Origin of the sequence: Neisseria sicca 4320 (assembly GCF_000193735.1) — a bacterium.
Lineage (GTDB): Bacteria > Pseudomonadota > Gammaproteobacteria > Burkholderiales > Neisseriaceae > Neisseria > Neisseria sicca_E.
The window spans coordinates 1-41,233 of record NZ_AEPF01000116.1 but is presented as its reverse complement, the minus strand read 5'-3'; the positions used below and the strand labels follow the sequence as shown (position 1 = coordinate 41,233).

Genomic DNA, 41,233 nt, shown 5'->3' with positions numbered 1-41,233 from the left:
AAAGTCGATGCGGGTGATGAGGCTGTGTTCGAGTTCGGGATCGGAGAGGCTGTGCCATTGTCCGGGCAGGATGGCTTTGAACATGGACAACAGGGGATAGGCGGGACGGCCGCGGTGGTCTCGGACGTAACGGGTTCTTTGACGATTCAGGTACTGTTCGATCGGTTGCCAATCAATCACCTGATCCAACTTCAATAGTGGGAAGCGGTCGATGTGTTTGGCAATCATGGCTTGTGCGGTTTGCCGGAAGAAGGTACTCATGAGAAATCCCCTAAATGTCTTGGTGGGAATTTAGGGGATTTTGGGGAATTTTGCAAAGGTCTCAGGTTCATTAGGCAATAGTGCAAAGGGTAGCTTACTAAACACAACAAAAAGGTCGTCTGAAAAATTTTCAGACGACCTTTTAGCTTAATTTTTCTGATTAATCTGTCTAAGGCAGTACAACCACATTTCAATCTTTTCCTGCACAGAAAAAGGAATACAGCAGCTGTATCATATCGTTGACTCGTGAATCGGCAATGTAATATTGCCGCTCTCGGTGGTTTACTTCAAAAGACACCAATCCGGCCTCGCGCAGTAGGGCTAATTGGCTGGACATCGCCGCTTGAGGGAGACCGGATGATTCAGCCAGTTCGGTTACATTGTACGGTCTTTCGTGCAGCTTACACAGTACGGCGAGGCGATGGGGGTTTGCCAGAAGTTTAAGGAAAGCGGTGGCTTCTTCGTAGGGTGGTTGATTGTCGGCTGTGGTCATGGTTTGACCTTTTCTGCAAATAAGAAAGTTGGATTATCAGCCATAACTGCCGCAGCGGCAACTTTCAGACGACCTCTGTTTAGCGGTTCCATGGCATTTTAGCCAGCAGTCGTGCTATGCCGCAGAATCCGGTTAAACCGGCTGTCAGCAGACCTGCGCCGACTACTGCGTCTATCAGATAAAACCAAGGCGATACCAGCGAACCTGCCAGTACACCGAACAGAACCAATCCGCCCGCGATGGTTTGTACCTGCCGCATGATGTCCGGCGCGGCGTGTTCGGCGATTATGGGCAGTCCGGCAGCCTTCCATGCTTGCAAACCGCCTTCAAGAATGTAGCACTCGCGTCCCCGACCGAGTTCCGCCAATGCTGCCTCTGCCTGCGTCGTGCGTTTGCCACCCAAGCAATAAAAAATCAGACAGGGGGCAGCATTTTCGGACAGTTTATCGCGATGCCGCTCCGGTGGTAGGGATAATGCGCCACCAATATGTCCGCCCCGATATTCTGCTTGGCTGCGAATGTCCACTGCCAACGCACCTTCACGGATTTTTGCTGCCGCTTCCGCAGGAGTAATTCGTGGAAGTTGTCCTTCTTTACTCATATTTTGCCTTCTTTATTTTTTGCTGATGTGGCAGGTATTGATGCCCAATAAGCTGTACAACGCGCAGTTGCCTATCAAGGCGGTAGCCAGCGGAATGATGCCCAACCAACCCCACCAGCCGATTTGACCTGTCGCAGCGGCGGCGATTAAGGCTACCCCAATGATAATGCGGAGAGTGCGATCCAAAGTACCTAAATTCCGTTTCATTTTATTGATCCTTGTCTGAGAGTGAGTTATCTAAAAATAAAAATATATAACAAAAGTTATATATAAGAAATTTTATATTTTTGGAATAATTTTGTCAAACGGTTTGCTGTGAGGTGTTCCGGAGGTAAAAGAAACCGGCTTCCAATCCGGACAATGTTTGGGTGTGCAAGGCATCAACCGCATTATGGTTGCGGCACAAAACGCCGTTATCGGCCACGGCTATACCACTACCCGTATTTTGGCCGCACCGCAGGATTTAAACAGCGGAACTTTGGAATTAACCGTTTTGCCCGGCAAAGTGCGCTCGGTTCGCACTGATACTTCGCACAACGACCAAACCCGTGTCGCGCGCATTGCCGCCTTTCAAAACGAAATTCCGTTGAAAGGCGGCGATATTCTGAATCTGCGCCGTATCGAGCAGGGGCTGGAAAATCTCAAGCGCGTACCCACCGCGGAAGCCGATATTCAAATCGTTCCCGCCGATGCACCCGATGAAAGCGACATCATTGTTGCCTGGCGGCAGCGGCTGCTGCCCTACCGCCTGTCGCTCGGTGTGGACGACTCCGGCAGCAAAACCACCGGCAAATACCAAGGCAGCCTGACTTTCTCTGCCGACAACCCTTTCGGCTTAAGCGATCTGTTTTATCTGTCCTACGGCCGCCATCTGGGCCATACCGACGCCCATACCGACTCCGAGGGCAAAAAAACCGCCGGCGGCACCCAAAGCTACGCCTTTCACTATTCCGTTCCTGCAGGCAACTGGCTGTGGAGCTGGAACCACAACTACTACCGCTACCACCAAGCCGTGGCGGGTATCAATGAAGTGTACGACTACAACGGCAAAAGCCGTGGCAGCGACATCGGATTTACCCGCCTGCTGTACCGTGATGCGCGGCGCAAGAGCCATATCGGCTTCAAACTGTGGCAGAAAGAAAACCAAAGTTTTATCGATGATGCCGAAGTCGAAGTACAGCGCCGTAAAACCGCCGGTTGGCAGTTGAGCCTAAAACACAAGGAATACATCGGCCGCAGCACTTTGGATATCGGCCTTGGCTACAAGCGCGGCACCGGCATGGCCGATGCCATTGCCGCCCCTGAAGAGGTGTTTGATGAAGGCACTTCGAGAATGAAGGTGATCACTGCCGACATCAGCTATAACCACCCCTTCCAAATCGGCCGGCAGCACTTCGTATATGACACCGCCCTGCATGCCCAGTGGAATAAAACCCCGCTGACGCCTTTGGACAAAATCGCCATCGGCGGTCGCTACACCGTGCGTGGCTTCGACGGCGAAAGCTCACTGTCGGCCGAGCGCGGCTGGTACTGGCGCAACGAAGTCGGCTGGTATTTTCAGGCTGCCCACCAGTTTTATCTGGCGCTAGACGGCGGCCATGTTTCCGGCGACTCGGCGCAATACCTGCTCGGCCAAACCCTAATCGGCGCCGCCGCCGGCCTGCGCGGCCAGTTCAAAGCAGGCGGCAGCCTGAATTACGACCTGTTTGTCGGCAAACCGATTAAAAAACCGCAAGGCTTTAGCAAACGTACCGCCGTTTTCGGCTTCAACCTAAACTATTCGTTTTAACCGGAGAAAACACGGGCACCACCTGCATTTGGGCTGCCTGTTTCCCATTTCCACACGGACGCAAGAACATGAACAAACACCGCCATAAAATCGTCTTCAACCGCCGCCGCGGCATTCTGATGGCCGTAGCCGAGACCGCAGTCGGGCAGGGCAAAAGCCCCGGCGAGCGCTCAGGCGGAGAAACCGGTGGCGGTAACGGCAGTCTAAAAACCCATTCAGGCTGCCGTTTGCATTTGGGCACGCTGGCTTTCAGCCTGCTGCTCGGTTTCGGTTCGGCCCTGATTGTGCCCGCCGCCGCTGCCGACATCCAAGCCGACAAATCCGCCCCCAAATCCCAGCAGCCCGTCATCCTGCAAACCGGCAACGGACTGCCGCAGGTCAATATCCAAACCCCCACCGCCCACGGCGTATCCGTCAACCAATACCGCCGTTTCGATATCGACACGCGCGGCACCATTCTCAACAACAGCCATAAAAGCGTATCCACCCGCCAGGCCGGCTGGATACAGGTCAACCCCTTTCTCGCCCGCGGCGAAGCCCGTGTAATCGTCAACCAAATCAACAGCAGCGACCCGAGCCGGCTGAACGGCTATATCGAAATCGCCGGCCGCCGCGCCGAAGTGGTAATGGCCAACCCCACCGGCATCCGCGTCGACGGCGGCGGCTTTATCAACAGCGCAGGCGCCACCCTGACCACCGGCCGTCCCATCCTGGCAGACGGCCGTTTCGACGGTTTGGACATCGGCAGCGGCCGTATCGAAATCGGCGCTCAGGGACTGGATGCGCGCGATGCCGACTACACCCGCATTCTCAGCCGAGCCGCCAAGATTGACGGCGGCATTTGGGGGCAGAACGTCCAAGTGATTGCCGCCGGCGGCCAAACCGACGCCGCAGACAGCCTGAAAGACCCCGCCGCACCCCGCGCCCCGTCTTCATCCGCCCCCGTCTTTGCCATCGACACCGGCGCCCTTGGCGGCATGTATGCCGGCAAAATCACCCTGATTGCCGCCGACAACGGCAGCGGCATCCGCAATGCCGGCAAGATTTACGCCGGTGCCGGCGGCGTGACCCTCAGCGCCGACGGAACACTGGCCAACAGCGGCACCCTTTACGCCCACGGCCAAAGCAGCATCGACAGCACAAGCAGCCTGAACAACAGCGGCCGCATTCTCAGCACCTCAGAAACCCGCATCCGCAGCGCCCATATCGGCAACAGCGGCCAAATCGACGGCGGCCGTCTCGACATCGCCGCCCCCGTATTGGACAACAGCGGCCGCATCAGCCAAAGCGGCAGTCAGGATCTGGCCGTCGATACCGCCCGCCTGGCCAACAGCGGCCGCATCGGCCTGCCGGAAAACAACAACGGCAACAGTGGAAACAGTAGCGGCAACAACGGCGGAAACGGCAACAACAACGGTTCCCACTCCGGCAACAAGCGGCCGCCCGCCAATAACGGCAACGGCAATAGCGGCAACAGTCACGGCGGCCATACCCAAGTCCCCACTCCTGCCGACGGCCGCATCAGCGTCTCCGGCCGTTTGGACAACAGCGGCACCATCGAAGCGGGCGGCCGCACCGATCTGAACGTACACAGCGAACTGGCCAACAGCGGCCGCCTCACCCTCGGCAGCCTGAAAGCAGACGGCAGCCGTTTCGACAACCGCCAAGGCGACATTCTCGCCCACAGCGCCGACATTCACAGCAGCCACAGCGACAACCGCGGCGGCGCCCTGGCCGCAGGCAGCCTGAAACTGGATGGCACCCGACTCGACAACCGCCAAGGCGCAATCCGCAGCAACAGCCAAAGCGACATCCTCCTTTCAGACGGCCTGAATAACGAACAAGGCGAAATCACCACTGCCGGCAGCCTGAAACTGACCGCCGGCGATATTGCCAGCGGCGGCGGCAGCATTCTGGCCGGCCAAGATCTCGAACTGACGGCCAACCGGCTGGACGGCAGCGGCACCCTGGCCGCCGGCCGCGACGCCGCCCTCAAACTCAGCGCCGACTTTGACAGCAGCGACGACATCGAAGCCGGCCGCAAACTCAGCATCGAAAGCGGCGGCAGCATCCGCAACCGCCACCGTTTGGCCGGCGGCCAAGCGCTCGACATCCGTGCCCGGCACATCGACAACCGCGCCGAAGGCAAACTGGTTTCCGGCAGCAATACCCGTCTTGGCGCCGACACCGTTGACAACCGCGGCCTGATCAACAGCAACGGCCTGACCCGCATTGATGCCGCGACTGCCCTGAACAACATCGGCAGCGGCCGCATCTACGGCAGCCGTCTCGCCCTGGGCGGCGGCAGCCTGAACAACCGCGAAGAACGAAGCGCAGACGGCAAAAACCAAGCCCCCGTCATTGCCGCCCGCGAACGTCTGGACATCGGCATGCGCAGCATAAGCAACACCGGCAGCGGCTTTGGCCGGATTGAAAACGGCCAAGTACAAACCGGCAGCGTCTCCAGCCTGATCAGCAGCGAAGGCACACTGCATATCGGCGGCCGTTTGAACGAGAGCCATCAAGCCGAAGGCAGGGCCGAGCGACTGGAAAACCGCGGCGCGCGGATTGAAGCAGCGGGAGGCGGGCAGATTGCCGTTCAAAAACTGGACAACCTGAACGCCGGTTTGCGCACCGAAGAATATTTGGCCGACAGCCGCCGCCAAACTGCCTACACCTTTGCCGGCGAGCCCGAACGCTACATTGACAGCGAAGACGGCAACATGAGCCAATACCGAACTAATCTGGTCTTCCGTTTCAACGAGCAGGGCAGACAGAAAAGCGGCAGTACCGAACGCAAATTCGAACGCTCCGACGTATCGGCGGTACGCCGCTACCAATACAGCCTGAACCGTTACCGCCAACGTATCGTAGAAAGCCGTCCGGGCGAAATCCTGATTGGCGGCGACCTGAAAGCCGAAGGCGGAGAATGGCGTAACAGTGACAGCAAAATCCTGATCGGTGGCACATTGTCGGGGCTTTCCAAAGACAAGATTGCCAACCACGCCACCCAGGAGCAGCGGCGTCTGGAAGAAGTCGGCATAAGCGAACATGCGACCTTCGAAAGAAGCCATGGCCACCGAGGCAGGCATCATGTCTATTGGAGAGGTGGTTATGCTTACAACAACCCGAGCGTCAGCACCCACGACTTTGAAAACCAGCTGAGCGACATTCTGCAAAACCAAGGCAGCCTGAACCCTCCTGCCGGCCATGCAGCCGCAGCCGATGCAGCCACCGCCGCCGTTGCCCCGCCGCGCATTAAAAGTCCCGACGGCAGCTTCAGCCTGCCCGAAAGCAGCCTGTACACCGTCCGTCCCGACCGCCCCGGCTATCTGGTGGAAACCGATCCCGCCTATGCCGACTACCGCACCTGGCTGGGCAGCGACTACATGCTCAAAGCCCTGCAAACCGATCCCAACCGCACCCACAAACGGCTGGGCGACGGCTATTACGAGCAACGCCTGATCAACGAACAGATTGCCCGTCTGACCGGCTACCGCCTTCTGGACGGCTACCCCAACGACGAAGCCCAATTCCAAGCCCTGATGGACGCCGGCATCAGCTTCGCCCGCACCCAGCAGCTGACCCCCGGCATCGCCCTGTCCCCCAAGCAGGTTGCCCGGCTGACCAGCGACATCGTCTGGCTTGAAAGCCAGACCGTTACCCTGGCCGACGGCAGCAGCCAAAGCGTACTCGTACCCAAAGTCTACGTACTCGCCCGCCCCGGCGATCTCAACAGTGCCGGCGGCCTCATCAGCGCCGACGCCCTGCAGCTGAATGCCGGCCGCATCGATAACCGCGGCACCCTTGCCGGCCGGCGCATCGTCGATCTGGCCGCCGGCGACATCAGCAACAGCGGCCGCATCGGCGGCAAAAACGTCATACTCGACGCCCAACAACAAATCGACATCACCGGCGGCAGCATCGAAGCCGAACGGCTGCTCAGCCTCAAAGCCGACAACATCACCCTCCAAAGCAGCACCGCCCAAAGCGGCGACTCGCACAACGGCCGCACCACCGTTGACCGTGTGGCCGGACTGTATGTCAGCGGCACAGAAGACGGCCAAGGACTGCTCAGCCTCGAAGCAGGGCATGACATCAAACTGAACGGCGCCCGCCTGGCCAACCGCGCCCGCGACGGCCGTACCCAAGTCGTTTCCCACCAAGGCAGCGTCACACTCGGCACCGTCCGCACCGAAAGCCACGAAAGCTACGGCGCGGCAAACGACAAAAACCACCGCCACGTTCACCAAAGCGCCGAAGCAGGCAGCCGTATCGAAGCGCTTGGCAACATCACCGTATCCGCCGGCAAAGACCTGAACATCCGCCAAGGCCAAATCGACAGCCAAAACGGCCGCACCACCCTGGCCGCCCAAGGAAACATCGACATCGCCGAAGGCCGCCGCACCCTGGATCTGGACGAATCGACCTACAGCAAAGAGCGCGGTTTGGTCGGCAGCAAAAGCCGGCTGGACCAATACCGGCGCCAACACGACGAAGCAGCCGGCAGCGTGATTACCGGCCGCGAAGTCAGAACGGCTTCCGGCGGCGACACCCGCATCCGCGGCAGCCAAATCATCAGCGACGATCAGACCCTGATTGCCGCCCAAGGCGGAGTGCGCATTGACGCCGCAGACAACCGCTACCAGGATTGGGAAAACCACGAGCGCAAAAAGTCCGGCCTCACCGGCAGCCTGAAAAACGGCGTGGCGATGGCCGGTTACGGTAAAACCCAAACCAAGCTGCAGCAAAACAGCGTATCGTCTGCCGTAACCTCCTCGCAGATAGGCAGCCTGAAAGGCGATACCACCATCGCGGCGGGCGGTAAACTGATTACCGAAGCCGCACAACTGTATGCCGGTGGCGATCTGAAGCTGCAGGGGCACGAAGTTTCCCTTGGCGAAGCCTATAACCGCAGCGAACAGCACAGCCGGACACAGCGCAAACAAAGCGGCTTCTCGGTCGGCATCACTTACGACCCCTATACCGCCGGCAAAAACGCCTGGGACAAAGCCATGCAGGGCGGCGGGTACAGCGACAGTATCGTCGGTAACTGGATGCAGCGCAGCAGCGCCTCGGCCAAAGCCAGCCAGGCCGCCGGCACCCCCGGTTGTGATCAGCGGCGGCCGCAGCCGCAGCACGCAGACGCAGGATGGCAGCAGCGCCGAAGCCGGCCGCCATCTCAGCATCCGTGCCACCGAAGGCAACATCGAAGCCAAAAGCGCACAAATCTCCGCCGAAGGCGATGCCCTGCTGTATGCCCGCGACGACATCCGACTGCTGGCCGCGGCCGACAGCCGCCGGCAAACCGGCAGCAGCAAGCGCAGCGGTTTCTCCATCGACAACCGCGACCATATCACCCCCTTCGGCACCTTTAACGATCAGGGGCAGGCTGCGGGCGAGATCGGCAGCATCAGCGGCAGCACCCTGTCCGTGGGCGGTAAAACCCGTCTGCTTGCCGAAAAAGGCAATATCGCCGTCAGCGGCAGCAGTCTGGTCTCCCAAGACGACCTGCTGCTTAAAGCCGGCGGCGACATCAATATCCGCAGCCGCGAGGGCGACATTACCGTCCAAGGCAGCAACATTACTGCGGGCGACACCATCCGCCTCGATTCCGCGCGCGACATCCGGCTGCTCTCCGCCCAAGACAGCCAACATCAGGACGGCAAAAACCGCAATGCCGGCGTACAGGTCGGCGTCGGGGTTTCCGTTGGTGCCCAAACCGGCGTCTATATCTACGCCGAAGCCGCCTACGGCAAAGGCAAAAACCGCACCGACAGCCAAACCCATCAAAACACCCTGCTGCAATCGGACAAACTGCAGCTCAGCAGCAAGGGCAATACCGTGCTGAACGGTGCCCAAGCCCATGCAAAACGCATCGACGCCGAAGTCGGCGGCACACTGCACATCGAAAGCCCGCAGGACACTGTCGAACAGGAGAGCAAACAAAGCGGCGGCGGCATCCGCGCCCAAGTCGCGCTCGGTACCGCATGGAGCGTATCCGGCAACTACAACCAAAGCAAAGCCAGCGGCCACAGCCGCAGCGTCGGCAGCCAAAGCGGTCTCTTTGCCGGCGAAGGCGGTTATCACATCACAGCCGACAGCGTCCGGCTTAAAGGCGGCGCCATCGCTTCTGCCGCAGACAAAGACCACAACGAACTCACCGCCCGCAGTTTCAGCTTTGAAGATATCCGCAACGAAAGCAGCTACAGCGCCAGCAGCATGGGCATCGGTGCCGGTTATGGCGGCAGCCTGAAAGGAAGCGACGGCTTCAATCAAAGCGCCTTCGGCCGTGCGTCCCAAACCGCCGGCCAGAACATGAACAAAGGCCTCAACTACAGCCCCACCCTGCCGCAGCATGAAAGCGGCGGCAGCCAAGCTTACACCCGCTCCGTACTCAGCGAAGGCAACATCACCATCGGCGGCCAAGCCACCAGCGCCCGCGCACTCGGCATCCAAACCGATCTGCAAAACGCCCACCGCAGCGCCGAAGCCGTACCCGATCTGCAAAACCTACTCGACAAACAGCAAATCGTCGCCCAATCGACTGCCGCCATCCACAGTGCCGTCGGCACCTATAGGGGCAACCGTGCCAAAGCGGCAGCCGAAGAGCTGGAAAAACAACAGGCCGCCCACGAAGGCAGCCTGAAAGAGCGAAACGACGGCAGCTACGAACACTATCTCAGCCTAAGCCATCGGCCGCACCCTCGGCCATGGCGGACACCACGGCATACTCGGATTTGCCGGGCGTGTGGTAGCGGGTGAAGGTCCAATCAGCCAGCATGCAAGTGGATATTGTACAGTCGTAGACATGCGTTGATTGGATGGTATGAGTGTGGGTGTTTGGCATGGGCTCATTCCTGAAATGGCGAGGTTTAGACAGCCACAGTCATTGCGAGGTATGCAGATTGTCTGAAATTTCGCGTTACACTTCAATTGCGTTCCTGTTCCGATAACTAGTTTGCACAATTATTTTTTGGAATACCTTTGGGATTAATAACCATGCAGCAGTCTTGAATTTTTGCATACATGACCGTGTGCTTGTCTCCGGCAAGACGTGAGCGAGGCTGAGCAAATCCATATTGTTAACAAAATAAAGATTTAGTGGAGACTACTGCAAGTTGGGGTGCGGGCTTGAGCAGAAAGTAGTTCAGTACAATAGTGTTTGACGCGCCATTAAACTGCTATATTTCTCCGGCCAGAAGAAGTAGATGTTGACGAAAATTGTTTTCTACTCTACCCATCAAGAAGTTTAATAGGTATGAAGAGATTGTCTGAAAATTGATTTTCAGACGATCTTTTGTAGAGACTACTATAGTAAAAATAATTTACCTTACATCCTATAAATTACCTACGTTGACGGTTAACAGCAATAAGAGGCTTATTTAAAGTAACTTGGGTCATACCATGCATATATGCATTATATTGCCATACAATAAATTGCTGTTTATATCGCTCATTAATTTCTTCCAAACGTTGTACTTGAGCTTTTAAATTCTTAACTTGCTTTTGCAGATAATCCATTGTTACATTCGGTTCTGGATTAGCTTTTGCTTTTTCTTTAAGCTTCTGTTTTTGTTTACTAAATGCCTCTTGTATATCTGGATAATTAGCTAGTGATTGTCTTTCAATACTCTTAATATTCAATAACTCTGAAACTTTAGAGCAAAGTAAATTCCATGTTAACTTCCCCTCCCAGGTTTTAATCAACATAATGATATCTTCCAAATTTTCTTCTGTAATAAGAATTTTAGGCATACTACATCTCCATTAACCTATATAAATCATCATCAAGTTTAGCCGTTTCTGGTTTTAGAATGTCTACATCCATTCCTTTTTCCTGTAAAGCTAATTTAACTGGGGAAGGGTCATACTCATCAGGAATTCGTAATAATGATCCATTTGGAATTTCCCTATTTTCTAGAAATGCAATTTTAGTTTTTATATGTGTTAATCTCCATCCCAAATTACTTATCCACCGATCTGCACCAAAAACACCTAATTTATGATGCTCTCTCGCTTTATTAAATTGTTCTGTAAGTTGAATTTCTCTAAGCTTTAATATTTCTAAAGATGATTCTAATCCTTTAATACAAACGAGTTCTTTACATGTTTCACAATCCCCATGGCGAGAACATGGCGACATTGCATAATCATGCTCACAAATGCCTATTTCTGTTATAGTTGCAATTCCAATTCTATTTTTTCCTAAGTCTTCATAGGTTACTGGAAGATTTAAATGGATTTTATCTAAAAGTGAAGCATCCTCGGGAATAAGTAAATTCCGAACTGCTTCACTTTTTTCTTCTTCTGTCCTGTGATCATAAGCCTTATTATCTGCAATTCTAGCCCTCCCTGCCCAGTTCGCTAAAGTTAATTCATCCATTCCACCTCTCTCAGCTTTTGTACTTAACCAATGCCTTGCATTGTGTGATAGTAATCTAACAAACTCTCCTTTCGAAGTAGTTATACAATGCTTTTCCCATAATGATGTTTTGGGACGTGTATCCGAATAGCAGAATCTATCATTAATAAGATTTACTGTTGGTAATATAAAAGAAAATTTTTTAGGGAGAAAATCATCATGAAATTCATTTTCTCTGAATAATAAGGCTTCAGAAGCTTTAACGTTTTTATTTTTATCAATATATGGCCAGTAATTGAATTTTGAGGTATATTTTTCGTATAAGTACTTTCCCAAAACATTAGAGGTTATAACGCCATTATTTTCTTTCATTAACTTTTCAAACCACTTAGTTTTAATCCCATGCTTTCCATTAATTTCTAAAATCTTACCTATTTCTATTTCAGTTAAAGGTTTTTGAGATAAATAATGGGATACTTGCATACCTTGATCTGGTGATATCATTACTGTGTTAGGATTTTCTTCTACAAACTTTGCTGCTTTTCTTGCTAAAGCTCCTATATCTGTTAAACGTTTGACTGCTTCAATAATCACATCTTGCATGCTACTAGGAACCCATTTCAAACCCTCTTTTCCATTTTTTGCAGGTATCCATTGAATACCTAATTGCCTATTTCCTAAGCTATCTTCTTCCCATTCTAAGCAATTAACAGATAAAGATATCAACTCAGAACAACGAGATGGAGCAACCATAAGTAGAGCCATAACTGCTGTATAATACTCAGTTTCTTTATCTAAATTTGGTACATCATGAAAGAGTTTAGCAACCAACATCATTTCTTCATCTGTTGGCATTTTACTTGAACGGTATTCTTTTCCTCTTTCATCAAGCAATATCGTTAAATCTCTAGGACGTTTATATGGGTTATTCCATAAAGACAAATTTGGAGTAATACCATTTTCACGACAAAAATCAAATAACTTTTCAAGTTGATATCCTAATTTATTGACTGATTCAGTATCTTTTTTATATTTTTTCAATACAAGGGTTTCAACTTCATTAATGACTAAATTATCGAGTTGTAATACATCGCAATTGGCTTTTACATTGTATAAAGCCATTTCAACCATACGTAATGATTCCATATGCCGTGATAATTGACGAACTGGTTGCTGAGAGTAAACATAACGAATGTATGCTTTAGCAAAATTAATAAATGGTTCAGATAACGGCTCATATTGATAGGATGTAGATTTAACCCTATCTGTAGAAAAACGAACTTGAATGTTGTGAAGATTAAAGGTATCTCTCCATTGATTATTGTCCCAACAATCACTTCCGAAAGCTGTAAGTTTGTTTTTACAGAAAGTGATAAAATTTTCTAAACTGGATTTTGAATTCTCATGTACCTGGAAAAAAATCGTATTATTCATAATTAATGAGTCTCTATATTTTTTTTCATTTCATTACACGCTTGAACAACATATTCAACAGCCAATATAATACGATCCTTAGAAGATGCATAATCTATACTTTTAGTTCTTCTTAACCGTTCTTCTTTCTCTTTATACAGTTTATTTAATATTTGTTGATGTGGACCATCAACCAAAGGTCTAAATTTAGGACATAAATAACAAGTCTCATAACCAGTTATACAAAAATCATTCGTCCCACATGCGCCTATGGTATCTACTCCGTTATTAGTTATTAAAGATGTTGGATCAAATCCTCTCTCACTTTCATTCAAATTAGAAATAATTCTGCCAACAAATGCTTGGGCTAGTTTTCCCATTTCAGCACCCATAACGCGATTAATATATTGCACTGTATCCGCTGTATTTTCAGTATAGACTTTCAATTTTGTGTATCTGAGTGATCTAGTAGTTCTGCTATAATCTCTGCACCAACTCCTTTTCTCCCTAGGTTAGTCCCCCTTGTATGGCGGAAACGTCTTGCATTAACATGAATGATTTCACCTGTCCGCTCTGAAACAGCTTTTTGATGAATACAGAACTTTCGTAATGTGTTTTTCTCTAATAAAGATGTTGAGTAATGAAAAATATCTTTATCTAATAATGAAAGATCAAAACACCTATTTTGTATATTCCTTTTCAAAGTATTCCAATCGATAAACATTGGTAATCTCATTTTATAATCTGATATAAATGCTTCATCAACCAAACTAAGTAATTTTTTGTATTGATATTCTATGAAGTTTAAGAGAATTAAATACAAATCCTCTGTGATGACAAGCTTTTTAAATGTTCCTCTAAATAACCCACCTCTCTTTTTAGCCCTAGGGATATTTAGGAAATAATTCCATGTTCCTTGAGAAATTTCCTTTTTCAAGTCTTCAAATTTTAAATGGCGGATTTGAATAGGTCTTCTCGCGGTAGCTTGAAGTAAGTGAATATATGTATATGTTTCAAATGGAATAAGATCTTCTTTCCAAAGTCTAGCCAGCTCCGTCATTAAAGCCAAAATTTCATTTTCAGTAAATGCACCTGTATAAGGGCATCTCATTAATACCGCTTTACCTTTGTTGTTTCCACTCAAGGTAAAGCTTTCTAGCAGCAATGCAACTGATTCATCAACTCCATAATAACCATACTCATGCCATGAGAGCAAAAAACCTTTTAGTGCACCTAAATACCATTCATGATCTTTTCCTAATTTATTTTTCCAATCCAAGATTATTGGCACGTTAATATTTTCTAATCTAGTTGAAATTACTAATCGTTGGAACTGTTGGTACATGTGAGATACGTGATAACTTGAATATTTTTCGGCATATATTGCTAATGTCTTTCTAAACCCTTCTAATGTTTTTTATTAATTCCTAATATGTGTTTAGAAAAATTAATCTTTATTTCTTTGCTTATATGCCAAGAATTTTCGTTTTCATCAAATACATATCCATCTCTAGATTGTCTAATAATTTTATTATGATTCATAATCATCAACCTTTTTTGAAACTCAATTTGAAGTTCTAATAATATCTTGTTAGCTTTTTCTCTAATATAACGTTGATTATAGAAATTACCTGATTTTTCTGACGTATGCCCCATGAGATGCTGTCTTATTTTTGCCTCTTTTTCAGGGGAGATAAAATCTTTATGGGAAGAATCATGATTTAAATTTTTATTATTCTTATCTACTTTTCGTGAAAAATATAAGTTCCATTCATGACGAAAAATATGCGGATGAATAATAGAGAATCTTGGATCTACCTTTTTCATCGTTGGTACAATAACGTTGTCAAAAGAACTTGTACTAATTGGACTCCCTTGAGTTTTTCCTTTTCGATGAGTTACAAACAAATATGGATGTGTATTCGCATTGGGAACTTTAGAACGATAATTCATAATATAATCATTAAGTAGTTGAGCTATCTTTTGTGATATTGGCAAGCGCCTTTCTTTAGTTTTACTAACTGCCTGAATTTTTCTTGTGTCAAATTTATCATCATGCGTTCGCTTTATTGTAACCGATGGTTTAGCAGTCCCTATATCGATAAATGGTATTTGAAGTGATAATAGTTCTCCTCTTCTAATTCCTAATTCTTTCAGTAAAATAAACATTAAATGGTTTCTTTTTCTTATTCCGATATCTTGAAACGGATTATTAGGGTTTGAAAAGTTCGCAATAGACATAAACTCATCTAACAATCCATCGGGTAACTCACTTTCTGGTTTGATAGATAATGCTTTATGATTCTTAGGTCTTACTCCTTTAATTAGCGTAAGTAATTTTGTTAATTTTTTGATATATTCGTTAGATACACTTATTACTTTAGATAGAAATAATATGTATTCTGAAAGTGTTGTTAGCCTATTATATTGGTGACTAAGAGATACAGACGAGTAAATATCAATAAATTGAGTTCGACCTTTCATTGACACACTTTTTTTGTACTAATTACATTTTTTTGCTTTTTTACATTTAGTCTCATATGTTGAATAAGAGATTCTAATTGATTTTCTGTTAAGAGTATCTCTTTATGAATTAGATCACTAATAACAAGATTATTCTCTTTTTCCCAGTTCATTAGCCATTGTATGGTTCCTAGTTTATTTCTAATGGTATTTACTGCGGATTGATTACGTAGTTCTACTGTTACCCATAGGGTTGAATAAAAATCAGGTATGCCAGTTTTCTCATTAACTAACAGGGAAAAGCGTTCTCCATTTGAAAACAGGATTGTTTCTAGTCTATACATATCTACTAAATTTACAGAGTTAATATATATAAATACTAACAAAGAAGATAACAAAAGTCAAAATATGTGTAAAAAAAGAGAAACCTTGCTATATAAGGTTTCTCTGGGTTTTAATGATTTATTTTTTACAAAATTCAAGTATACAGAATTCAGAACGGAATATCGTCGTCGATGTCTTCAACTGGAGCAGCCGGTGCGGCGGGTGCTTGGCGGCGGGGGGCTGCGGGAGGCTCTTGGTTTTGCGGGGCGGCTTGGTATTGCTGCTGCGGTGCTTGTTGTGGGTAGCCGCCTTGGCTGTAACCGCCGTCGTCGTAAGGCGCGCCGCCGCTGTTGTCGTTGCGGCCGCCGAGCATTTTCATTTCGTTGGCGATGATGTCGTATGCGGTACGTTCGATGCCGTCTTTGCCTTGGTATTTACGGCTTTGGATGCGGCCTTCCAGATATACTTGGCTGCCTTTTTTCAGGTATTGTCCGGCGATTTCGGCGAGGCGGCGGTACATGGTGATGTTGTGCCACTCGGTGCGTTCTACGCGCTGGCCGTTGCGGTCGTTCCAAGTTTCACTGGTGGCAACGCTGAAATTGCAGACGGCTTCGCCGTTGGGCATGTAGCGGACTTCGGGGTCGCGACCGAGACGGCCGATAAGGATGACTTTGTTCAATGACATTTTTTAAACTCCTGTGATGATGTTTTCGGCGGCCTCTTGGTCAAATCCTTTTTGCAACGCCTTGATGTAAATGGTTTGTTTGTCTGCGCTGAAGGTAATGCTTTCGACGCCTTCGACTTGGGACAATGCTTGGTAGAGCGAATCGTGTTTTTCCTGCCATGCGGGGCTGACGGGATAACTGAGATTTTTGACGGGTTTGGGCGCGGGTGCGAGTACGGCGATGACCAGCCATAGCAGCATCAACACGCTGCAAAAGGTGAAAACGCCTGCAAAGCCGTATTGTTGAAACAGCCATCCGCCGCTTGCGCCGCCCACAAATAGCCCGACGGACTGCATGGTATTGTAAACGCCCATCGCCGTGCCTTTCAAATCGGATGGCGCAATCTTAGACACCATGGATGGCAGGCTGGCTTCCAATACGTTGAAGCCGATAAAGTAAATAACCAGATAGGCGGTAATCAACCAAATCGAGTGCATGCCGAACAATAAGCCGATTTGCGCCGCTGCAATGCAGGCGATGCCGAGAATGAAGACTTGTTTGAGCTTGTTGCGGGTTTCGCCGATGATGATGAGGGGAATCATGATCACCAGCCCTGTAATGGTCGAGGGCAGATAGACTTTCCAATGCTGGATTTTTTCCAAACCGAGCTGCGTCATGGCAAACGGCAGGGCGGTAAACAACGCCATTTGTGCGGCGTGCAGCGCGAAAATGCCGAAATCCAAGTTGAGAAGCTGGCGGTCGCGGAGCACTTCGCCCATGCGCGAGGGCTGCGCCTGTGTGTCTTCGTGCAGCTTGGATACTTCGGGATCGGGGGTCATCCAAGCGACAACGCCTATACTGATGACGGTCAGGATACCGGTCAGCATAAACAATCCGGGAACGCCGATAATGTCGGCAATCATCGGCGCAACCACAAGGCTGACGGAAAAGGTCAAGCCTATGCTCAAGCCTATCATCGCCATTGCGCGGGTACGCACGCCGTCTCGGGTCAAGTCGGCAAGCAGCGCGGTAACTGCGGCGCTGACTGCGCCAGCCCCTTGTATGGCGCGCGCGGCAACCAGCATGGGCAATGAGTTGGCGGCGGCGGCTAAAAAACTACCGGCAGCAAAGACAATCAGTCCGACATAAATGGTTTTTTTACGTCCGAACTTATCGGAGGCGATGCCCAAAGGCAGTTGCAGCAAAGCCTGCGTCAATCCGTAGATGCCCATCGCCAAGCCGACTAAGGTTTTGTTGTTTTCCGCGCCGGGCAATGAGGCGGCATATAAGGACAAAACGGGAAGAACCAAGAACATCCCCAACATACGCAGTGCGTAAACGCCGGAGAGGGTGGTACTGGCACGCCATTCGTGCGGGAACATTTGGATGCGGTTGTCTTTTGCCATAAACGGTTTTTCAGACGATCCCGTAGGATTCAGAGGTCGTCTGAAATTTTGAAATTGATAGATGTGCGGATTATACAGGATTCAAAAGGGTTTGCATTTGCACAGACCGCAGCCGTCTATAAACCGCGGTTCAACCCCACTGCCAGCGGTTGCGCCACGCACCTAAGACGGCGTTGGGATATTTGTTGCTGCCCAAGCTGCCGTTGAAGTGCGCCAAAGCGCGGACGATGTTGCCTTTTTCAATATTGTTGTAATGGCGCAGGATGGTGCAGCCGTAACGCAGGTTGGTGCGGATGTCGAACAGGTTGTGCGAAGGTTTGCCGATATAGTTTTTCCAAAACGGCATGACCTGCATCAGCCCGCGCGCGCCGACGCCGCTGATGGCGTATTGGCGGAACGCGCTCTCGACTTCGATCAAACCCAAAATCACTTGGGTATTCAACCCCGCGCGGCTGCTTTCGTATTGGATGTTGACCAGCAGGCGGCGGCGTTCGGCAGCGTCGGGAACGTAGCGGGCAAGGCGTGAAGACATTGCCGCCAGCCAGCGTTCACCTTCGTTTGGATCGGCGAACACGAGGCGCGGCGGATTGACATTGTTGATGGAGCTGCGCATGACCGAAGCGACATCGTCGGCAAGCGTTTCTTCGCGTTGCGCGCCGGCGAGTGCGGCGGCAGGGCTGAGCAGCAATGCGCCGCCTGCCAGTAAGAAGCGGCGGCGGGACGGGGATTCGGGTGTGAGGATAAGGTTTTCCGTTTTCATGTGTAGTGTCATTCGTTTAGTCGGTTTAAAGGTCGTCTGAAAACCCTATTTTTGTTTTCAGACGACCTTTTGACGTTTGCAAAACGGATATTATAAGAATATCTCCGTGCGGAATCAAAGGCAACGTGCATCGTTTATAAATGGATTGACTTGAAGCAGAATTGCGGCGGTTTAAAGTTGATTTGCGATATTGTCAATCAACGGCGGGACAGAGTAACATTAGACCTTCGTTTATCCACCGGTATTTTTTCATGACCACTACGCCCACCAACGTCCTGGCATCCGTCGATTTAGGTTCCAACAGCTTCCGCCTCCAAGTTTGCGAAAACAACAACGGACAACTAAAAGTCATTGATTCCTTCAAACAAATGGTGCGCTTTGCCGCCGGTTTGGACGAACATAAAAACCTCAGCGAAGAATCTCAAGAACGCGCCTTGGACTGTTTGGCAAAATTCGGCGAACGGCTGCGCGGGTTTAAACCCGAACAAGTGCGTGTCGTGGCGACCAACACCTTCCGCGTAGCAAAAAATATCGCCCAATTCCTACCCAAAGCCGAAGCCGCACTGGGCTTCCCCATCGAAATCATTGCCGGCCGTGAAGAAGCCCGCCTTATTTACACCGGCGTCGTCCACACCCTGCCGCCCAACGGCGACAAAATGCTCGTCATCGACATCGGCGGCGGTTCGACCGAATTTGTCATCGGTTCCGACCTTCAGCCGCTCGCTACCGAGAGCTTATCTTTAGGCTGCGTCACTTACAGCCTGCGTTTTTTCCAAAACAAAATCACCGCCAAAGATTTCCAAGCCGCCATCTCCGCCGCACGCAACGAAATCCAACGCATCAGCAAAATGATGAAGCGCACAGGCTGGGATTTCGCCATCGGCACATCCGGCTCCGCCAAATCCATACGCGACCTTATCGCTGTCGAGCTGCCCCAAGAAGCCGACATTACTTACAAAGGTATGCGCTACCTCGCCGAGCGTATCATTGAAGCCGGTTCCGTCAAAAAAGCCAAATTCGAAACCCTAAAGCCCGAACGCCTGGAAGTGTTTGCAGGCGGACTGGCCGTCATGATGGCAGCGTTTGAAGAACTCGAACTCACTAAAATGACCGTTACCGAAGCTGCCCTGCGTGACGGCGTGTTCTACGACCTGATCGGACGCGGCTTGAACGAAGACATGCGCGATCAGACGACCGCCGAGTTCCAAAACCGCTACCACGTCAGCCTCAACCAAGCCAAACGCGTCGCAGCAACCGCGCAAGCCTTTATGGACAGCCTGTGCCATGCCAAAAACGTAACCGTCCAAGACCTTGCCCAATGGAAACAATATCTCGGCTGGGCAGGCAGGCTGCACGAAATCGGACTCGACATTGCCCACACCGGCTACCACAAACACTCCGCCTACATCCTCGAAAACGCCGATATGCCCGGCTTCTCCCGCAAAGAGCAAACCATACTCGCGCAACTGGTTATCGGACACCGCGGCGACATGAAAAAAATGGCGGACATCGTCGGCAGCAGCGAAATGCTATGGTATGCCATTCTTTCCCTGCGCCTTGCCGCACTCTTCTGCCGCGCCCGCCTGCCTTTGGATCTGCCGCCGCAAACCCAACTGCGCACCGACGCAACCGGCAAAGGCTTCATCCTGCGCATCAGCCAACACTGGCTCGAACAACACCCCCTAATCGCCGCCGCGCTCGACTACGAAAGCGCGCAATGGCAAAAAATCGATATGCCTTTCAACGTGCAGCCCCAATAAGGTTGAAAATGGTAAAAAGGTCGTCTGAAAATCCGTTTCAGCATTCGTAATGAACGTTGAAACAGGTTTTCAGACGACCTTTTGTGTATTGAGTCATCGACAAGGCTCGCTGCTAGGCAAACCTTGAATCAGTTGCCGACCGTTATGAACTTTCACCCAAAATCATTGAGCCTATGCCCGCATCGGTGAAGATTTCCAGCAAAAGCGCGTTGGGCAGGCGGCCGTCGATGATGTGGGTGGCTTTGACGCCGTTGCTTGCCGCTTCGACGGCGGAACTGATTTTGGGCAACATGCCGCCGTAGAGCGTGCCGTCTGCGATTAATTCGTTGATACGGCTTGGCGTGAGGTTGGTCAAGAGGTTGCCTTCTTTGTCCATCACGCCGGCAATGTTGGTCATCAACAGCAGTTTTTCCGCGTTCAATTCTTCCGCCAGTTTGCCTGCGACCAAATCGGCGTTGATGTTGAAGGCCTCGCCTTTCTCGCCGACACCGATGGGTGCGACGACGGGGATGCAGCCGCGATCAATCAGACCTTCAATCAGGCGTACGTCTATGCTTTCGACCGTGCCGACCTGTCCGATGTCCACACCAGCCTGTTCGGGCGTATCGACCAGCAGTTTTTTGGCTTTGATGAAATGGTTGTCGCGTCCGGTGACACCGACCGCGCGTCCGCCCTGCAAATTAATCAGCGAGACGATTTCCTTGTTGACATGACCGCCCAACACCATTTCTACGATGTCCATCGTTTCGCCGTCGGTCACGCGCATGCCTTGCACGAATTCGCCTTTTTTACCGATTTTTTCCAACATTTCGTTGATTTGCGGTCCGCCTCCGTGAACGATGACGGGGTGGATGCCTACCAATTTGAGCAAAACGACATCGCGGGCGAAGCCTTCTTTCAAAGCAGGCTCGGTCATGGCGTTGCCGCCGTATTTGATGACGATGACGGAGCCGGAAAAACGGCGGATATACGGTAAGGCTTCGGCTAAAATGCGCGCTTTGTCGGCTGCGGAAATGGGATGGAATTCGCTCATAATCGTGTCTCATTGTTAACAATTTAATCATTATAGATAGCGGATTCGCTTTGAATCAGTAAAAATCAGCTTCGCAACAGTTTGCTGCTTCGCCGTCTTGCCATGATTTAAAGCCAAACTGCCCTATCTTAACGTCAAAGGTCGTCTGAAACAACATTCCGCAACCCTTATCGGTTGAGGATGCGCCCGTCGGAATGGTAGAATCAACGGATTCGGGTATATCCGTTTGCCGTCGCCGACGGATACGGTACCGCCCACACATTTTCTCAAACAACGGTTATCCGGTTTACCCGATATACCGAGGACTTTCCCATGATTAAAATCAGCACTCAATTTGACGCCGGCTCCGTCGTCGTCAAAGACCTGACCGACCCCGCCAATATCCGCCTCGAGCTGCGTCCGGACAACGCTTCCGATTTCGCCCAATGGTTTTATTTCCGCCTGCAAGGTGCGGCGTATCAGAATTGCGTGATGCACTTTGAAAACGCGGCGGATTCGGCTTATCCCGAAGGCTGGGAAGATTATCAGGCGTGCGCCTCTTACGACCGCCAAAATTGGTTCCGCGTCCCGACAGAATACGAAAACGGCGTGTTGTCCATCAACCATACGCCCTTGTCCAACAGCGTTTACTACGCCTATTTCGAACCCTATTCCCACGAGCAGCATTTAAACCTCTTGGGCGACGCGCAAGGCAGCGGGCTTTGCCGCATTGACGACTTGGGCAGCACCGTGCAAGGCCGCGACATCAACCTGCTGACTGTCGGTAACCAAGTCGAAAGCGACATGAAAATCTGGATTATCGCGCGCCAGCATCCGGGCGAAACGATGGCGGAATGGTTTATCGAAGGCTTGCTCGGCCGCCTGCTCGATCCACAAGACCCGACCGCGCGCATCCTGCTCGACCGCGCCACTTTCTATATCGTACCGAACATGAATCCCGACGGCTCGGTATTGGGCAACCTGCGCACCAATGCCGCAGGCGCAAACCTCAACCGCGAATGGGAAACCCCGACTTTGGAAAAAAGCCCCGAAGTATTCCTTGTTCGCGAAAAAATGTTGGAAACAGGCGTGGATTTGTTCCTAGACATTCACGGCGACGAAGCATTGCCGTTTGTCTTTGTCGCCGGTACGGAAGGCGTGCCGAACTACAATCCGCGCATCGCCGCGCTGGAAACGCAGTTCAAAACCGCCCTGCTCTCCGCCAGCCCCGATTTTCAAGACGAATACGGCTATGAAAAAGACGCGCCCGGTCAGGCAAACATGACACTCGCAACCAACTGGGTGGGCAATCATTTCGACTGCCTCGCCTATACGCTGGAAATACCGTTTAAAGACAACGCCAACCTGCCCGACGACGATTTCGGTTGGAACGGTCAACGTTCCCTGCGTTTAGGTGAAGCCATGTTGTCGGCTGTCTTGAACGTTGTCGATGATTTGCGATAATTCTTTTCCCCCATCACACAAAAGGTCGTCTGAAAATTCAAATCGGGATTTTCAGACGACCTTTGTCGGGCTAAAAACACATAAACCGCCCTTCCCATAAGGAACACACATCATGATGATACATCCGCAGTTTGACCCCATTGCAATCAGTATCGGACCAGTCGCCATCCGCTGGTATGCCCTCAGCTATATCGTCGGCTTTATGCTTTTCCTATGGCTGGGACGCCGCCGCATCAAACAAGGCAACACCGCCTTTACCCAAGAAATGCTCGACGAATTCCTGACTTGGGGTGTTGTAGGCGTCATACTCGGCGGACGTCTCGGTTACGTCCTTTTCTACAAACTCTCCGATTACCTCGCCCATCCGCTGGATATTTTCAAAGTTTGGGAAGGCGGCATGTCTTTTCACGGCGGCTTCTTGGGCGTCGTCATCGCCATGTGGCTATTCAGCCGCAAACACAAAATCAGCACCTTGAAAACCATGGATTTTGTCGCACCGCTTGTTCCGCTGGGTCTGGCTTCCGGCCGTATCGGCAACTTCATCAACGGCGAACTCTGGGGCCGCGTTACCGACATCAACGCCTTTTGGGCAATGGGCTTTCCGCAAGCACGCGCGGAAGACCTCAACGCCGCCGTGCGCAACCCGCTTTGGGCAGAATGGATGCAGCAATACCACGTACTGCCGCGCCACCCTTCGCAACTCTACCAATTCGCCCTTGAAGGCATCTGCCTTTTCATCGTCGTATGGATTTTCTCCAAAAAACCGCGCCCGACCGGACAAGTCGCCTCCCTCTTCCTCGGCGGCTACGGCTTCTTCCGCTTTATCGCCGAATACGCCCGCCAGCCCGACGACTATCTCGGCCTGCTCACCTTGGGCTTGTCGATGGGACAATGGTTGAGCGTTCCGATGATTGTATTGGGCGCGATCGGTTTCGTTTGGTTCGGTAAGAAAAACCGCATGAACTGATACTCAAAGTTCGTCTGAAAATCCAAGCGGGACGCTGTAATAAGCGTCCCGTCATCACATCAGCCATTCCAAACACGCGCAATTTGCGATTCATCAAACCGAATCGCAAAAAATCTTAAATCCGACTTGGTTTATCCGCCGCCCGATGGTATCTTGGCACACCTTTCCACCCTTTTTTAAAGAGAGCCTAAAATGTCAGAAGAAAACAAAATCAAAGTCAACGACCTGCCCGAAGACAAAAAAGAACAGTCTGAAGAAGTCGAGCTGCCCGTAGTCAACAACGAAGAAAAACGCGGCGGCCACAGCGAAGGCGGCTGCTGCGGCGCATGCGGCGGTTGATTCAGTTTTGAAAAACAAAGGTCGTCTGAAAACCATGTTCCATGGTTTTCAGACGACCTTTTTATCGAACGAGGGATGATGACAATAAAGGGATCCCCATCCAAACTCGTCATACTTTCAAACAAGGATTACGAGCGTGCGAGTAAATGTTTGCTCATTTGAGGGCTATTGTTGTCTTCAAATTTAATCAGGCTTGCTTTGACATGATAACCCAATACTTTCGCAATAATTCCGCTCATGGACTTTCTCAGTATGCGGTTGTAGCGTTCTGCGGAGCGGTTGTAAGCACGGCGCGCGGAAACAACGTCGTTTTCAGCTGCATCCAGCATTTCAAGCTGGCTTTTCAATCCTTCGTCGGGTCGTTGTTTTAAGTTTTTTTCCAAAGCTTCCTGCAAGCTTCGGAGCAATTTGTTTAATTCTGCTTCCGCATTGCACAGGCGGGAAAGCGATTCCGGCGAAAAAGATTTGGATGCCTGGCTCAATACCGCTTCTGCATCGCCACAGGCGGACAACAAACCTTTATCCATATCGGCACCTTCGCGCCCCAGGTAGATTTTTGACGCATCTAAAACATGTCTGACTGCCTGGTGCCTACACGCCAAAGCGATACGCAATGCAACGAAAGATTCTTGGTAATCTTTTTTACAACGGCTGAGCTTTTGTTTGAAATTAATCAGCAGAAAGCCCAATATCACGGCGATGAAAATAAGACTAATGATTCCCATAATGCTCATCCTTGATTATTTATTGAAGTAATGTGTTGAGTATTTTGCAGATTTCTCGCGAACGAAAGCTAATCCGCAGATTTGATTTAGTTTGATAGCATTATAACCCAAATAGATTTTTTTGCCCATAAGTCATAAAAAAGGCCGTCCGAATTTTCTTTCAGACGACCTTTTTCATACACCTTATATCTTAATTTCAATAAATTATATCTTAATTTCAATAAATTATATCTTAATTTCAATAAATTATATCTTAATTTCAATAAATTATATCTTAATTTCAATAAATTACTTCCCCTTCACATCAATCACCCACACTTCCGACTGCGAACCCAAGCGCAGCGGAATCCCCCAGAAACCGTAGCCGGACGTAACAAAAAAGTGTCTTCCGCCGATTTCCTCGTAGCCGTAGGCAAGGCGGTAGAGCGTCCGCACAATCAAGTTTGCCGGCGCGATTTGACCGTTGTGTACATGACCGGAAACTTGAATGTCGATAGGCAGCGTGGCGTGCGCCTCGACTTCGGTCGGGCGGTGATCCATCAGCAAAACGGGCTGGTCGGTATTGTGGTTTTCCAGCAACTGCGCGACAGACGGACGGTCGTGATCCAAGTCATCGTTGCGGCCGACGAGCAGGAACGCATCGTGTTGCAACACTTGGTTGCCGAGTACAGTAATGCCCGCCGCTTCAAGATCATGGCGGATGCGCGCGCTGTCGCCGAACATATCGTGATTGCCCAAAGTCGCGTAAACGCCCAGCGGCGCTTTCAGACGACCCAGATGCGGCTGCATATTCTCTTTGCGGTAGGCATCGACATTATCGTCCATCAAATCGCCCGGCAACAGGATTAAATCGACTTTTTCGCGGTTCATGATGTCCACTAGCTTATCCAGTTGCCGCGCGCCGAACAAAATCCCCAAGTGCAAATCGCTTGCCACGCCGATACGCAGCGGTTTGTCCATTTTCTTATCGATCAAGACGGTCTGATGACGGACGACGGGCGTATAGGCGTTGTACATCCCCAAGCCGACCAAGCCTAACACAAACAGCGGCGCAAACAGCCGCAGGCTGCGCGACAACGGCCGGCTTTCCACGAATTTGCGCAGCAGCAGAAACAGGACAAACGTCGCCAGTGCCGCATACATCACAAACAGCAGCAACACCATCCAAAACGCCATGATGCGGAACATAAAATGTCCCAATTCCAACAAAAGCCCCGCCAACAGGCCGTTGGTCACGAAATACGACACACCCATCAGCCAACGCCTGCCCGCCTTCCCGACCACCGGCGCGAACAGCCATTGCAACGAACGCCCCAGCCCAAAGGTAAAAAGCTGGAGCAATACAATCATAATCAGAAACATCGTGCCAAACATAAAGCGAGCCTGTTGAAAATCAAAACACAAACGGCGGATTCTATCATAATTCCCCTTTCAGACGAGGTCGTCTGAAAACCTTAAGTGCTATAATATTGCCTGAAAATCTCCATAAAATCCGAAAGGAAACACAATGAACCACCCCCAAACCGCCATCATCCCCGACCACGCCCAAGCCGGCATATTTATCGAAGCCGACATCCGCGACGGACGCTACGACAACATCAAAACTGCCTGCAAAACGTCGCTTGAAGCCTTGGAGAAGCTTAAAACCCGCTTTCCCGAAGATATTTTAGGCATGACCATCGCCTTCGGCAGCGAGGCATGGAAAGCGTTCGGACATACAGAAGAAGGCAGCGAAATCAAGCCCTTCCCCGTGATGGGCAACGGGCTTGCCCCTTCGACCCAACACGATATTTACATCCACATCCAAGCCTACCGCCAAAACGCCGCCTACGCACTCGCACAATCGGTCTTTTCGGCGTTTGGCGACAGCATCAATATCGCCACCGAGGAACACGGCTTGCGCCTTTACGAAGAACGCGGACTGGACGGCTTTGTCGATGGTACCGAAAACCCGCAAGGCGATGATGAAGTCCGCGAAGTCGCCATTATCCCCGAAGGCCGACCCGATGCCGGCGGCAGCTACGTCCTGCTGCAAAAATACCTGCACGACCTGAAAAAGTGGGATGCCGTCCCCGTTGCCGAACAAGAAGCCAGCGTCGGACGTACTAAAAAAACTGACGAAGAATTAAGCGAAGACGTGCGCCTGCCCGAATCGCATTTGGGCCGCGTCGACTTGGAAGAAAACGGTGTGGATTTAGAAATCGTCCGCCGCAGCCTGCCCTTCGGCAAAATCAGCGGCGAACACGGCCTGATGTTCACTTCCTACTGCCATACCCTGCACAATATAGAAGCGCAGCTCTTGAGCATGTTCGGCGAGACCGACGGCAAAACCGACCTGCTGCTCAAGCATCTTTCCACCGCCGTTTCCGGCGCTTATTACTACGCCCCTTCGGTCAAGCGTTTGCAGGATTTGTAAAACGGCGTTGCCGATGTGAAATATTGAAATCCTAAAATAAAAGGTCGTCTGAAAACCCGTAATCAAGTTTTCAGACGACCTTTCTTCAAGCCATTAAATCAGGCAAACACCAGCTTGCCGCCCTCTTCTTTCACATGAATCGTGCTGTCGGGCGCGTATTTGCCTTCGAGCAGGGCTTTGGAAAGCGGGTTTTCGATTTCCGACTGAATGGCGCGTTTAAGCGGGCGTGCGCCGTACACGGGGTCGAAACCGGCTTCGGCAATCAAATCCAATGCGGCATCGTCCACTTTCAGGTGCAGGTGCTGCGCTTCCAAGCGTTTTTCCAAGCCTTTGAGCTGGATTTTCGCGATGTTGCGGATATTCTCCTGATTCAGTCCGTGGAACACGACCACTTCGTCGATACGGTTGATCATTTCGGGGCGGAAGTAGGCTTTCACTTCTTCCATCACCGCTTCTTTCACGGCTTCGTAATCCTGCGTACCCATTTGTTGGATGTGCTGGCTGCCGATGTTGGAAGTCATGACGATAACAGTGTTTTTGAAGTCCACGGTGCGGCCTTGTCCGTCGGTCAGGCGGCCGTCATCCAATACTTGCAGCAGGATGTTGAACACGTCGGGATGGGCTTTTTCCACTTCGTCCAGCAGAATCACGCTGTACGGTTTGCGGCGGACTTGTTCGGTCAGGTAGCCGCCCTCTTCGTAGCCGACATAGCCCGGAGGCGCACCGATGAGGCGGGCGACGGCGTGTTTTTCCATGTATTCTGACATGTCGATGCGGATGAGATGGTCTTCGCTGTCGAACAGGAAGCCTGCCAAGGCTTTGCACAACTCGGTTTTACCCACGCCGGTCGGGCCTAGGAACAGGAAGCTGCCGTAAGGTTTGTTCGGATCGGCAAGACCGGAACGGCTGCGGCGGATGGCGTCGGACACGGCGCGCACGGCTTCGTCTTGACCGACCACGCGGCGGTGCAATACTTCTTCCATTTTCAGCAGCTTGTCGCGTTCGCCTTCCATCATTTTGGACACAGGGATGCCGGTCATACGCGATACGATTTCGGCCACTTCGTCTGCGCCGACTTCGGTGCGGAAAAGTTTGTTTTGTTTTTTGCCGTCGGGGTTACTTTCCGCCGCTTGCAACTGTGCACCCAATTTCGGCAGTTCGCCGTATTCGAGTTCGGACGCACGGGCGAAATCGCCTTGGCGTTTGGCCTGCTCGATTTTGACTTTGATGTCGTCCATCTGTTTCTTGATGTCGGCGGTGCTGGAAGACGCGGCTTTTTCGGCTTTCCAGATTTCGTCCAAATCAGCGTATTCTTTTTGCAGGCCGTCGATTTCTTCGTCTATCAGCTCCAAACGTTTTTTGCTGGCGTCGTCGCTTTCTTTGGCAACGTGCATTTTTTCCATTTTGAGCTGGATGATTCGGCGGTCGAGTTTGTCCATCTGCTCGGGTTTGCTGTCCAGCTCCATTTTGATGCGGCTGGCGGCTTCGTCAATCAAATCAATTGCTTTGTCGGGCAGGAAGCGGTCAGTGATGTAGCGGTCGCTCAACTCTGCGGCGGCAACGATGGCTGGGTCGGTGATGTCGATGCCGTGGTGGATTTCATAACGCTCCTGCAAACCGCGCAGGATGGCGATGGTATCTTCCACGCTGGGTTCGCCGACCAATACTTTTTGGAAGCGGCGTTCGAGTGCCGCGTCTTTTTCGATGTATTGGCGGTATTCGTCCAAGGTGGTCGCGCCGATACAGTGCAATTCGCCGCGTGCCAAAGCGGGTTTCAGCATATTGCCTGCGTCCATCGCGCCGTCGGTTTTACCCGCGCCGACCAAAGTATGAATTTCGTCAATGAAAATCAGGGTGTTGCCGTCGTCTTTCGCCAAGTCGTTCAACACGCCTTTCAAGCGTTCTTCAAATTCGCCGCGGTATTTCGCACCGGCAATCAATGCCGCCAAATCCAAAACCAGCAAGCGTTTGTTGCGCAGGGATTCGGGTACTTCGCCGTTGACGATGCGTTGCGCCAGACCTTCGACAATGGCGGTTTTACCCACACCCGGTTCGCCGATCAGCACGGGGTTGTTTTTGGTGCGGCGTTGCAGCACCTGAATGGCGCGGCGGATTTCGTCGTCGCGGCCGATAACGGGGTCAAGTTTGCCGTCGCGGGCGCGCTGGGTCAGGTCGAGCGTGTATTTTTTCAACGCATCGCGTTGGTCTTCGGCATTGGCATCGTTCACGTTTTGTCCTCCTCGTACCGCGTCAATCGCGGCGTTGATGTTTTGTTCGGTCGCGCCGGCTTCTTTCAAGATTTTGCCGGTCGCATCGTTCTGCTGCACCAAGGCAAGTAGGAAAAGTTCGCTGGCGATATAGGCATCGCCGCGTTTGGTTGCGGCTTTATCCATCAGGTTCAACACCGCCTGCAATTCGCGGCTGGGCAGAATATCGCCGCCCTGACCAGACACTTTCGGCAAGCTGTTCAAATGCTGCTGCAAACGCTGTTTCACCTGCGGCACGTTCACGCCCGCATGAGCCAAGAGCGCGGCGGCTCCGCTGTTTTGGTCGTCAAGCAGGGCTTTCAGCACAAAGCCCGCTTCCAGATAGCTGCTGTCCGCAGCCAATGCCAAACTCTGAGCTTCTGCAAGGGCTTGTTGGAATTTGGCGGTTAATTTGTCGAATCTCATCTTTAGGTTTCCTTTCTTCTGAAACGAATATCTTTCTAATAAACGCTATATAGTGTCGCCTGTGGATAACTCAAGAGAAAAATTTACCAAAATATTAAAAAATATAGTATCAATCTGTTTTTAAAATAGATTAAATCAGAAAAGGCTGTGAATAAGTCGATATGCCCACTATAAAAAGGTCGTCTGAAAACTCGTTGGGAATCAGGTATAATCAATCCCTATTTCATTTCAGACGACCTTGAGCCATTAAGGATATCCCCATGAGCAAGAAACGCGTCCTCACCGGCGTAACCACCACCGGCATCCCGCATCTGGGCAACTACGTCGGCGCCATCCGCCCTGCCGTCCGCGCGGCGCAAAACCCCGATACCGAATCCTTCCTCTTCCTCGCCGACTACCACGGTATCATCAAATGCCACGAGCCGGAGATGATTCACCAATCCACCCAAGCCGTTGCCGCCACTTGGCTTGCCTGCGGACTCGACCCCGAGCGCACCACCTTCTACCGTCAAAGCGACATTCCCGAAGTGATGGAATTGAACTGGATTCTGACCTGCATTACCGCCAAAGGTCTGATGAACCGCGCCCACGCCTATAAAGCCGCCGTGCAAGCAAATGTTGAAAACAATCAGGAAGACCCCGACCACGGCGTAGAAATGGGGCTGTACAGCTACCCCATCCTGATGACCGCCGATATTCTCATGTTCAACGCCAACGAAGTGCCCGTCGGCCGCGACCAAATCCAACACGTCGAAATGGCGCGCGACATCGCCGGACGCTTCAACCACCGCTTCAAAGAAGTCTTCACCCTGCCCGAAGTGAAAATCGACGAAAACGTCGAACTCTTGGTCGGCTTGGACGGACGCAAAATGTCCAAATCCTACGGCAACACCATTCCGCTTTGGGAAAACGACAAGAAAACGCAAAAATCGGTCAACAAAATTATCACCAACATGAAAGAGCCGGGCGAGCCAAAACAGCCCGACGAAAGCCCCTTGTTTGAAATCTACAAAGCCTTCTCTACGTCGTCTGAAACCGCAGCGTTCACACAAATGCTTGCCGAAGGCCTAGCATGGGGCGAAGCCAAAAAACTTTTGGCCGCCAAAATCAACGCCGAGCTGGCGGAACCGCGCGAACGCTACAACGAGCTGACCGCCAATCCTTCGCAAATCGAAGACATCCTGCAGGCAGGCGCAGCCAAAGCACGCAAAGAAGCGCGCGAACTGCTGGACAAAGTACGCGACGCCGTCGGCATCCGTCCATTGAAGTAAATCTCAAAAGGTCGTCTGAAAAAGCAGCCCGCGTATAGTGGATTAAATTTAAATCAGGACAAGGCGACGAAGCCGCAGACAGTACAGATAGTACGGCAAGGCGAGGCAACGCCGTACTGGTTTAAAGTTAATCCACTATATATTTCAGACGACCTTTTCCTGTTTAGAACAAGGAATATCCGATGAAAGCCTTTCCGATTCTCTTATCTGCCCTTTTGCTCGCCGCCTGCGGCAAATCTGAAGCCCCTGCCGAGCCCGCACAAAATGCCGCCGAAGCCGCGCCAAAGCCCGCGTTTAAAGTCAAATACATCGACAACAACGCCATCGCAGGCTTGGATTTAGGACAAAGCAGCGAAAGCAAAACCAACGATGACAAAAAACAAATCAGCTATCCGATTAACGGCTTATCCGAACAAAACGTCATCCAACTGATCGGCAACCACCCCAACGATTTGGAAGTCATCAGCGGCAAATGTATGGAAACCGGCGACAAAGGCGAGCCTTTGGGCTGGACTGAAAACGGCAAATGCCATGCCTTGTTTGCCAAACTGGTCGGCAACATCGCCGAAGACGGCGGCAAACTGACGAGCTACCTCCTCTCCCATGCTGCCCTGCAACCCTATCAGGCAGGCAAAAGCGGTTATGCCGCCGTTCAAAACGGCCGCTACATCCTTGAAGTGGACAGCGAAGGAATGTTCTTCTTCCGCCGCCGCCACTATTGACCGAGCGGGTGCCGCCCATGTCCGTCCACACTTTAATCCGCGCCCTGCCTAAAGCCGAATTGCACGTCCATATCGAAGGCACGTTCGAGCCGGAATTGATGTTCGCCATCGCCGGGCGCAACGGCGTTTCCATTCCCTATGCGGATGTAGAAGCCGTGCGTCGCGCTTATGATTTTCACAATCTCCAGTCCTTCCTCGATATTTACTACGCAGCAGCGGCGGTCTTGCTCCACGAACAGGATTTTTACGACCTGACCACCGCCTATTTCGCCCGTTGCCGCAAGGACAACGTGGTCCACACCGAAATCTTCTTCGACCCGCAAACCCATACCGCGCGCGGCGTACCGTTTGAAACCGTCATCAACGGCATTACCCGCGCCCGTCAGGAAGCGCAGGAAAAATGGGGGATTTCCAGCAGGCTGATTATGTGTTTCCTGCGGCATTTGAGCGAAGAATCCGCGTTTGAAACGCTTGCCCAAGCGCAGCCTTTCAGACGACATATCGACGGCATCGGACTGGATTCGAGCGAACTCGGCAACCCGCCCTCGAAATTCGAGCGCGTCTTCGCCCAAGCCCGTGCGCAAGGTTTTCCCGCCGTCGCCCACGCCGGCGAAGAAGGCCCGCCCGAATACGTTTGGGAAGCGTTGGATTTGTTGAAAGTCGTCCGCATCGACCACGGAGTGCGCTCCGAAGAAGACGAAACCCTTATTCAGCGACTGATTGCCGAACAAATGCCCCTGACCGTCTGCCCCTTGAGCAACCTCAAGCTCAAAGTCGTCAGCGGCCTGTCCCGACACAACCTGCACCGTATGCTCGAGCGCGGCGTATTGGTTACCGTCAATTCAGACGACCCCGCCTATTTCGGCGGCTATATCAACCAAAATTTCATCGAACTTGCCGACGCATTGGGTTTGAATGAAGCAGACATCCGCACCTTATGCAAAAACTCGTTCAAAGCCTCGTTTTTAAGTGAGGAAGAAAAAGCAAAACGGTACGCCGAAATCGACAGCATCCATGTTTAAACACGAAGCCGACCTGAAAAAGCAATCCGGCCGGCTTTTTTCTCGGTTAAAATGCGAACCGTATAAACATCGAACTTCTTTTCAGACGACCCTTCTAAATAAAAACACCGTTTCAGCGAGAAGGTCGTCTGAAACACCCTCAAGAATGAAAAAAATCCATCTCATCCTTATGCTTCCGGTTTTTCTGACAGGTTGCGCCGGCCTGCCCTCACTGGACGAGCGCCCTGAAAGCCACTACCTCGACATCCGTTCCGCCCCGCGCATGGATGCCCTGCTCAATACCGCCTCTAGCAAAACCGGCGGCGATATTTCCAATGTCTATCTGCTCAACGACGCACACGAAGCCTTCGTCGCCCGCGCCGCTCTGATTGAAGCCGCCGACCACACCCTGGACCTCCAATACTATATCTGGCACAACGACATCTCCGGCAAGCTCATGTTCAACCTTATCCACCGTGCCGCCGAACGCGGCGTACGCGTGAGACTGCTGCTTGACGACAACAACACCAACGGGTTGGACAACGTCCTGCTCGCCCTCGACAGCCATCCCAATATCGAAATCCGCCTGTTTAACCCCTTCGTCCGCCGCAAATGGCGTGCGCTGGGTTATTTAACAGACTTCCCGCGCCTCAACCGCCGGATGCACAACAAATCCTTCACCGCCGACAACCGCGCCACCATCCTCGGCGGGCGCAATATCGGCGACGAATATTTCAAAGTCGGCGAAGACACCATCTTCGCCGACCTCGACATTCTTGCCACCGGCCGCGTCGTCACCGAAGTTTCGCAAGACTTCGACCGCTACTGGGCAAGCCATTCCTCCTATACCGCCGCCAGCATCATCAAAAAAGGCGATATAGAAAAAGGCTTCCAAGAGCTGGGTTACGACGACAAAGACAAAAGCGATACTGTCAACCGTTACCGCAGAAGCATTGAAGACTCCGAACTCTATCAAAAAATGCAGAGCAACAGTATAGACTGGCAAAGCGTCCACACCCGCCTGATCAGCGACGACCCCGCCAAAGGGCTGGATCGCGACCGCCATAAACCGCCTATCTTCGAACGCATGCAGGACGCCCTGAAAACGCCCGAAAAAAGCGTCTATCTCGTTTCGCCCTATTTTGTTCCCACCAAATCAGGCGTGCGCGCGCTTGACCAACTCGTTAAAGACGGCGTGGACGTCACCATCCTGACCAACTCGCTCCAAGCGACCGATGTCGCCGCCGTCCACTCAGGCTACGTCAAATATCGTAAACCCCTACTCAAATCCGATGTCAAACTCTATGAGCTGCAACCCAATCATGCCGTCCCCACCACCAAAGACCGCGGCTTGACCGGCAGCTCCGCTACCAGCCTGCATGCCAAAACCTTCATCGTAGACGAAAAACGCATCTTTATCGGCTCATTCAATCTCGACCCGCGCTCCGCCAGACTCAACACCGAAATGGGCGTCGTCCTTGAAAGTCCCCAAATCGCAGGCGAAATGCAGCGCACTCTCGTCAATACCACCCCGAAATACGCCTATCAGGTTACCCTCGACAAATACAACAAACTTCACTGGTACGACCCCACCACTCAAAAAACCTACTCCGCCGAGCCGGAAGCCAAATTCTGGAAGCGCGTTACCTCCAAAATCCTCTCCTTCCTGCCTATAGAAGGATTGCTGTAAAACCCGAACAAAAGGTCGTCTGAAACCTGTATTTCAAGTTTTCAGACGACCTTTTGCTTATCCGTATCAAATTATTTGCCGGCTTTCACGCCCTGCCATTGGCGGACCATGAATTTCAAAATAGTGGGCTGGATGGGAACCATAATAAAGCTGTTTTTCAAATCTTCTTCGCTCGGGAAAATGGTGCGGTCGTCTCTGAACTCGGCTTCCATCAGTTCGCGTGCGGGCTTGCTGGAAGGGGCGTAGGTGACGAAATTGCCGTTTCTTGCGGCGACTTCGGGGTCGAGGAAGTCGTTGATGTATTTGTGGGCGTTGGCGACGTTCTTCGCATCTTTCGGTATAACGAAGGAGTCCACCCAAATCCCTACGCCTTCTTTGGGCATCATCACGCGGATTTTTTCTTTGCCGCCCGCTTCTTCGGCGCGCCGTCTGGCGATGTTCAAGTCGCCGCCGAAGCCGATGGTCACGCAGGTGTCGCCACGTGCCAAGTCGTCGATGAAGCCGGACGAGGTAAAGCGTTTGATGTTGGGGCGGTTTTTCTTGAGCAGCTCGGTTGCTGCTTTGATGTCTTCGGTATCGTTGCTGTTGGGGTTTTTTCCCATATAGTTCAACACCATAGGATAGATTTCCGCTGCGCTGTCCAAGTAGCTGATGCCGCATTGTTTGAGTTTGGATGTGTATTCGGGGTTGAACACCAAATCCCATTGGTTGTCCGGCAGTTTGTCCGTGCCTAAGGCCTTTTTCACGCGCTCGGTATTGATGGCGAAGGTGTTGGTTCCCCAATAAAACGGAACGGCGTATTCGTGGCTCGGGTCAACGCCTTCCATCAGCTTCATCAATTCGGGATTGAGGTTTTTATAGTTGGGAATCAAGGATTTGTCGATTTTTTGATAAGCCCCCGCCTTAATCTGCCTGCCGACAAAGGTATTGGACGGACCGACGATGTCGTAGCCTGATTTTCCGGTCAATACTTTACTTTCCAGCGTCTCATCGCTGTCGTACACGTCGTAAGTTACTTTGATACCGTTTTTCTTCTCAAAATCGGCGACTGTTTCAGGATCGACGTATTCCGACCAGTTGTAAATCCTCAATACATTTTGGTTTCCCGTCTGCTCCGCTTTATCGGAGGTATTTTTATCCGAACCTCCGCAGGCGGCGAGCATGACGGCGGCTAGGGCGATGAGGGGCAGATGTTTGGTCATTATCATTCCTTGCATATCAGGAGGAAGGGAAAGTAAGGGATTATAAATCAGGCATGCACTATCTGATAGCAATTTCCATTATATTGATAGCCCGAAGGTCGTCTGAAAGTCCCTGATTCAATAGCTAGAAACAAGGTTTTGCGGTAATATAGCAGCCATTTTCTTTTCACAATTACATACGGCCGGGAAGGTCGTCTGAAACCTTTTTAGTAGAGACATCGAAACATCATGAAAACCTCCGAACTACGCCAAAAATTCCTAAAATTCTTCGAATCCAAAGGCCACACCATCGTCCGCTCTTCCTCGCTCGTGCCGCACGACGACCCGACGCTGCTGTTCACCAACGCTGGCATGAACCAGTTTAAAGACGTGTTCCTCGGCTTCGACAAACGCGCCTACAGCCGCGCCACCACCGCGCAAAAATGCGTGCGCGCCGGCGGCAAGCACAACGACTTGGAAAACGTCGGCTACACCGCCCGCCACCACACCTTCTTTGAAATGATGGGCAACTTCTCCTTCGGCGACTACTTCAAACGCGATGCGATTCATTTTGCTTGGGAATTTTTGACTTCTCCTGAATGGCTGAACCTGCCCAAAGACAAACTCTTGGTGACCGTGTATGCCGAAGACGACGAAGCCTACAACATCTGGCTGAACGAAATCGGTATGCCCGCCGAGCGCATCGTCCGCATCGGCGACAATAAAGGGGCGAAATACGCGTCCGACAACTTCTGGCAGATGGGCGACACCGGCCCCTGCGGCCCGTGTTCCGAAATTTTCTACGACCACGGCGAAGAAATTTGGGGCGGCATTCCCGGCAGCCCTGAAGAAGACGGCGACCGCTGGATTGAAATTTGGAACTGCGTGTTCATGCAGTTCAACCGCGACGAACAAGGCAATATGAATCCGCTACCCAAACCGTCCGTCGATACCGGCATGGGCTTGGAGCGCATGGCGGCCGTGATGCAGCATGTCCACAGCAACTACGAAATCGACCTGTTCCAAGACCTGCTTAAAGCCGTTGCCCGCGAAACCGGCGCGCCGTTCAGCATGGACGAACCCAGCCTGAAAGTCGTTGCCGACCACATCCGTTCCTGCTCCTTCCTGATTGCCGACGGCGTGATGCCGTCCAACGAAGGTCGCGGCTATGTGCTGCGCCGCATCATCCGCCGCGCCGTTCGCCACGGTTACAAACTCGGTCAGAAACAGGCATTTTTCTACAAACTCGTGCCCGATTTGGTGAAAGCGATGGGCGATGCGTATCCCGAGTTGAAAGAAAAACAAGCCCAAATCGAAGAAGCCCTGAAAAACGAAGAAAGCCGCTTTGCCCAAACTTTGGAAACCGGCATGGCTTTGCTGGAAAACGCCTTGACCAAAGGCAGCAACAAATTGGACGGCGAAATCATCTTCAAACTCTACGACACCTACGGCTTCCCATACGATTTGACCGCCGACATCTGCCGCGAACGCAATATCGATTTGGACGAAGAAGGCTTCAACCGCGAAATGGAAGCCCAACGCGCACGCGCACGCGCCGCGCAAAACTTCAAAGCCAACGCACAGCTGGACTACGCAGGCGCGGACACCGAGTTCACAGGCTATGAAAAACGCAGCCAAGAGACCAAAATCATCGCCTTATACAAAGGCAGCGAAGCCGTGGACGAACTCCAAGCAGGCGAAGCAGGCGTAGTTGTTTTGGAACAAACCCCGTTCTACGCCGAAAGCGGCGGCCAAGTCGGCGATGTGGGTTTTATCTTCGCAGGCGAAAACCGCTTCCGTGTCGAAGACACGCAGAAAATCAAAGCCGCCGTACACGGACAATTCGGCTCAGTCGTATCAGGTCGTCTGAAAGTGGGTGATGCCGTATCCGCCGAAATCGACAACGACATCCGCAACAGCATCATGCGCAACCACAGCGTTACCCACCTGATGCACAAAGCCCTGCGCGATGTACTCGGCACACACGTTGAACAAAAAGGCAGCCTGCAAAACGCCGAGCTGACCCGCTTCGACATCTCCCACACGCAAGGCATCAGCGCGGAAGAAATCGCCGAAGTCGAACGCCGCGTCAACGCCGCGATTGTCGCCAACGTGCCCGTCAAAGTGGAAACCATGTCCATTGAAGACGCGCAAAAATCCGGCGCAGTCATGCTCTTCGGCGAAAAATACGGCGACTTCGTCCGCGTCATCACCATGGGCGACTACTCCATCGAACTGTGCGGCGGCACCCACGTCGCCCGCACCGGCGACATCGGCTTCTTCAAAATCATCAGCGAAGGCGGCATCGCCGCAGGCATCCGCCGCGTAGAAGCCATCACAGGCCTTGCCGCGCTGACATGGGCGCAAAACCAAGAAAGCCTGATGAAAAACATCATCGCCGAAGTCAAAGCCCAAACCGAAAAAGACGTACTCGCCAAAATACAAGCTAACGCCGCAAACACCAAAGCCTTGGAGAAAGAGTTGGCAAAAGCCAAAGCCGAACTCGCCGTCCACGCAGGCGCCAAACTCTTGGACAACGCCAAAGACTTGGGCGCAGCCAAACTCGTCGCCGCCCAAATCGAAGCCGACGCAGCCGCCCTGCGCGAAATCGTTACCGACTTGACCGGCAAATCCGACAACGCCGTAATTCTTTTGGCGGCAGTAAACGATGGCAAAGTCTCCCTGTGCGCCGGCGTATCCAAACCGCTGACCGGCAAAGTAAAAGCAGGCGATTTGGTCAAATTTGCAGCCGAACAAGTCGGCGGCAAAGGCGGCGGCCGCCCCGACCTGGCACAGGCAGGCGGCAGCGATGTGGAGAAACTGCCCGCGATGATTGAGAGTGTGAAAGATTGGGTTGGTGCGAAGCTGGATTGATGTAAGAAAGGCAGCCTGAAAGATTTTAGGCTGCCTTTTGTGTTACAGAGGCCGTCTGAAAGATATTTTCAGACGGCCTCTGTCAGTTTATTTGGCTTTATACCTACCATTGAATAGCGATTCAGAAGGTATCCAGCCATCTGCCAAATCATCCAACATCTTAATCCAATACTCTAGGCGTTTTTCTGACGAGACGCTTTCTCCCCAATATTCGACAATTAGAGCATCATCCATTTCCAAAGCAGCTTTTTCAATTTCATGCTCAATCAATTTTAAAGATTTTTCTACATAGTTTCCGCCACGGTAGTCTTCCGCCGAGTTGGCAACGCTGCCCGCACTGAATAAGTCCCGCGCCTGATGACAAAGCACACCGCGATAGGTAATCAGATACAGGACGGCATTATCGTATTTGTGCTTCGCCCTGCCTGAGCAGACAATACGGGGGGAGACTAATGCTGCTTCAGCTCGGAGGCGGATTTTTTCTTCCTGCGGCAGGGAAGTGTAAAGGCGCACTTCCAAAGGCAGATCATGGCTGTCTACTGCGTCAATGTCTTCTATCCACCATAACCGCTCGCCTTCTTTCAGCCTGTTACGGGCATATTTTCGGATATATTCCATTTTTTCATGCATATCCAAATCGGCAAATTCAGCATAGGAAATACCGAAACCCTCAAACAGAGACGGTCGATCAGATTCTATTTCTACCTCAAAGCGCGGAACATGCGATGTGCGGACATGAATTACGCTATCTTCGTAAAGTTGCCATTTCACATCGGGAATGCCCCCCATTTTTCCGAATACCACATAGATATGCTGTACACCGTCAGCTTTGTTTTTCTCTTGGATACTGTTTGCTACGCTGCGCCAAGTATCTTTTAGCGTGAATTTGACTTCTACGCCATATTCTCCTATTGGAACATCGGGGAAAATTTGCGGCACAGGTTCAGGATTGATAACTATGTCAGCATAAGCGGGAATTTTTGCAATGCACAGCGCACGAACTCTGTTTTCAAAAATATCTTGGGATTTGAAAGGTGCGTTTTTTGCCTCTTGCCTCAATACGGTGCAAACCTCGTCTAAAAACTTCTCAAACTCCTTTTTTGTCAGCATAATGCATTACCACTTAAAAATATAAAGTAGTAATTTTATCTTATTTAACAGGGTTATTTAAGTGCCTTACTGACGGCGGCGGCGATGTGCCACCCTAAAACAGGAGGGACGGCGTTGCCAATTTGCCGTTCTGTGGCACGCAATTTTGCCTGGAAAATAAAATTGTCGGGAAACGATTGGATGCGCGCCGCCTCACGCATGGAGATGCGGCGGGGTAATTCGTAATGCCACTGTATGTTTCCATGGCATTCTGCCCTGATAGTGTAGCCCGCCCTTTCGGCATCCAATTTTCGACTACCTTGATCGGGGCTTTTTTCTGCTCTACTCCAAATATGGTTGGCAATTTCGTCTTCTACTTTGTCGGCCAAATCGCCTATAGCCTGTCTGGCTGTTACATAGCTGTTGCTGGTATTTGTTTTTTCAATCTGTATTTCGGGAATTTCAGGTAGCCTTCCAACGATGATAACTCGCTCCCGAGTCTGTGGAACACCGTAATCGGCTGCATTCAGCAAGTAGTAATCTACCTGATAACCCAAATTGCGAAAATCTGAAAGCACTGTTTCCAAATCTTTCCGATGATGCTTCATCAGTAGCCCTTTGACATTTTCAGCAACAAATATTTTGGGGCGAACGCGTTCAACAGCAGACAACATGGCTTTATACAGCCCGCTGCGGCTGCCTGAAATACCTGCACCTTTACCATTAATAGAAATATCCTGACAAGGAAAGCCACCGATAATGATGTCTGCGCTAGTGGGTATTTCATCCAAATGCTGCCAAATATCACCATGTACAATGTGATTTCCTAAGTTGTGGCGGTAGGTTCTAACAGCGTGTTCGTCGATTTCGTTCGCCCAAATAATATCAAAATCATGTTTGTCATAAGTACGGTTTAAAAACTCAAAGCCCCCTAGAAAACCCAAATCCATTCCGCCACAACCGCTAAATAAAGAAATAATTTTATATTTTTTTTCGCGGTCTTCTTGCTTTTCCTGTTTGGTCATTAACTCCATACATTTAAGATAAAAAGCATGGGAAAAAGTACCTCTATTTACTTTGTTACAAATTGCATTTGCCGTTTCACTTTCCCCTTGCTCCAAGAATAATTCTGATAATTGTATAAAGCCAATTCCATGCTCATGCATTTTGGCTTTTATGGCATCTCCAGCTAACTTGTTCCAATTTTTTCGTGCAAATTCGGTCATGGTTAATCTTTCAGTCATTCATAAATGACATTATTTTAGCGTTTTTTATAATTTAAGCCAAGATTTAAAATCTACCTTTAGGTTTACAGGCCGTCTGAAAACAAAAATCTCGTTTTCAGACGACCTTTTTCCGCTAAAATCCCCCTACCGTCCAACCCGAAACAAGGAGAACCATCATGCAAGTTCCTACTTCCGCCATCATCAACGGCGAATTTGCCGACAAATACGGCAAACGCGGCAGCAAGCCGTAGCCAGCACCCCTGTCAACCGCGTGCGTGGCTAGA

The 41,233-nt window shown here is 51.0% G+C and carries 31 protein-coding genes and 2 pseudogenes; 14 read left to right on the top strand and 19 right to left on the bottom strand.

Annotated features, from left to right (window positions below):
* From NSCA4_RS0110455 to NSCA4_RS0110440, 4 genes are all read right to left on the bottom strand, one after another.
* A partial coding sequence (locus NSCA4_RS0110455) for an IS5 family transposase (protein WP_016688076.1) occupies positions 1 to 261 on the bottom strand: 261 nt, incomplete at its 3' end.
* A 190-nt stretch (positions 262 to 451) separates the two neighbouring features.
* Complete coding sequence (locus NSCA4_RS0110450; RefSeq protein ID WP_016688075.1) at positions 452 to 754, bottom strand: ArsR/SmtB family transcription factor; 303 nt, start codon at positions 752 to 754, stop codon at positions 452 to 454.
* Between the two features lie 79 nt (positions 755 to 833).
* Positions 834 to 1,355 (bottom strand): rhodanese-like domain-containing protein, encoded by a 522-nt coding sequence (locus tag NSCA4_RS0110445; RefSeq protein ID WP_016688074.1) that lies wholly within the window; start codon positions 1,353 to 1,355, stop codon positions 834 to 836.
* A gap of 12 nt (positions 1,356 to 1,367) precedes the next feature.
* Positions 1,368 to 1,562, bottom strand: a complete 195-nt coding sequence (locus tag NSCA4_RS0110440) for a YgaP family membrane protein (RefSeq protein WP_016688073.1) — start codon at positions 1,560 to 1,562, stop codon at positions 1,368 to 1,370.
* Between the two features lie 124 nt (positions 1,563 to 1,686).
* Here NSCA4_RS0110440 and NSCA4_RS13135 point away from each other — a divergent pair.
* The 3 genes and pseudogenes from NSCA4_RS13135 to NSCA4_RS16120 form a co-directional block, all read left to right on the top strand.
* Positions 1,687 to 3,144 (top strand): annotated as a pseudogene (locus NSCA4_RS13135) (ShlB/FhaC/HecB family hemolysin secretion/activation protein); the annotation flags it as partial.
* 68 nt (positions 3,145 to 3,212) lie between these two features.
* On the top strand, positions 3,213 to 8,522 hold the full coding sequence (locus tag NSCA4_RS13130) for a two-partner secretion domain-containing protein (RefSeq protein WP_438284944.1): 5,310 nt from the start codon (positions 3,213 to 3,215) through the stop codon (positions 8,520 to 8,522).
* A 55-nt stretch (positions 8,523 to 8,577) separates the two neighbouring features.
* Positions 8,578 to 9,909: a hemagglutinin repeat-containing protein gene (locus NSCA4_RS16120; protein ID WP_438284945.1), complete on the top strand. Its 1,332-nt coding sequence runs from the start codon at positions 8,578 to 8,580 to the stop codon at positions 9,907 to 9,909.
* Between the two features lie 582 nt (positions 9,910 to 10,491).
* On the opposite strand, the gene NSCA4_RS0110425 is transcribed toward NSCA4_RS16120, so the two are convergent.
* The 8 genes from NSCA4_RS0110425 to NSCA4_RS0110395 form a co-directional block, all read right to left on the bottom strand.
* Complete coding sequence (locus NSCA4_RS0110425; protein ID WP_016688071.1) at positions 10,492 to 10,902, bottom strand: hypothetical protein; 411 nt, start codon at positions 10,900 to 10,902, stop codon at positions 10,492 to 10,494.
* A gap of 1 nt (position 10,903) precedes the next feature.
* Positions 10,904 to 12,943, bottom strand: coding sequence for an integrase (locus tag NSCA4_RS0110420; protein ID WP_029609729.1), 2,040 nt, complete (start codon positions 12,941 to 12,943; stop codon positions 10,904 to 10,906).
* 2 nt (positions 12,944 to 12,945) lie between these two features.
* On the bottom strand, positions 12,946 to 13,368 hold the full coding sequence (locus NSCA4_RS16115) for a hypothetical protein (RefSeq protein WP_255265308.1): 423 nt from the start codon (positions 13,366 to 13,368) through the stop codon (positions 12,946 to 12,948).
* Positions 13,365 to 14,267: a site-specific integrase gene (locus NSCA4_RS13125; protein WP_255265307.1), complete on the bottom strand. Its 903-nt coding sequence runs from the start codon at positions 14,265 to 14,267 to the stop codon at positions 13,365 to 13,367. The genes NSCA4_RS16115 and NSCA4_RS13125 overlap by 4 nt, the downstream gene beginning before the upstream one ends.
* A 62-nt stretch (positions 14,268 to 14,329) precedes the next feature.
* A complete protein-coding gene (locus NSCA4_RS13120) occupies positions 14,330 to 15,406 on the bottom strand; it encodes a site-specific integrase (RefSeq protein ID WP_255265306.1) in 1,077 nt (358 codons plus the stop codon).
* Between the two features lie 472 nt (positions 15,407 to 15,878).
* Complete coding sequence (locus NSCA4_RS0110405) at positions 15,879 to 16,394, bottom strand: single-stranded DNA-binding protein (protein ID WP_016688069.1); 516 nt, start codon at positions 16,392 to 16,394, stop codon at positions 15,879 to 15,881.
* A 3-nt stretch (positions 16,395 to 16,397) separates the two neighbouring features.
* Positions 16,398 to 17,780, bottom strand: coding sequence for an MFS transporter (locus NSCA4_RS0110400; RefSeq protein WP_016688068.1), 1,383 nt, complete (start codon positions 17,778 to 17,780; stop codon positions 16,398 to 16,400).
* A gap of 130 nt (positions 17,781 to 17,910) precedes the next feature.
* Complete coding sequence (locus tag NSCA4_RS0110395; RefSeq protein ID WP_016688067.1) at positions 17,911 to 18,540, bottom strand: lytic transglycosylase domain-containing protein; 630 nt, start codon at positions 18,538 to 18,540, stop codon at positions 17,911 to 17,913.
* Between the two features lie 251 nt (positions 18,541 to 18,791).
* On the opposite strand from NSCA4_RS0110395, the gene ppx reads away from it, so the two are divergent.
* On the top strand, positions 18,792 to 20,300 hold the full coding sequence (gene ppx / locus NSCA4_RS0110390) for an exopolyphosphatase (protein WP_016688066.1): 1,509 nt from the start codon (positions 18,792 to 18,794) through the stop codon (positions 20,298 to 20,300).
* A gap of 142 nt (positions 20,301 to 20,442) precedes the next feature.
* Here ppx and argB read toward each other — a convergent pair whose 3' ends face one another.
* A complete protein-coding gene (gene argB, locus NSCA4_RS0110385) occupies positions 20,443 to 21,333 on the bottom strand; it encodes an acetylglutamate kinase (protein WP_016688065.1) in 891 nt (296 codons plus the stop codon).
* Between the two features lie 312 nt (positions 21,334 to 21,645).
* Here argB and NSCA4_RS0110380 point away from each other — a divergent pair, with 312 nt between their 5' ends.
* The 3 genes from NSCA4_RS0110380 to NSCA4_RS15605 all read left to right on the top strand — a co-directional run bounded on the left by NSCA4_RS0110380 (position 21,646) and on the right by NSCA4_RS15605 (position 24,082).
* Positions 21,646 to 22,776 carry a M14 family metallopeptidase gene (locus NSCA4_RS0110380; RefSeq protein ID WP_016688064.1) on the top strand — a complete coding sequence of 377 codons (1,131 nt, stop codon included), beginning with the start codon at positions 21,646 to 21,648 and terminating at the stop codon, positions 22,774 to 22,776.
* Between the two features lie 112 nt (positions 22,777 to 22,888).
* On the top strand, positions 22,889 to 23,743 hold the full coding sequence (gene lgt / locus NSCA4_RS0110375) for a prolipoprotein diacylglyceryl transferase (RefSeq protein ID WP_016688063.1): 855 nt from the start codon (positions 22,889 to 22,891) through the stop codon (positions 23,741 to 23,743).
* Positions 23,744 to 23,935: 192 nt separating this feature from the next.
* A complete protein-coding gene (locus NSCA4_RS15605; RefSeq protein ID WP_003767024.1) occupies positions 23,936 to 24,082 on the top strand; it encodes a hypothetical protein in 147 nt (48 codons plus the stop codon).
* A 128-nt stretch (positions 24,083 to 24,210) separates the two neighbouring features.
* On the opposite strand, the gene NSCA4_RS0110365 is transcribed toward NSCA4_RS15605, so the two are convergent.
* Both NSCA4_RS0110365 and NSCA4_RS0110360 read right to left on the bottom strand, forming a co-directional pair.
* Positions 24,211 to 24,807 (bottom strand): LemA family protein, encoded by a 597-nt coding sequence (locus tag NSCA4_RS0110365; protein WP_016688062.1) that lies wholly within the window; start codon positions 24,805 to 24,807, stop codon positions 24,211 to 24,213.
* A gap of 288 nt (positions 24,808 to 25,095) precedes the next feature.
* Positions 25,096 to 26,181: a metallophosphoesterase gene (locus tag NSCA4_RS0110360; RefSeq protein ID WP_016688061.1), complete on the bottom strand. Its 1,086-nt coding sequence runs from the start codon at positions 26,179 to 26,181 to the stop codon at positions 25,096 to 25,098.
* 133 nt (positions 26,182 to 26,314) lie between these two features.
* Between NSCA4_RS0110360 and NSCA4_RS0110355 the strand changes: the two genes are divergently transcribed.
* The gene (locus tag NSCA4_RS0110355; protein WP_016688060.1) at positions 26,315 to 27,223 is read left to right on the top strand and encodes a Dyp-type peroxidase; all 909 of its coding nucleotides are present in this window, start codon (positions 26,315 to 26,317) and stop codon (positions 27,221 to 27,223) included.
* A gap of 98 nt (positions 27,224 to 27,321) precedes the next feature.
* Here the strand turns inward: NSCA4_RS0110355 and clpB are convergent, their stop codons facing one another.
* A complete protein-coding gene (gene clpB / locus NSCA4_RS0110350; RefSeq protein ID WP_016688059.1) occupies positions 27,322 to 29,895 on the bottom strand; it encodes an ATP-dependent chaperone ClpB in 2,574 nt (857 codons plus the stop codon).
* A 260-nt stretch (positions 29,896 to 30,155) separates the two neighbouring features.
* Here clpB and trpS point away from each other — a divergent pair, with 260 nt between their 5' ends.
* The 5 genes and pseudogenes from trpS to NSCA4_RS0110330 all read left to right on the top strand — a co-directional run bounded on the left by trpS (position 30,156) and on the right by NSCA4_RS0110330 (position 34,579).
* A complete protein-coding gene (gene trpS / locus NSCA4_RS0110345) occupies positions 30,156 to 31,166 on the top strand; it encodes a tryptophan--tRNA ligase (protein ID WP_016688058.1) in 1,011 nt (336 codons plus the stop codon).
* Between the two features lie 30 nt (positions 31,167 to 31,196).
* Positions 31,197 to 31,325 (top strand): annotated as a pseudogene (locus NSCA4_RS15250) (IS5/IS1182 family transposase); the annotation flags it as partial.
* 23 nt (positions 31,326 to 31,348) lie between these two features.
* Complete coding sequence (locus NSCA4_RS13115) at positions 31,349 to 31,888, top strand: hypothetical protein (protein ID WP_016688057.1); 540 nt, start codon at positions 31,349 to 31,351, stop codon at positions 31,886 to 31,888.
* Between the two features lie 17 nt (positions 31,889 to 31,905).
* Positions 31,906 to 32,910, top strand: coding sequence for an adenosine deaminase (locus NSCA4_RS0110335; protein WP_016688056.1), 1,005 nt, complete (start codon positions 31,906 to 31,908; stop codon positions 32,908 to 32,910).
* Between the two features lie 145 nt (positions 32,911 to 33,055).
* The gene (locus NSCA4_RS0110330; RefSeq protein WP_016688055.1) at positions 33,056 to 34,579 is read left to right on the top strand and encodes a phospholipase D family protein; all 1,524 of its coding nucleotides are present in this window, start codon (positions 33,056 to 33,058) and stop codon (positions 34,577 to 34,579) included.
* Between the two features lie 71 nt (positions 34,580 to 34,650).
* Here NSCA4_RS0110330 and NSCA4_RS0110325 read toward each other — a convergent pair whose 3' ends face one another.
* A complete protein-coding gene (locus NSCA4_RS0110325; protein WP_016688054.1) occupies positions 34,651 to 35,781 on the bottom strand; it encodes a polyamine ABC transporter substrate-binding protein in 1,131 nt (376 codons plus the stop codon).
* Between the two features lie 228 nt (positions 35,782 to 36,009).
* Between NSCA4_RS0110325 and alaS the strand changes: the two genes are divergently transcribed.
* Positions 36,010 to 38,634: an alanine--tRNA ligase gene (gene alaS / locus NSCA4_RS0110320; RefSeq protein ID WP_016688053.1), complete on the top strand. Its 2,625-nt coding sequence runs from the start codon at positions 36,010 to 36,012 to the stop codon at positions 38,632 to 38,634.
* A gap of 87 nt (positions 38,635 to 38,721) precedes the next feature.
* On the opposite strand, the gene NSCA4_RS0110315 is transcribed toward alaS, so the two are convergent.
* Together NSCA4_RS0110315 and NSCA4_RS0110310 are read right to left on the bottom strand one after the other, a co-directional pair.
* Complete coding sequence (locus NSCA4_RS0110315) at positions 38,722 to 39,744, bottom strand: hypothetical protein (RefSeq protein WP_016688052.1); 1,023 nt, start codon at positions 39,742 to 39,744, stop codon at positions 38,722 to 38,724.
* Between the two features lie 53 nt (positions 39,745 to 39,797).
* The gene (locus NSCA4_RS0110310) at positions 39,798 to 40,949 is read right to left on the bottom strand and encodes a DNA cytosine methyltransferase (protein WP_016688051.1); all 1,152 of its coding nucleotides are present in this window, start codon (positions 40,947 to 40,949) and stop codon (positions 39,798 to 39,800) included.
* Between the last annotated feature and the right edge of the window lie 284 nt (positions 40,950 to 41,233).

Excerpts from the sequence above, each read along its gene's own strand:
- NSCA4_RS0110325 (WP_016688054.1), bottom strand. The coding sequence starts at position 35,781 with ATGACCAAACATCTGCCCCTCATCGCCCTAGCCGCCGTCATGCTCGCC.
- NSCA4_RS0110400 (WP_016688068.1), bottom strand. The coding sequence starts at position 17,780 with ATGGCAAAAGACAACCGCATCCAAATGTTCCCGCACGAATGGCGTGCC.
- NSCA4_RS0110335 (WP_016688056.1), top strand. The coding sequence starts at position 31,906 with ATGTCCGTCCACACTTTAATCCGCGCCCTGCCTAAAGCCGAATTGCAC.
- NSCA4_RS0110405 (WP_016688069.1), bottom strand. The coding sequence starts at position 16,394 with ATGTCATTGAACAAAGTCATCCTTATCGGCCGTCTCGGTCGCGACCCC.
- NSCA4_RS0110395 (WP_016688067.1), bottom strand. The coding sequence starts at position 18,540 with ATGAAAACGGAAAACCTTATCCTCACACCCGAATCCCCGTCCCGCCGC.
- NSCA4_RS13115 (WP_016688057.1), top strand. The coding sequence starts at position 31,349 with ATGAAAGCCTTTCCGATTCTCTTATCTGCCCTTTTGCTCGCCGCCTGC.
- NSCA4_RS0110310 (WP_016688051.1), bottom strand. The coding sequence starts at position 40,949 with ATGACCGAATTTGCACGAAAAAATTGGAACAAGTTAGCTGGAGATGCC.
- NSCA4_RS0110360 (WP_016688061.1), bottom strand. The coding sequence starts at position 26,181 with ATGTTTGGCACGATGTTTCTGATTATGATTGTATTGCTCCAGCTTTTT.
- NSCA4_RS0110330 (WP_016688055.1), top strand. The coding sequence starts at position 33,056 with ATGAAAAAAATCCATCTCATCCTTATGCTTCCGGTTTTTCTGACAGGT.
- NSCA4_RS0110355 (WP_016688060.1), top strand. The coding sequence starts at position 26,315 with ATGAACCACCCCCAAACCGCCATCATCCCCGACCACGCCCAAGCCGGC.
- NSCA4_RS0110420 (WP_029609729.1), bottom strand. The coding sequence starts at position 12,943 with ATGAATAATACGATTTTTTTCCAGGTACATGAGAATTCAAAATCCAGT.
- trpS (WP_016688058.1), top strand. The coding sequence starts at position 30,156 with ATGAGCAAGAAACGCGTCCTCACCGGCGTAACCACCACCGGCATCCCG.
- argB (WP_016688065.1), bottom strand. The coding sequence starts at position 21,333 with ATGAGCGAATTCCATCCCATTTCCGCAGCCGACAAAGCGCGCATTTTA.
- NSCA4_RS0110445 (WP_016688074.1), bottom strand. The coding sequence starts at position 1,355 with ATGAGTAAAGAAGGACAACTTCCACGAATTACTCCTGCGGAAGCGGCA.
- alaS (WP_016688053.1), top strand. The coding sequence starts at position 36,010 with ATGAAAACCTCCGAACTACGCCAAAAATTCCTAAAATTCTTCGAATCC.
- NSCA4_RS13125 (WP_255265307.1), bottom strand. The coding sequence starts at position 14,267 with ATGTACCAACAGTTCCAACGATTAGTAATTTCAACTAGATTAGAAAAT.
- NSCA4_RS0110315 (WP_016688052.1), bottom strand. The coding sequence starts at position 39,744 with ATGCTGACAAAAAAGGAGTTTGAGAAGTTTTTAGACGAGGTTTGCACC.
- NSCA4_RS0110450 (WP_016688075.1), bottom strand. The coding sequence starts at position 754 with ATGACCACAGCCGACAATCAACCACCCTACGAAGAAGCCACCGCTTTC.
- NSCA4_RS0110440 (WP_016688073.1), bottom strand. The coding sequence starts at position 1,562 with ATGAAACGGAATTTAGGTACTTTGGATCGCACTCTCCGCATTATCATT.
- NSCA4_RS13120 (WP_255265306.1), bottom strand. The coding sequence starts at position 15,406 with ATGAAAGGTCGAACTCAATTTATTGATATTTACTCGTCTGTATCTCTT.
- NSCA4_RS0110425 (WP_016688071.1), bottom strand. The coding sequence starts at position 10,902 with ATGCCTAAAATTCTTATTACAGAAGAAAATTTGGAAGATATCATTATG.
- NSCA4_RS13130 (WP_438284944.1), top strand. The coding sequence starts at position 3,213 with ATGAACAAACACCGCCATAAAATCGTCTTCAACCGCCGCCGCGGCATT.
- ppx (WP_016688066.1), top strand. The coding sequence starts at position 18,792 with ATGACCACTACGCCCACCAACGTCCTGGCATCCGTCGATTTAGGTTCC.
- clpB (WP_016688059.1), bottom strand. The coding sequence starts at position 29,895 with ATGAGATTCGACAAATTAACCGCCAAATTCCAACAAGCCCTTGCAGAA.
- NSCA4_RS15605 (WP_003767024.1), top strand. The coding sequence starts at position 23,936 with ATGTCAGAAGAAAACAAAATCAAAGTCAACGACCTGCCCGAAGACAAA.
- lgt (WP_016688063.1), top strand. The coding sequence starts at position 22,889 with ATGATGATACATCCGCAGTTTGACCCCATTGCAATCAGTATCGGACCA.
- NSCA4_RS0110365 (WP_016688062.1), bottom strand. The coding sequence starts at position 24,807 with ATGGGAATCATTAGTCTTATTTTCATCGCCGTGATATTGGGCTTTCTG.
- NSCA4_RS0110380 (WP_016688064.1), top strand. The coding sequence starts at position 21,646 with ATGATTAAAATCAGCACTCAATTTGACGCCGGCTCCGTCGTCGTCAAA.